Here is a 56,581-nt window from a genome sequence, read left to right on the forward strand (position 1 = left end):
ACTGCCTATGGAGGCTGAGTAAGTCCAACATCGTCACTAGATGATGAAGGCATCGGCTGATGAAGTGGGAAGCTCCGAGGACGAATAAAACCGTCCCTGAATTGAGCTTGGTTGGAAGCCCCAACCTGCTTTGCGAGGTTGGGGTACTTCACTAGTGGCAATGAACTAATCAGCATTATCCCTTTAGGTAAATTTATAATTCCTGATACACCTTTGCCAGTATTTGGATACTGTACGAGGATGTTTTCTGGATAAATTTGTTTTTCTAATAGGGTAGGAATTGGTAATGTTTTCTTAGATGTGTTGTCCCATTCTTTGGCAAAGATATTTTTCCCACTTTTATTAAAGGCGACAGCTAAATCAAATCTCCTATTCGGGAATAATTCTTCAGTTAAAGCTTCATTAGTATAAGCTCCTTGGGGAGCTTGGATAAAATTGTAAGTGGTGTCCCACTCAGACCATCCAATATTTACGTAATAAAGATCGTCCGCAACTTTAGTATATTCTTGCAAAACTTCTTGAACACTTTGGTAAGTATTCTTTTCTTCGGCAAGTTTGATATTGGTTAATAGTAAAGATGAAACAATCGAATAAACTATTCCTAACAAGCTTGCTAAAGTTACAGAAATCAGAAGCAAGGTAGTTACCTGTGGTTTTGATATGTAGTTTTTCTTAAAAATATTTTTTAAAAATATTAATAACAGTTTTGGACTTACCTGCTTCATAGACTTTGTTTCTTGTCATCAATTAAAGTTAAAACTGCTTTTAGGTATTTTAAGTATTTAAGATTTAATTACGATTTGATATTAAAAATAAAATTGTATATAGCCATAAATACAATGTAGCTTATACAATGAGTTTTTATATATGTAGAAAACACTGAAGTTAGTGTGAAAATTCTGACTAGAAATATAAAGACAACTTTATCAAATCTAATAAACTTACAAATAATACTTCCGCATAAAACTCGCAGCTTGGAAGAAATTGGTTCAATGCCAACGGAGCAAAATCCCTTGCAGCAAACTAATTAGCTACTTCTTGCTTTAATTTATACTCACAACTGCGCTTGAAACATTAAGATTGTCGATATTAAATTGTAAAAAATAGATAACTCAAGTATAAAAAGTAACAAAAAAATTTTGATAATTGCACATTAGGGAACACTGGTATGGGCAATTCAAAACTCAAGTAACTATAGCTTTAGCAACATCGTCCGTTGCTCAGTAACCTAAAATAAGTTGATAGAATAACATATTGCGGTTTCTGCCAGTATTTAACTGCGTTGTATAAAGCTACAGCCGAAAACTAAAAAATCTAGATTCTACCAAGAGGAACACAGATTATTATGGGAATGACCTTAACAGAAAAGATTTTAGCTAAAGCCTCTAACCAAGCGGTAGTAGAGCCGGGACAAAATATTTGGGTGAATGTTGACTTATTAATGACTCATGATGTTTGCGGTCCTGGTACTATTGGGGTGTTTAAACGCGAATTTGGGGCAGATGCCAAAGTCTGGGACAGCGAAAAAATAGTCTTGATCCCCGATCATTATATTTTTACCGCCGACGAACGTGCTAATCGCAACGTTGATATATTGCGAGACTTTGCCCGCGAACAAAGCATAAAATATTTTTACGATATTACCGATCGCGCTGACTTCAAAGCTAACCCAGACTATAAAGGTGTTTGTCACATAGCTTTAGCTCAAGAAGGTCATACTCGCCCTGGGGAAGTTTTATTTGGTACTGATTCTCATACTTGCAATGCTGGAGCTTTCGGTCAATTTGCTACCGGAATTGGGAATACCGATGCCGGGTTTATTATGGGTACAGGCAAACTTTTAATCAAAGTTCCCGCAACTATGCAATTTGTATTAAACGGAACTTTACCTGATTACTTGTTGGCAAAAGACCTAATCCTACAAATTATTGGCGATATTGGCGTTGCTGGGGCAACTTACAGAACTTTGGAATTTGCTGGGGAAACTGTGCAGAATCTAACTATGGAAGAACGCATGACGCTGTGTAATATGGCAATAGAGGCAGGGGGAAAAAACGGGACAATCGCCGCCGATGAAACTACCTTTGATTATTTGCGATCGCGTACAGATAGACCTTTTGAGTCATTTTATACCGATCCCGATGCTAAATTTTATAGCAGCCATACTTACGATGTTTCTCAGTTAGAGCCTGTAGTTGCCAAACCTCACTCTCCCGACAATAAAGCTAAGGCGCGTGAATGCTCTGATGTCAAAATCGACCGAGTTTACATTGGTTCTTGTACGGGCGGCAAAACAACAGACTTTATCAATGCAGCGCGTATTCTTAAAGGTCAAAAAGTCAAAGTACCAACTTATTTAGTCCCAGCTACCCAGAAAGTATACGAAGACTTATTTACTCACAAATATGACGGACAAACTCTGTCAGAAATTTTTATCCAGTCTGGTTGTATCGAGCCTGCCGCTCCCTCCTGTGCCGCTTGTCTTGGCGGTCCCAAAGATACTTTTGGGCGCATGAATAGCGCCGAAGTTTGTGTATCTACAACTAATCGCAACTTCCCCGGTCGCATGGGCGAAAAAAATGCCCAAATTTATTTAGCTTCCCCTTATACTGCCGCCGCCTCCGCTCTCACAGGTTATGTAACCGACCCACGGGAGTTTTTGAGCTAAATTTTAGAGGACAAAAGGCAAGAAAATACACGCTCAAGCTGCTGATTTTTTGTCTTCCCTCCGATAGGTGGCTTGCGATCGCGAACTGACCTAGTTTATAACCAACAGTAATGTAAAGAGACGCAGATATGAGTTTACAAAACTTAACTTACACAATCAATAACCTCAGCCCACGTCAAAAAATGGCTGCCTTGGCGGGGATTGTTGGAGCTAGTGCTGTAATTAGTACAATTGCGCTCTCCCAACGCCAAACCAACAGGACTACCGTCAACAACTTGCCTGAAGAGCGTCCTTCCAATACCAATCCCTATAGTCCACCAGCTTCCTTAGCGCCTTTACCTCAACCGACAGCTACTTTAGACACAACTCTTGCCCCAGGTGTTGTTGGCTCATCAGGCAGTACCGCACCGAAGTATAACAATGGTGCAGAAACTAGCCCTGAAAATAACCCAAGAGTAGGTAGTGGCAGTGCCGCAGATAGCAACTTAAGAGTAGGTAGTGGCAGTGCCGCAAATAACAACTTAAATTCTGCAAGTCCTAGTCCTAATATACTTACGATTCCTGCTAGTCCTAATCTAACCACTACAGTACCTAGAGGAGCATTGACGACCCCCAGTATTCCTAGCCCAAATCTTGCGCCAGCAAGTCCTACTATACCTAGAGTTACTGCCCCAACTCAGGGTTTTACTCCTCCTAGCGCTGCTACGACTCAAGTTAGTCCAGCAATTCCACAAGAAAGTCCTAGCGTTAATGCTCCTAGCGATCCCTCGCTTCCTAGCAGCGTTGAGAGTAGCCCAACTTTTGATAGTAGGACTGGAACCTATACAACTACTCCAAGAGGCACTAATAGCAGCCCTGGGGGTGGTTCAATTAACCCTAGTGGAAGTTTTGGTAGCCCTGGTAATCCGAGTAACCCTAGCAGAAGTTTTAATAGCCTTGGTAGTAGGTTAAATAATTCTGGAAGTAGTTCAGACTTTAACTCTAACCCCAACTTCAGTCGCCCTAGCGGTGGTTCTAATAACACCAGTTCCACCACTAGCCCAGTGTATGGTAACTCCAACGGAAGCTCTAGCAGCAATCCCATCTATAGCAATCCGAATGGAAACATAAACCCCAATTCAATTTATGGAAATCCTAATGGAGGCACAAACTCCAACATATCACCAAATGGAACATCAACTACTCCAAGAAACTAATCGATCTAATAATAATCTCCAACTTGCAAGCCCATGATTGTTGTTGTGATGGGAGTTTCAGGTTCGGGCAAGTCTACTATTGGTAAGTTGCTGGCAGCATCGTTAGGTTGGGAATTTAGCGATGCTGATACTTTTCACTCTGTAGCTAATATTGAAAAAATGAGCCACGGTATTCCTTTAAATGATGCGGATAGAATGCCGTGGCTGCAACAATTGCAAAATGCGATCGCTCAATGGCTACTAGAAGACAAAAACGTTGTCTTAGCCTGTTCTGCTCTAAAGTCGTCTTATCGACAAATACTATGGCAAGATCCCGAACGGATGAGATTGGTGTACATCAAAAGTTCTTTCGATTTGCTCCAAAAGCGGCTGCAACAGCGTCAAAATCATTTCATGACTCAAACTCTCCTAAAAAGTCAATTTGAGACTTTAGAGGAACCAAATAACAGTATTACCGTAGATGCCAACCAGCCAGCAACAGTTAGCGTCCAGCAGATTAGAGAAAGTTTAGGATTAAAAACTCTATTTTAGGGGACGCAAGCCCCTACTATGGCTGGGGCGAAGTCTTGTGCTTCTAACTGTGCTAAGGCGGCACGAACAGCGGCGAGGTCGTAAGGTATGGGGCGCGATCGCGGGATATAATCGCGCCCATTCGGCTCTCCGTGACGCAGTACCGCATTTATAACTACGCAAGGTTCGGGATCGAGGTTAATTGCGCCGTGCAGTACCCCCGGCGGGATAATTACTACTACCGGGGTGCGATCGCTCAAAGCTATGTACTCGTAGCACCGATTGATCAAAGTCACAAGGATAAAGCGACCTTTTACTACCAACAACTGGTCTGTTTGCGCCTTATGGACGAACAAGTCCTCAATAGTATGGGGCGGAATTTGTACCAAAATAGTTTGGTCGCTAGTTTGAGGGGTATAAAAGTTTGTCATACCCCCCTTTGTAGAAGTCAATGGACGAATTTCAATCTTCCTAGCTGAACTCATATCCGCCTCCGATCTTGTTGAAGATACTTCAATCTAAGTCGGTAAAAATTAAAAATATGTTGCCTAAGCAACAATAATTAACCAATCTATGATAAAGCAGCAAAAAATGTATCAAAGAGCAGATATTTGTAAACTGGTTGGTTCTCCCAAATTCCCGTGCAAAACAATATTGCGTTTATTGGTATGAAGATGACGCAAAATTTTGTAAATTACTTCAACTTGGTCTACTTCTCCAGCTTTTTGGGCAAGCTCAATTAAAGAGATGGGAGTCTTTTCTTGTTCTATGACTTGACAAATTTTTCTTTGCAAGTCTAAAACTGCCGCCGCCGCTTTTTTCCCCGCTTCTACACCTGGCTGATGATAGGCGTTGACATTAATCAAAAAGCCATAAAGTCCTACCGCCCTTTCGTACAAAGCGATTAAAGCGCCGACCATGCGCGGATTTAGTTGGGAAATAGTTACAGTAATCGAGTCGCGCTGATTTTCGTATAGTGCGAGTCTCGTGCCTTGCAGCAAGCCCGATAAATAGTCGCCAGAAGTTACGCCAGGTTCTACTTCCGAGGAAGTGCCTGAACGATCTTCTAAAACCTCAACAAAGGTCATAAAAAAGTTAGCTACGCCTTCACGCAACTGCTGAACATAGGCGTGTTGGTCGGTGGAACCTTTATTACCGTAAACTGCAATGCCTTGATTGACGATTTGATTGTCTAAATCTTTTTGCTTACCCAATGATTCCATTACCAACTGCTGCAAATAGCGACTAAATAGCAGCAAGCTATCTTTGTAGGGCAACACAACCATATCTTTTTCGCCGCGTCCGTTTCCAGAAAAGTACCAAGCCAAAGCAAGTAGGGCGGCGGGATTAGTTTTAATTTCGGGGACACGAGTAAGAATATCCATTTCCTTCGCTCCGGTCAGCATGGCACGGATATCGATGCCTTGTAACGCCGCCGGAAGTAGCCCCACCGCCGATAATTCGGAAGTCCGTCCGCCTACCCAATCGTACATCGGGAAGGTTGCCAGCCAATTTTCGGATTTTGCCAGATTATCTAGATTGCTACCAACGCTCGTAATTGCGATCGCATATTTACTAAAGTCTAGGTTGTGACCAGCGTAGAACTTTTTCACTTCAATCATGCCGTTACGCGGTTCGGGCGTTCCCCCAGACTTGGAAATTACTAGCACCAAGGTACTGGCTAGGCGATTTCGTAGCCGCGTGAGAATGCGATCTATACCTGCGGGATCAGTATTATCAATAAAATGAATTGCTAGAGGAGGAAAATCAGGCGCTAAAGCTTCGGCGACAAATTGCGGACCAAGAGCCGAGCCACCAATACCAATAGAAATAATATCGGTAAAATGAGCCGCTTGGGGCGGGTGGATAGTGCCATTTAAAATATTGTTAGCAAAAGCCTCAATCTTATCTACGGTTTGGATAATATTTTGCTTGATTTCTGGGTCAGGAGCCAAATCAGGATTTCGCAGCCAGTAGTGACCAACCATCCGGTTCTCGTCAGGGTTGGCAATTTCTCCTTTTTCCAAGTCTGCCATTGCGGCAAAGGCTCGGTCAAACTTCGGTTGCAACGCTTCCACAAAAGCATCATCAAACCTCATCCGACTGACATCTAAATAAAATCCTAGTCCCTCATTGTAATAAAGCAAGTTTTGATAGCGTTGCCAAAGTGCCGCAGCATCCATAGGAGTTCTCAACTTCTGATGTTCTTACACCACATAAGTTTATATTGAAGCGGAGGAAGATGCGTTACTAGGTGGAAGGTAGGAAAAGTATTAACTTATTCGCCTAGTTGTTGAAAAGCGTTGCAGAGACTACTAACCAATCCTCTCACTGCGGTACAATCTAATCGCCTTGCGTAGCATAACAACAGCATTTCTAAAAATTTGTTGTTTGTAAGGCACGACTATACTTTTCAAGCTTGGTGCAATGGTAGGGTATTTAGTTTTTTTAACCATATCGACGGCGATTTTTGCCTTATTTAGCCTTGGTCTAAATTTGCAGTGGGGTTTTACGGGACTAATTAATTTCGGTCACGTGGCTTTTATGACTGTGGGGGCGTACACTACAGTTTTGCTAAGTTTGTATGGCGTACCGCTTATTTTTGCGGCTCCAATTGGTGGCTTATTAGCGGCATTATTAGGATTATTAATTGGGCTATCAACGTTACGGTTGCGAGAAGATTATTTAGCGATCGTTACTATTGGAGTGTCGGAGTTGGTTAGATTGTTTGTCAATAATCAACAATTGCCCACGCCTAACGGTTTAGTTGATGGAGTTCAAGGGCTGCAAAGTTATCCGCTACCATTGACAAATATTGTCCCCAATCCTTTATTTAAGTTTGCAACTATGGGATTATTGACGGTAGTTGCTGGTTTATGTTTGTGGCGAATCTGGGGCTGGATTAAAGGACAGCAAACAAAAAAAAATCCCCGCTATTCCTTGGCTTGGCGCGTCGTCTTAGGCACTATAGCCGTGGCTTTTGTAATGACAATTTACCTTACTGGGCTAACAGCACTTTCCGATTACAGCAGGTACGAAAAATCTGGGCTAATGGTAGCAGTGTTAGTAGTGCTAACAATGGTATTTTGGCTATTAGAATTATTGGTGCGGAGTCCTTGGGGTCGAGTTCTTAAATCTATCCGCGAAGACGAGCAAGTACCTAGAGCTTTAGGTAAAAATGTCTTTTGGTACAAGTTGCAGGCTTTTATGCTGGGAGGTGCGATCGCAGGTATTGCTGGAGCTTTCTTTGCATGGCAGTTAACAACCATTTACCCCAATAGTTTTGAGCCGCAAACTACCTTCAATGCCTGGATTATCGTAATTTTGGGCGGCGCTAGCAATAATGTGGGTACGTTACTTGGTGCGATCGTTTTCTTTGCTTACGAAGAAGTAACTAGAAATGTTTTACCTAGAATTGTTCCCTTAGATGAAGCTCGTTTAGCAGCATTCCGCATTATGGTAATTGGCTTTTTGTTAATGGTAATGATGATTTGGCGACCTCAAGGTATTTTAGGTAAAAAGGAGGAATTAACCCTTGGTAAATAACGAGTTTAACTCTGCTTTGGGCGACGGTTTGCCAGAAAACCCCCATATTTTACCTTTACTTTCAGCTACAGGCATTGCTAAAAGCTTCGGCAGCATTAAAGCTGTAAACAACGCAGAGATAGAAGTAAAAAAAGGTAGCATTACCGGGTTAATTGGTCCCAATGGAGCGGGAAAAACTACTCTTTTCAACTTACTTTCTAACTTTATTCGTCCCGATCGCGGTACGGTAGTTTTTGATGGCGAACAAATCCAACACTTGCAGACCCATCAAATCGCTCAACAGGGGATGGTGCGAACGTTTCAAGTTGCCCGTACTCTTTCCCGATTGTCGGTGATGGAAAATATGTTACTAGGGGCGCAAAAGCAGACGGGAGAAAACTTTTGGCAAGTTTCGCTGCAACGCAAACTTGTTACTACAGAAGAAAGACAATCAAAAGACCGAGCAATGAAGTTGTTGGAGTCGGTGGGGCTAGCGCACATGGCAAACGAATACGCCGGAGCGCTATCCGGGGGACAGCGCAAGCTCTTAGAGATGGCACGGGCGTTGATGACAAATCCCAAGTTAATCCTCTTAGACGAACCCGCAGCAGGGGTAAATCCGACGCTAATTAATCAAATATGCGATCGCATTAAGTTATGGAACTCTGAAGGCATGACTTTTTTGATCATCGAACACAACATGGATGTAATTATGTCCTTGTGCGATCGCGTTTGGGTACTAGCCGAAGGTCAAAACCTAGCAGTGGGAACCCCCGCCGAGATTCAAACCAATTCCCAAGTATTGGAAGCCTATTTAGGTCAATAAAATATTTAGGTGGAGATAAAATGTCCCCACTTGCACCGTAAAACAAACTTTTGTAAAAGGTTTGATTTTATAGTCGGCTTAAGCCGACTATAGCTATAAGCAAGCGGGTTTTAACCCTAGGCGGGGTAGGATATAGATTCTAGGCAATATTTTTGATATCCATTTCGCCCCATATTTTCAAATGGGTAGGAGGAAATGAATGATTGGCACAATTTCTTTAACCGCGTTGACGATAATTTAGCAGACAGCACTTACCGCATCTTTGAAGATCAATCCAAAACTGAGCTTTTGCATTGGTTTAGTCGAGAAGATGTAGGAAAAGAGCAAAAAGAAGACTTTATTCAAGCTTTAGTAGATTTCAAAGATGATTGCGGAGACTTTTACAGGTATCGCGCCTACTTACTAGCCGCCGAAGCAATTAACTATTTTAAAGATTGTTCTAGAGGAGATGCGATCGCATTGCAAATCCTCATTAATGTAGTTTGCTTAAACAAAGCCATCCTTGGGTTTACTGAACTATATATGCCAGTAATACTAATACTTTCAATAAGTTATTAGTGGGTTAACCTAATATCTTAGTAAGATCGACCTATCTTACTAAAATTAATAAAAATGGTTGCATCATCAGAATCGCTAACCTTATCTGCTTTGCCAGAAATAATTGAAGGATTGCCGAATATTTGTGGTTCGGAATCTTTGGTTGAGGCGGTAGTTAAAAACGATCGCCCAGTATTTTTACCTGCAACTAATATAAATATTCAAGACGTAAAAGCCACCTTTGCGATCGCATTACATATGCAGCAACCCATTATTCCGGCAGGAAGTAATGGCGAATTAATTAGCAATTTGCAATATATGTTTGAGCATCCCCAAGAAGGCGACAACCACAACGCAGAGCCTTTTGCTCATTGTTACAGCCGCATGGCGGATATGATTTGCGATCTTGTTAGCCGAGGCAAAAACCCCCGTGTAATGTTGGATTACTCTGGTAATCTGCTGTGGGGATTGCGGAAAATGGGGCGGGGGGATGTGATAGATAATCTCAAACGCATAACGTGCGATCGCACTTATCAGCCTTATGTAGAGTGGCTGGGGACAATGTGGAGTCATGCTGTAGTTCCTTCTACTCCAATTCCCGATATTAAACTGCATATTCGCGCTTGGCAACACCATTTTGCGGCAATTTTTGGCTGGGAAGCTTTAGCACGAGTTAAAGGTTTTTCACCGCCAGAGATGCACTTACCCAACCATCCAGATACTTTATTTGAGTTTGTTAAGGCTTTACTAGACTGCGGCTACCGTTGGGTAATGGTGCAAGAACATTCAATTGAAAGCTTAACTGGGCAACCATTACAATCCAAGCATTTACCTCATCGTTTGGTTGCACGTAATTCTCAAGGTGAGACTTTAAGCATTACTGCTTTAATTAAAACCCAAGGCTCGGATACTAAGTTAGTCGCGCAAATGCAGCCTTACTACGAGGCAAAAACTCTATCAGGGCAAAATTTAGGCAATGTTTCCGTACCACCCATAGTTACTCAAATTGGTGATGGTGAAAATGGTGGCGTGATGATGAATGAGTTTCCCGGCGCGTTTATGCGGGCTTGGGAGGAATTGGGCAATGATGTTGTTAGCGTCACAGGTACAGAATATTTGGAATTGATTGAGTCCATTGGTTGTACTTTTGATGACTTTCCTACTTGTCAAGCTATAGGACAACATCAAATTTGGGAGCAAGTAAATTCTCAGTACGCGCCAGATGCGGTAAATAATGCGATCGCCTTTCTTAAGCAAAATAACCCAAATTTTCATGTAGATGGCGCTTCCTGGACTAATAACCTCAGTTGGGTAAAAGGTTACGAAAATGTCTTGACTCCCATGAATCAACTGAGTGCTTTGTTTCACGAAAAGGTAGATCCAGCAAATACTCAGTCATCTAGCTATCGTCAAGCATTACTGCACAATTTATTACTGCAAACCAGTTGTTTTCGTTATTGGGGACAAGGCGTGTGGACAGATTACGCGCGAGAAATTTATCGGCGTGGAGAAAAGATACTGGTAGATAATTTTTAATTAAGAGTACAGTCTGCAACAGCATTTTTTTGGGCGTACACTCGTTTACAAATACTCTAACTAAGGTAAATGTGCCGCAATTAGTCCCAATTTTAATTATTTTGTTGCTGATTGCTACTACCGTCGCCTTACTCTCGCGGCGGTTACGAATCCCTTACGTGACGGGTTTAGTTCTAGCAGGTTTGCCCATCAACGAGCTATTATCTCGTCGTATTGGCTTAGATCCATACCTAGTTTTAAATCTTTTTCTGCCAATTTTAATTTTTGAAGCGGGGATTAATACCGATGTCCGCCGCCTCCGCAGCACTTTTAAACCCATTGCTCTGTTGGCTGGTCCTGGGGCAATACTAGCCACTGCTATTATTGCCGTACTGTTAAAATTTGGGCTGACACTGGACTGGATACCTGCCCTTTTTTTAGGGGTAATTCTGGCAAATACAGATACAGTGTCAATGATTGCCGTATTTAAAGATATCCCTGTACCAGCGCGACTTTCTACTATTGTTGAAGGCGAAACTTTATTCAACGATGCCGCCGCTTTAGTTTTATTCAACCTAATTGTAAAAGTATATTCAACAGGTTCTCTGACATTTTTAGAAGGACTCCAAGAATTTCTGTTTGTGGCGATTGGAGGTAGTCTTGTAGGCGCAGTTTTGGGTTACTTGAGCTTACCCATATTTGCCCGTTTAAACGACCCTCTAAGTAGTTTGTTGTTGACCGTTGCCGTTGCTTTGGGAACTTCTCAGGCGGGGCAATTTTTAGGTGTATCTGGCGCTGTGGCGGTGGTGGTAGCGGGGTTGATTTTCGGCAATTTAGGGCTGTCTCAAACTAATTCGGCAGGCGATCGCCTTACACTATTAAGCTTCTGGGAATATGCTGGTTTTGGAGTCAATACTTTTATATTTCTGCTTATTGGCATAGAAATAAATCCCGTTAGCCTAAGTAAGATTCTACCCGCAGTTTTAATTGCAGTTTTGGCTTTTCAGATCGGGCGATTATTTACGGTTTATCCATTGCTTGCTGGAGTACGCTGGATCGATCGCTCAATTCCCTTGCGTTGGCAGCATTTACTCTTTATCGGCAATATCAAGGGTTCGCTCTCAATGGCTTTGGCATTGAGTTTACCTACGACACTACCAGGGCGAGAATATTTGATTACTTTAGTTTATGGTTGCGTGTTGGTGTCTTTAGTAGGTCAAGGTTTGAGCTTGCCTTGGCTAGTAAAACGCCTAAAATTAACCAAGTTTTCTGAAAATCGCCAACAAATTGAGCAATTGCAAGCCCAGCTAATAACGGGCAAAGCCGCGCAAGATGAATTAGATAGCTTGTTGAAGTCAGGGGTACTACCCAAAGCCGTTTATGAAGAAATGCGGGCGGGTTATCAAGTAAGAGTAGCAGGGGCAGAAAAGGCGCTGCGGGACATCTATAACCGTCGCCCAGATACATTAGACGCTACCAAAGGCGATCGCGCTAAACTTGATGCTATTCGCCGTCGCTTACTATTGGCAGAAAAAGGAGCGTTGGGTGCAGCTATTCGCAAACAAATTCTTTCTCCCGAAATTGTGCGATCGCGTTTGCAAAATATTGACGAACAATTACTACAACTAGAGGATGATTAGGTAGGTGGTTTCTGAGAATTTGTTTGTTTAATCACTTTACCCGGACTAATCCAAGAGATTCCTTGTTGCAGGGCGCTACCAATCATCACGGCTTCTACTATCGGTTCAGAAATTTCCGTCTCGGCTACCCATTCGACAATAAAATTTGCCCCACTACCGCCCCTGATATCGTTTCTATCTACCACGAAATCTGTAGAAGCTAAGGCATCAAGTTGAATGGGCTTCTCTACATATTGCCGGAGCAATTTACCATTTGTGTCATAGTAGCGTACCGCCGTAACAATCATGGGACTCGTCAAATCTGTATTGCGAATACTTAATGTTGCTGCCAAATCAAAAGACTTTTGCCGATTTTCATAATAGATATGGGAATAAATAGGCACGTAAATAGTTTGACCCATTGCTGCTTGAAAGTTTGGATCTAAAGTTACCAATTTTGGCGATGAAACAATTGGCGGCGGTGGAACTTCAGAGGGAGTACAAGCAGTCAGAAAAATTAGCGCCACTGCTAAACAAATTAGTCGGTATAGCTTCATTCAAATTATTTGCAACCTTCAATAAAATCAATGACTTGATGCAGCGATCCTGGTTTTGTCACAATTAAAACTGTTGAACCAGGTTCTAATACCGTACTACCGTTAGGAATTATTAGGTCTTCATGAATATGAGCTTGATAGCCAATGATTAAAGAGCCTGTAGGAAAACGGATATCTTGAGCAATTTCGGCAACGCTACGCCCGACAACATAACAATTTTCTGGGATAGCAAGTTTTAGCACTTCAATTTGTCCTTGCTCAAAGTGCATTATTGATTCTACTTGTGGGTATTCGATCGCATTTACCATCGTTGATACTGCCAAATCCACCGTACTAACTATATGATTTGCGCCTACTATGCGTAATGGCTCAGCAAAATCGCGGTGGCGCATCCGGGTGACAATATGCGGCGCTCCGTAGTGTTTGGCAAGTGTTACCATCGCTAAATTTAAGGCATCGCTCCGCAATGCTGCTACCACTGAGTCAGCTTTACGAATCCCAGCTTCTAGCAACACTTCTGTACTTACCGCACTACCTTCAAAAGCCATTGCTCCCACTTGTTCGCGGGCATAACGGCAAGCAACGGGGTTGATATCAATTACTGCCACCCTATGACCCAATTCTACAAGCCTGTGTGCCAAACTCAGCCCAATTAAACCGCCGCCACCAATTAGCACGTACATGGTAGTTACCCTTTGACTGTTTTGTTTTAGTCTACAAGCTACTAAAAACTTTTCTTTTGGATCTATTCTTCCCGCAACGCTTCTGCTATTCGTAATTTAGCCGATCGCGATCGTACATTATTTTCTAATTCATCATTTTGGGCAGTAATTGGCTTTTTAGTAATTACTCGTAAGGATGATTCGCGCAATTTATGTTTTACGATTCGATCTTCCAGGCTATGAAAGCTAATTACAACTATTCTGCCCCCAGGTACAAGCCCTAAAGGAGCGCGATTTAGAAAATTTTCTATAGCCGTCAATTCTTCATTGACAACAATTCGCAAAGCTTGAAATACGCGGGTTGCAGGGTGAATCCTACCATAACGATATTGCCTTGGTACAGCATAAGCGATCGCCTCGGCTAATTCTGTAGTAGTTGTAAAAGGGCGTTTTTCGACTATCCGCCTAGCTATCCGCCGCGACAGTCTTTCCTCACCGTACTTAAAGAAAATATTTGCAAGCTCGTTTTCGTCCCAAGTATTTATTATTTCGGCTGCTGTCAAATCTCGCCGCCTATCCATCCGCATATCTAAGGGAGCAGTATTGCGAAAACTAAAGCCGCGCTCTGCGGTATCAAGATGGTAAGAGCTTACACCTAAGTCTGCTAATATTCCATCAAAAGAAGCATTTTTATAGTCAAAATCGGCAAAACTGGTTAAAAAAAATTGAATGCGGCTTTCATACTCAGCTAGACGTTGTTTAGCTGCAATAATTGCTTGTTCGTCCCAATCTAGCGCTGTAACTTTAACATCAGGATATGCTTGTAAAATCGCTTCGCTATGACCGCCCCCACCTACGGTAGCATCTAAATAATGCCCGCCAGGACGAATAGCTAAAGCAGAAATTACCTCTTGACTTAAAACAGGTATGTGAAAAAATGCCTGTAACTCGCCTCCCTCAACACCAAGCTCCATATAATTAAAATAAGCGCTACAAAAAAGTTAACCATCAAGCACTTAATATTTATAGTGCCTACTTACTTCAACTTACCGCTAATTTATTAAGTATTCTTGGCGGTTCCATCTAAATTTGCACTCCAACAGTAAATTAATCACCTATGGCAAGGATAGAAACTCGAACAGAACCCATGGTGCTAAACATGGGACCTCACCACCCCTCAATGCACGGAGTGATGCGGCTAATCGTCACTTTGGATGGGGAAGATGTAGTAGATTGTGAGCCTGTAATGGGCTACCTGCATCGTGGGATGGAGAAAATAGCCGAAAACCGCACCAATATCATGTATGTCCCCTACGTTAGTCGCTGGGACTACGCCGCCGGGATGTTTAATGAAGCTGTTAGCGTCAATGCACCGGAAAAATTAGCAAATATTCCCGTCCCCAAACGCGCCAGCTATATTCGCGTAATTATGCTGGAATTGAACCGAATTGCAAATCATTTGCTGTGGTTAGGACCATTCATGGCAGACGTAGGCGCTCAAACTCCATTTTTTTACATTTTCCGCGAACGGGAAATGATTTACGACTTGTGGGAAGCTGCTACGGGTTATCGGATGGTAAATAACAACTACTTCCGTATTGGTGGAGTAGCGGTAGATTTGCCTTATGGCTGGATCGATAAATGTGTAGAATTTATTGACTATTTTTACCCCAAAGTTGACGAGTACGAGCGCTTAATTACCAACAACCCCATTTTTAGAAGACGGGTAGAAGGTGTGGGGACGATTAGCCGCGAAGATGCGATCAATTGGGGGCTTTCGGGACCAATGTTACGTGCTTCGGGGGTCAAGTGGGACTTGAGAAAAGTTGACCACTACGAATGTTACGACGATTTTGATTGGGACGTACAGTGGGAAACGGCGGGAGATTGTTTTGCTCGTTATTTGGTGCGGATTCGAGAAATGCGTGAATCGGTCAAAATTCTGCGTCAAGCAATTAAAGCCCTTCCCGGCGGACCTTTTGAAAACCTAGAAGCTAAACGCCTAACTGAAGGCGCAAAATCTGAGTGGAATGGTTTTGATTACCAATACATCAGCAAAAAAGTTGCGCCTACCTTTAAAATCCCCAAAGGAGAGCATTATGCTCGAATTGAAAGCGGTAAAGGCGAATTAGGCATTTACCTTGTTGGCGATGATAACGTATTCCCTTGGCGGTGGAAAATTCGCGCTGCGGACTTCAATAACTTGCAAATTTTTCCTCACATTGTCCGAGGTGTAAAAGTTGCGGATATTGTCACAATTTTGGGTAGCGTTGACATCATTATGGGATCGGTAGATCGTTAGAACGTTTGGGGCGTAAGTAATTGCGCCCCATAATTATTTTTGGATATCCGGTAAACTGTTGAGACTTGACCTAGAAAATAATTCCAATTTGTTATTAACTAAAGTTATTCGCGATCGCATAGCTATGAGGAGCGATCGCGCTATTACCTTTGCCCAATTTATGGAGTTGGCGCTATACCATCCCCAGTATGGCTACTACACCACCAAAGCTGTTGACATTGGGGCGCAAGGAGACTTTTTTACGTCTCCACACCTAGGGAAAGATTTTGGCGAACTATTAGCAGTGCAATTTGCCCAAATGTGGGAAATTATGGGACAACCCGCACCTTTTACGCTGGTAGAGATGGGTGCAGGACAGGGCATTTTAGCCGTTGATATTCTTAAATATTTGTACAAGCACTACCGCAAGTTTTTTGAGTCGATACAGTACGTCATTGTTGAAGTATCGCCAGGATTACAGCAGCAACAACAGCAACTACTGCAAGGTGTAGCGGATAAAGTTAAGTGGTGCAATTTAGAGGAAATACCAGCTAATTCAATTATTGGCTGTGTTTTTTCTAACGAACTTGTTGATGCAATGCCTGTTAATTTATTTTCCCTCCAAGATGGGCAACTAGGGGAGATATATGTAACTATCTCTGGAGACAATGACTTTATAGAAGTCTGTAGCGCTCCTTCTACGCCAAAAATAGCTCAGTATTTCGACTTGGTAGGAATAAATTTAGCGCAATTAGCAAGTAATTATCGCAGTGAAATTAATTTAGCGGCTCTAGATTGGTTAAGTAAAGTAGCGCAAAAATTGCAGCAAGGGTATCTGTTAACTATCGATTATGGCTACGCGGCGGCGCGTTACTACAACCCCATGCGAAGTCAAGGAACATTGCAGTGCTACTATCGCCACCAATACCACAACAATCCTTATATCAACATCGGCGAGCAAGATATCACGGCTCACGTAGATTTTACCGCTTTAGAGCGTTGGGGCGAAAAGTGTGGTTTGCAAAAAGTAGGGTTTACTCAGCAAGGCTTATTTTTAATGGGGTTGGGATTGGGAGAGCGAATTGCGGCAATTTCTACTAATAATGCTAACAATTTAGAACAATTGCTCCAACGTCGGGAAGTATTGCATCAGCTAATAAATCCTCAAGGATTGGGCGGGTTTGGTGTTTTAGTCCAGTCTAAAGCTTTAACACCCTTACAAGTCTCTACTCCCTTGCAAGGTTTGACGGCGACTAGCTAAAAAATTCTATTATTGCGATCGCAATTACGAGCTTTTTTTGCTTCAAAGTCATTAAATTAAAACTGATACCCTTACAAAAAAGCTAATTATGACTCCCCACGATTTATTTATGCTCGTGCTACTACTTTCTCCTGGACTCTTGCTATCAGTGATAATTATGGCAACCTTTGCAGCCGGAGGTTGAAGATTCTGAATGCTATAAAAATAAGCTGGAGGTCCAGGGAGTGAAAGTTGCTGTCTTCAGCACCAAATCCTACGATCGCAAGTTTCTAGAATCTGCTAACACAGAAAGTAAGCACGAGTTAGTTTTTATCGAACCCCGTCTAACTTGTGAAACCAGCGTCTTAGCTACAGGTTCTCAAGCTGTTTGCGCCTTTGTCAACGACCAATTGGATGCCCAAAATCTTAGCAAATTAGCAAGCCTCGGCATAAAATTAATTGCTCTGCGTTCTGCGGGCTTCAACAATGTAGATTTGGTAAAAGCAGAAGCTTTGGGGTTAACTGTTGTCCGCGTACCCACCTACTCTCCCTACGCCGTCGCTGAACATACTATCGGCTTAATCCTCGCTCTCAATCGACGCATACACCGAGCTTACAATCGTGTCCGCGAGGGCAATTTTTCCTTAGAAGGACTTTTAGGTTTCGATCTTCATGGTAAAACCGTGGGGATCGTTGGTACAGGCAGAATTGGCACAATAACAGCCCAAATATTGCAAGGCTTTGGCTGCAATGTACTGGCTTACGACAATTCCCCTCCAGATAATCAAATCCTAGAGTACGTGTCGTTTCCTCAACTACTGGCGGCGGCAGATATTGTGAGCTTGCACTGTCCGCTAACTTCTGGTACCCACCATCTAATCAACGCCCAAACGATAGCGCAGATGAAAACAGGTGCCATGCTAATCAACACAAGTCGCGGTGCTTTAATTGACACAAAAGCTGTAATTATTGGCTTAAAATCAGGTAAAATCGGCTATCTAGGCATAGATGTTTACGAACAGGAGGGAAATTTATTTTTTGAAGACTTCTCTAATACGGTGATTCAAGACGATCTTTTTGAGCGCCTACTCACCTTCCCTAATGTTTTAATTACTGGGCATCAGTCCTTTTTCACTACTGAAGCTTTAAAAAGTATTGCCCAAACCACTTTGTCAAATATTTCTGACTTTGAACAGAGTAAGCCATGCTCTAATCAAATTAAGAGTAAACACGAAAGTTAAGTCACGGGGTTCGACTCTAGGAATAGAAACTTTAGTTTTCAGGGCTAATACTCTCTACCTTGAAGTTGATGAATCATTTTTTGAGAGTAAGTAAGGTTAAGCAATACTTAAAACCGTTTTCTCTCCTCGAAGCGGTGCTGATAGCCAGGATATCGCTTAATAAACGATCTCGCGCGTTGTCATTTCCAAAAATCAACACAGTAAAAAATTATGGAATCCCAACTGCAACAACAGAACTACCCAGATACCACTCGTACAGAAAACATTGAGGTATCACCCGCAGGAAACATAGTAACTATAGAGCCAAGCCAGTCGGACGAGCAATGGACGCGCGTCGGTTCTCAAGTTTCAGAGTTTTTGTCCCAACTACCTGAAATAATTGGTAAATTTTGGGAAGATTACAAGCAGCCAATTACCAGCCTTGGGTTAATCTTTGCTGCAATCATCACCGTTAAGGTAGTACTTGCAATAATTGACGCGCTAAATGATATTCCGCTTTTAGCGCCAACTTTTGAATTAGTTGGCATCGCTTATTCAGCCTGGTTTGTAAACCGCTACTTGCTTCAAGCTTCAAGTCGTCAAGAATTGGCGCAAGAAATTGAGAAGCTAAAAGGAAAAGTAGTTGGAAGTCAGCAATTGCAATAATTGCCGGATTTTTTAGCATAAATAAGCGATCGCCTATTTAGTAAGTGCGATCGCTTATTTTTATTTTTGAATACCTACATAGGGCGATGAAATTGGCTCTAAACTACCATTTTGTACTAGCGCTTGGTAAATCATTGCTGTCACCTCAGCGCGGGTAGCATTGCGGTTTGGAGCTAGTAAATTGCGATCAGGATAATTTGCTACAAGTCCTGCTGTAGTTGCTGCTGCGACTTTCTCTCTAGCATAGTTAGGAATTTGGGCAGCATCCCCATAAGATTGCAAAACTTGTTCCGGGGAAGTTGGTGGTGTGAGATTTAAGCCACTAGCAAGAGCAACCAAAACTTGCACTCGTGGAATTTCTTGAATTGGACGGAAAATATCGCCAGGATACCCTTGCAAAAACCCAGTTCTTGTAGCGCTGTTAATGGCTGGAATGCCCCAAAAATTGGTTGGAATATCTTTGTACTCTGTTTCTCCTGGTACAGGCTGGTTGTCAAAAGCAGCTTGTAACAACGCTGCAAACTCCGCACGAGTTATCGTTTGATCTGGTCGAAAGTAGTCTCCAGTGTAGCCGTTGACAATCCGACGAGCAGATAAAGCATTAATATAGGGACGCGCCCAGTAGTCTTGGGGAACATCAACAAAATTAATGGCTGTTCCCACTCTTGGAGTTGGGGCGGGAGTCGTTGGATTAGGGATAGGAACAACTACTGGAAACCTCTGACTTGGCGCTTGCAGTTGGGTAGGCGGCACTGGTGAGGGTGCAACGGTAGGGCTTACAGAAGGGGGTAATCTTGGCTCAGCTTCGCTTTGGGCGGTTGCTGGTGGGGACGGGACAAGCAGGGGTGTGGAAGTACGATCACCTGATAAAATGCGTTCGAGGTTTAAGGTTGCTGGATTGCGAGCTAAAGACCACCAGATAATTCCGCCCATAGCACTAAAAGCCACCAAAATACCGATAAAATCGTCAAAACCTAAGGTCGTTTTGTCAGATGATGGAGGATCGGGAGTCGGCGAAGAATTTGTCATCTTGTCAGCTAGTAGCAACAAAGTAATATAGCCAAATTAAGCCACTAACTGGCGTTTTGCGATACCTCTTTTGGGTAGGTTTTTATAGCACCCTTAGTAAGCTAGGAATGCTATTTATTGCGGGTTCGGTGCGAATTTCATCCAATGAGGCGTGAAAATCCCCTTCACGGACATCGTGCGTAACCACAACAATTTCCGCCAAATTATCACGGATACCAGTTTGCACAACCGATTCTAAGCTAACGCCATGATTGCCAAAACAAGTACCCAATTTGCCAATTACACCGGGATGATCTTGAGTGAGAAATCGGGCGTAAAAGCGCGTTACAAGGTCATCCATTGGCGACTTTTCGCAATATTCTTGATGAGAACAAGACATTAAAGAATGGGATTTGTTTGTACCAGTTTTTAACACCGCCGCGATCGCCAAAATATCTGACACTACCGCACTAGCGGTAGCTCCCGCCCCCGCCCCAGGTCCAAAAAACATCACTTGCCCAATTGGTTCGCCTTCTACCAAAATTGCGTTGTAGACCCCGTTAATGCTGGCTAAAGGATGGGATTGGGGTACTAAAGTCGGGTGGACGCGCAGGGAGAGACTATTACTAGCAGGATAGGCTTTTTTAGCAATAGCAAGTAACTTAATTACAAAACCGAGTTTTTCGGCGTAGGCAATATCTGCCCCGCTTACATTACGGATACCTTCACAGTAGACATCTTGTAACTTTATGCGCCCGCCAAAAGCTAAAGAGGCAAGAATAGCAATTTTATCGGCTGCGTCCAATCCATCTACATCCGCCGTGGGATCGGCTTCCGCGTAGCCTAGTTGTTGGGCTTCGGCTAAAACTTCCGCAAAATCACTACCGCGATCGCGCATGGAAGTAAGAATATAATTTGTCGTGCCGTTAACAATGCCTGTAACCGCCGCAATTCGATTGACGCTTAGTGATTGCTTTAATGGTTGAATGATTGGGATGCCGCCGCCTACAGCCGCCTCTAACATCACGTATACTCCCGCGCCATTAGCGGCAGTGAAGATTTCATCGCCATAACGGGCAATGACTGCTTTATTGGCGGTAACGACGTGCTTGCCGTGACTAATTGCTTGCAAAATTAGAGATCGCGCGGGTTCCAGTCCTCCGATCAATTCCACCACTATATCAATTGCCGGGTCGCTGACAATTGCCTCTAAGTCTGTTGTAATTACTTCCCCAGGCAAACTTACAGCACGGAGTTTAGAAGTTGATTTTACGCCTACTTTGGCTACTTCTACTTCTTTTAGCAACGCTTGGCGACCAGTAGGATCTAATAGCAGTTGAACTGTACCTGTACCTACCGTCCCTAAGCCCAAGATTCCTACTTTAAAAGCCACAATTGGTTACCAATATCACCACAAACTATTGTAGGGGTGTATTTACCATACACCCCTACTTAATAAGCTATTTGTCAGCTATTTAGTAAGTTTCTACGTGCCAGCGACCAGCTTTTTTCATTTCCTTTTGGTATTCAATCCAATTTACGCCATCTGCCGCCGCCGCCGCCGATAGCGCTTCATCAATACCGCCTTCCATACCTTTCAAACCGCAAATGTATCCGTGGGTATTGTCTTTTTGAAGTAATTTCCACAAGTCTTGAGCGTGTTGGGCTACCCGATCTTGAATATACATTCTGCCGCCTTGGGGGTTTTTTTGTTCGCGACTAATTGCGTAAGTCAAACGGAAATTATCTGGATACTGCTCTTGAATTTCCTCTAACTCCTCTTTATAAAGAATGTTTGGAGTAGTCGGAATCCCAAAAACCAACCAAGCTAAACCATTGAACTTATAATCGGGGTTGGCTTCTTGCTCCTTCTTTTTGAACATCCGCCATAAATAAGCCCTAAAGGGAGCAATACCCGTACCTGTGGCAAACATAATTACATTTACGTCCGTGTCCTCTGGTAACAACATTTCCTTACCAACGGGACCTGTGATTTTGACTTCCGATCCTACATCTAGGTTACATAGATGAGTCGAACAAACGCCGTAAATTGTCTCACCAGTTTCCGGGTGCTTGTACTCTAGCTGACGAACGCATAGAGATACAGTTTTATCATCAACACGATCGCCATGACGAGTAGATGCGATCGAATACAGCCGTAATTTTTCTGGTTTGCCGTTTTTGTCTGTACCTGGGGGAATAATCCCAATACTTTGACCTTCAAGGTAGCGCAAGTCGCCCCCAGAAATGTCAAATATTAAGTGTCTTACCGTACCGATACCACCATTCCCAACTAACTCCTGATTAGAAATACATTGACCGATATAAGGAGTATTGGGGCGGTAAATATTTACTGGAACATCTTTGTGCTTATCAGCCTTTGGTTTCGCTTGAGTCATGGGCTTGCCTTTTTTTTCTGATGTTTGGGGCGGTAACTTATTTTCTACCGATGCTGAAGAATTATTCTGTTCGCTCTTAGCAATTACAGTAGAAGGATCGCTTTGATTATTCGCCTTACTTACAGAAGATGTTAAGTGACCGTTAGGCTGATTAGCATCTTGAAGATGGATGTTAACAATTTTTCCGCCCAGGCGAGAAATGCGCTGCATCTCTTGATTCATGCGGCTATAAGGCACTCTGATAAAAACACTGCCACTTTGACGAATTGGAGGAGTCATGTTATCAGTTGCTTCATTTTGACGTATGCCTACCACTTCGTACACAAAGACGCGGCTACCAGCTTCGGTATTAGCTGCCCTATCTGCGGCGCTTGAATTATACATTGCTTAAATCTCTCCAAACCCTACTTAGCTTATGAAAATTTCTAACTTGCTACCAGACTTATAATACCGGATACCCGGCTTTTAAAGCGTTGGCAACGAAAGTCGCTCTTGGCAGTTTCAATGGAGATGTTGAAATAAAAAAGCGCCAGTTTAGTTTTTTTTTACAAAAATGCGCAACAAAACCTTAGCATAAGTACTAAGGCAGACGATAAAGCTTGAGCTTTGGACATTGTAAGAGAGATCCTATTTTGGTAAAATCTACAATAACAATAGTAGTACATACTTACCACAGCACAATTTAATTGTTTTTTCCCAAAAAAAGCAATTAGTAGGTAAACGCATACCGAATAAATGGTCTAGTAGCTCATTGCGACTGGCGTAAACCAAGAATGGGGAACGAAAAATAGATAAAGCAGAGCGTACTGCTTTGTTGAGTCGCTACTTATTCAAAACCCGATCGGTAGAGAAAAGACAGCTACAGACGTAGAGCAAAGAAAACTTATTGATTGAATCATTTTGTTGATAGAGGAAAGCTATGACAAGTTCGCCGGATAGAGTGGTATTAATTGGAGTTGCCGGAGATTCAGGATGTGGTAAATCCACCTTTTTGCGTCGGTTAGCCGACTTATTTGGTGAAGAATTTTTGACAGTGATCTGTTTAGATGACTATCACAGTTTGGATCGAAAACAGCGCAAAGAAACAGGGATAACTGCCCTAGATCCTAGAGCAAACAACTTTGATCTCATGTACGAGCAGCTTAAAGCGCTCAAACACGGTCAATCAATAAATAAACCCATATACAACCACGAAACCGGAGAAATAGATCCACCAGAACACATAGGGGCAAACCACATTATCGTAGTTGAGGGATTGCATCCCCTGTACGACGAAAGAGTAAGAAGTCTATTAGATTTCAGCGTGTATCTAGACATCAGCGATGAAGTCAAAATTGCTTGGAAAATTCAGCGCGACATGGCAGAAAGGGGTCATCGCTACGAAGACGTACTAGCTGCGATCAATTCTCGCCGTCCAGACTTTAGCGCCTACATTGAGCCGCAGAAAAAATTTGCTGACGTTGTAATTCAAGTATTGCCCACCCAATTACTTAAGGAAGATAAAGATCGCAAAGTATTGCGAGTTAGAATGATTCAGCGCGAAGACGTAGAAGGCTTGGAGCCAGTTTACCTATTTGACGAAGGTTCAACTATTCATTGGACACCATGCGGGCGCAAGCTTACTTGTTCCTATCCAGGAATGCAAATGTACTATGGATCTGACCCTTATAGCCAAGACAATGTTTCTGTTTTAGAAGTAGATGGGCAATTTGACAACTTAGACGAAGTAATTTATCTAGAAACTCACTTGAGCAAAACTTCTACCAAATATCAGGGAGAAATGACTCATTTATTGCTGCAACACCGCGAATATCCAGGTTCAAATAACGGGACGGGATTATTTCAAGTATTGACAGGATTAAAAATGCGGGCAACTTACGAACGCTTGACTGCAAAAGAAGCCAAAATTGCCGCCAAAGTGTAATTAGAGCGATCGCACTTTAGGGCTGCGCTTTAATAAAGTTAGGGACGCTAAAGAGCGTCCTTTTTTTATCAATTCTCTAAGCTTCTGTCCGCTTAGCGTATATGTCAAAATCTTACTAACAGCCGTCTCAACTTAGTATTTCTGCCATGACCGCAAGTATCAACGACTTACCCAGCATCTACGACCCCAAAATCGCCGAATCTAAATGGCAAAAATACTGGGACGATCACCAAGTCTACAAAGCTGACCCCAATCGCGGGGGCGAACCCTATTGTATTGTGATTCCGCCGCCGAATGTGACAGGAAGTTTGCATATGGGTCACGCTTTTGAAAGCGCGTTGATTGATGTATTGATTCGCTACCACCGGATGCAGGGAAGGAATACTTTGTGGCTTCCTGGTATTGACCACGCAAGTATTGCCGCCCACACAATTTTAGAAAAACAGTTGCAGGCGGAAGGTAAAACTCGTCAAGAGTTAGGACGCGAGAAATTTTTAGAAAAGGCGTGGGCTTGGAAAGCCGAGTCGGGTGGAACAATTATCAATCAACTCAAGCGTTTGGGCGTGTCGGTCGATTGGTCGCGAGAACGTTTCACTATGGATGAAGGGTTGTCTAAGGCTGTAGTAGAAGAATTTACTCGTTTGTTTGAGGAAGGGCTGATTTATCGCGGTAAGTATTTGGTAAATTGGTGTCCTGCAACTCAATCGGCGGTTTCGGATTTGGAAGTAGAAAAGCAGGAAGTTGACGGGCATTTATGGCACTTCCGCTATCGGTTTGTAGATGATTCGGGTTTTGTAGAAGTAGCGACGACTCGCCCGGAGACAATGCTTGGGGATACGGCGGTGGCGGTCAATCCGACTGACGATCGCTATCAGCGTTTAATTGGCAAAATGTTGAAGTTGCCTATTGTCGGGCGCGAAATTCCAGTAATTGCCGATGAATTTGTCGATCCAACCTTTGGTACGGGCTGCGTAAAGGTCACTCCCGCTCACGATCCGAATGATTTTGCTATGGGTCAGCGTCACGGGCTGCCAATGGTCAATATTATGAATAAAAATGGCACGCTCAATGAAAATGCTGGAGAGTTTCAAGGGCAAGATCGGTTTGTAGCGCGAAAAAAGGTAGTAGAACGTCTTAAAGCTGAGGGCTTTCTAGTCAAGGTAGAAGATTACAAGCATTCTGTACCTTATAGCGATCGCGGTAAAGTCCCTATTGAACCATTGCTATCTACTCAATGGTTTGTCAAAATTCGCCCTCTAGCTGATAACACTCTAGAATTTTTAGACGAACGCTCATCGCCTCAGTTTATCCCCGAACGCTGGGCTAAGGTTTACCGCGATTGGCTAGTTAAATTAAACGATTGGTGTATTTCTCGTCAACTTTGGTGGGGTCATCAAATCCCGGCTTGGTATGCTGTCAGCGAAACAAGTGGCGAAATTGCCGATAATACGCCTTTTATAGTCGCCAAAACTGAGGCGGAGGCTCGTGAAAAAGCTATTTCCCAGTTTGGCAACGATGTCAAATTAGAGCAAGACCCAGACGTGTTAGATACTTGGTTTTCATCGGGGTTGTGGCCTTTTTCAACTTTAGGCTGGCCAGAACAAACGCAAGACTTGGCTACTTATTACCCAACGTCTACATTGGTTACTGGCTTTGATATCATCTTTTTCTGGGTAGCGCGGATGACTATGTTGGGCGGTCATTTTACTGGGCAAATGCCGTTTAAAGATGTCTACATTCACGGCTTGGTATTGGATGAAAATGGCAAAAAAATGTCCAAGTCAGCAAATAATGGCATCGATCCATTATTGCTAATCGATAAGTATGGTACGGATGCTTTGCGCTATACCTTGGTAAAAGAAGTCGCGGGGGCGGGTCAAAATATCCGCCTAGAATATAACCGTAAAACCGATGAATCTGCCGCCGTAGAAGCTAGTCGTAACTTTACTAATAAGCTGTGGAATGCTTCGAGGTTTGTAATGATGAATTTGGATGGTTTGACCCCTCAGCAGTTGGGAAAACCAGAAACAGATTTAGAACCAGCCGATCTGTGGATTTTGTCACGCTTCCAGCAAGCCGTAGTAGAAACAAGCGATCGCATTAATAATTACGGTTTGGGAGAAGCTGCAAAAAGTTTGTACGAGTTTATCCGGGGCGACTTCTGCGATTGGTATATTGAGCTAGTAAAATCCCGCCTGCAACCAGAATCACCTTCACGCAAAGCAGTACAACAAACCCTTGCTTATGTTTTAGAGGGAATTTTGAAGCTGTTACATCCATTTATGCCCCATATTACCGAAGAAATTTGGCACACTCTTACTCAAAGCAGCGATCGCGAAATTTTAGGTTTGCAGTTGTATCCTCAGCCAGATAAAGCGCTAATCAATGAAGAATTAGAACATAGTTTTGAACTAATTACAACTACTATTAGCAAAATTCGCAATCTTAGAGCCGAAGGGGATATCAAGCCAGGGGCAAAAATTCGGGTAATTTTGCAAAGTGAAAGCGATCGCGAACTCGATACCCTAACTCGCATTGGACAACTCCACATTTTGGACTTAGCCAAAGCCGAAAGCTTAGAAGTTCAACCAAAACAAGATACTAACTCGCTTGAAAACGTTATTTCTGGAGTAGTAGGGACGGTAGAAGTATTGATTCCTCTAGCGGGTGTAGTGGACACTGAAGCATTGCGAGGAAAGCTAAGAAAAACATTGAGTAAAGTAGAAGCAGAAATACAATCGCTATCCAATCGGCTCAATAATCCTAAATTTGTAGATAAAGCCCCAGAAGATGTAATTCTTTCTGTCCGGGATAACTTACAAGAAGCCGAAAAACAAGCCCAAATCCTGCGCGATCGCCTCCAAAATTTAACTGATTAACTAAAAGCGGGCGCAATTAGCGCCCCAAAACCCATGCTATATCTAGCTCAAGTCCAAAAACAAAAATTGCCAGGACAATTAGAAATCACTTTGTTGGCTTATCAACAATCTTCATATAGATGGGAAGTAGATGAACAAGGAAAAATAGTTAGTATTGCCTCAGCAACTTCTCTCCAAGAAGGAGTGCTAGTTCTAATTGAGCTATCTCCTCAAGGAGAAATGCTCAGTATTCAAGATGCTACAACTTGGGTGTTAGATTTGGTCAAAACCTACTTGACTAGCGGCGTTACTCCAGCATTTTTAAAAGCCGAAGCTGAACGCTCTGAACAGTGGCGACAGTCTTTGACACTGCAAAATCAAGACTTGTCGCGACGTTCATTAGAAGTAGAAGCCCGTCGTGAACAAATCCAAGCCCTAGAGGAAAGTTTCAAACGAGATAAAGAAAATGAAAATTCTCCCGAAGCTTAGGTTTTAACAACTACCGCAGTCTTGGCAACGCCATTACTACTAACAGGGGTTTCGTTTTTGACTAATGTTTCACGAATCAAACGGGCGATCGTTTTACTTGCCAGACGCCCAGCAACCTGTCTGCCTATTTGCTGTACTCCTGGATTGGTAAGTAATTGCGGAATTTGCGAACTAACTTTTGCTGGGTCAAAACCGCGTGTTTCTTGCAAAATACTCCAAATGCGCTTGATATGATCGAGAGTTTGTTCTTGCTCGGTACTGGCGGCGGGAACTGGATTAACTACCATTGCCATAGGTTTACCCCAGGGAGTATTTAACAAGCGATCGCGTAAGTTATTAGTAACGTTGTGCAAAGCGTCTTTACTCAAAGCATCGACGCTTTTAGCTAGTTCATCAATCAAGTTGTTGCGAATCAAAGCGCCTCGCTCTGAAGATAAAAATTCTAAAGTCTCATCAAGTACCTTAGTAAGGTTGTATTCTTCACTGCTACGAGCATTTTTAAGCAAGTTTTCCAAGCGATTCCAACGGAAACGACCGTCTTTAAACAATAAGTCTCGCAAAGATTCTCGCAACTCTGGGGCAGGATCGGTCAATAATCGCTTAGAAATATAAGGGTATGCTTCGCTCAGTACCTTGAAATTCGGATCGATATAAATTGCAATTCCTTCCAACGTGACGAGGGATCGAATAATCAAAGCGTAGTAAGCAGGTACGCGAAAAGGATACTCGTACATCAACGCCGACAATTGATCGGTAATGCTTTTAAAGTTTAGTTCTGCTACACTCGCACCCAAAGCATTCCCAAAAATCTGACTCAAAGCCGGAATAATTGGAGTTAGGTCTGTTTCTGGGGTTAAAAAGTCCAACTTGACGTAATCGCGGGCTAATCCTTCAAAATCGCGGTTGACCATGTGTACCACCGCTTCAATTAAGCCATAGCGTTGATAGGGCTTAATTTCGCTCATCATCCCAAAATCTAAGTACGCTAGTTGTCCGTCAGGAGTAGCTAACAAGTTTCCTGGGTGAGGATCGGCATGAAAAAAACCATGTTCTAACAACTGACGCAAAGAACACTGAACGCCTACTTCAATAATGTATCTGGCATCAATTCCTTGAGCGCGGATAGCATCTACTTGAGTTAGCTTAGTACCTACCACCCATTCCATCGTCAAAACGCGACGGTGAGTATATTGCCAATAAATTTTTGGCACATAAACATCTTTCAAATGACCGTATAGCTTGGCAAATCGCTCGGCATTCTCCCCTTCGTTGATGTAGTCCATCTCCTCAAAGATGCGTCCGCCAAATTCATCTAGAATTGCGACCAAATCGCTGCGCAAGCGCTTAATATTTTTATTTGCCCAAGTAGCCATGCGGCGTAAAATGTACAAGTCAACCGCAATTGTCTCTTGCAAGTCGGGGCGCTGTACTTTGACGGCAACAGTTTCGCCAGTTTTCAACTTACCCTTATATACCTGCCCCAATGATGCCGCCGCTATTGGTTCTGGTGACAACTCTGCATAAATTTGTTCTGGACGATCGCCTAACTCTTCTTCAATAAATTGGTAGGCAATTTCGTTTGCAAAGGGTGGTATCTGATCTTGCAGCCGCGTCAACTCCTCTAAATAAGCAGGCGACACTAGATCGGGGCGAGTAGATAAAGCTTGCCCAATTTTGATATAAGCAGGACCCAGTTTTGTTAATAATTCCTTTAACTGGACGGCGCGTTTTTGCTGATTGCGATCGCCAATTCCTCTTTTTTTGTCCCACCACAAGCCCAAAGCAAAACTTACAGAGGGAAATATAACTGTAAAAATACGTCCTAATACTTCTAAAGGCTTTCTACGATAATGGGCAGCTATGGCTTCTGGGTCGTAGCGCAACAACTCCGGCTTCACAACTTCACTTTCCGGTTCTAGCCTTTTTTGCCCGTTTAAATCTGTCCCAACTTCTAATGGTTCAGCTAAAATTATTTGCCCTGGCGCTGCATCAACCCGAAGCTCAACTAAGTCGTTCTTAACATTCATGAATATAAAACCGCACTACCGCATCGGCATTAAGTATTGTAACAAATTGCTGTTATAAGTTGATTTTTAATCGGCTCTATTTTATTGAGCCTACAGTATTTATCTAATGATTACTCATTCTCGCTTGCGACAAGAGCAATTTAGTCTAACTAGAGATTGATTAATGCCCTTTCCTCTTGCTTGCGATCCGACTCGTTTAAGATTAAAGATAAGTCTCTTTTAGAACCATGACGACCTCTCAGTTTCAAGACGCTTTCGATGTCATTGTAGTTGGTGGCGGTCACGCAGGCTGTGAAGCCGCCCTAGCTGCCGCCCGTTTGGGCTGCCGTACTCTATTACTGACGCTGAACCTAGACAAAATTGCTTGGCAGCCCTGCAACCCCGCCGTAGGAGGACCCGCCAAATCGCAATTAACTCACGAAGTAGATGCTTTAGGCGGTGAAATTGGTAGAGTTAGCGATCGCACTTACTTACAAAAGCGCGTATTAAATGCGTCTCGTGGTCCTGCGGTCTGGGCATTACGGGCTCAGACAGACAAACGCGAGTACGCCCAAGTGATGAAAGAAATCGTCGAAAACCAAGAAAACTTAACCATCCGCGAAAGCATGGTTACAGACTTAGTAATTGGCGCTAACGATGAAATAGTCGGCGTTGAAACTTATTTTGGCGTAGCCTTCCAAGCAACCGCCGTGATTTTGACGACTGGGACATTTTTGGGCGGGCGAATCTGGGTAGGAAATAAATCAATGCCTGCGGGGAGATCGGGAGAATTTGCCGCCGAAGGTTTGACGGAAACCTTAAATAAACTAGGGTTTGAGACAGGAAGATTAAAGACTGGGACACCTGCACGGGTAGATAAGAAGTCGCTTGATTACAGCAAGTTAGAACTTCAACCTGGCGACGAGGAAGTACGTTGGTTTAGTTTTGACCCTGATGTGTGGGTAGAAAGGCAGCAAATGCCCTGCTATCTCACTCGTACCACTGCCCAAACTCATCAATTAATTCGGGATAATCTGCATTTATCGCCAGTTTATGGAGGTTGGGTAGATGCCAAAGGACCGCGTTATTGCCCTAGTATTGAGGATAAAATTGTCCGTTTTGCCGATAAAGAAAGCCACCAAATCTTTATCGAACCGGAAGGTCGCGATATTCCCGAATTATACATCCAAGGCTTTTCTACGGGCTTACCCGAACCTATCCAGTTGGAAATGCTGCGGACTTTGCCAGGATTAGAAAACTGCGTCATGCTGCGTCCAGCTTACGCGGTGGAATACGACTATTTACCTGCAACCCAGTGTTATCCAACTTTGATGACCAAAAAAGTTCAAGGGTTATTTTGTGCAGGACAAATTAACGGCACTACAGGATACGAGGAAGCGGCAGCCCAAGGTATTGTCGCGGGAATTAATGCAGCGCGATATGCCCAGCACCAAGAAATGGTTATTTTCCCTCGCGAACAAAGTTATTTGGGTACATTGGTGGACGACTTGTGTACCAAAGACTTGAGAGAACCCTATCGAATGCTGACCAGTCGTTCAGAGTATCGCTTATTATTGCGCTCGGACAATGCCGACGAACGGCTAACACCAGTAGGTAGGAAAATTGGTCTAGTTAGCGATCGCATTTGGGAAATATTTACACGCAAGCAAGCGAACATCACCGCCGAAAAAGAACGGCTACACTCGACGCGAATTAAAGAACACAGCGATGTTGCCAAACAAATTTCCTCAGATATCCACCAAGCAATCAAAAACTCTATTACTTTAGCCGACCTGCTGCGTCGTCCGGGATTCCATTACGCCAATTTAGAAACCTACGGGCTAAGTAACCCGACGCTTACCACCGCCGAAAAAGCTGGCGCAGAAATTGATATTAAATATTCTGGTTACTTGCAACGCCAGCAAAATCAAATTGATGCCATTTCTCGTCACGCCAATCGTCCGCTACCAGAGGATTTGGATTACTCGACCATTGAGACTCTCTCTAAAGAAGCAAGAGAAAAACTATCTAAAGTCAAACCTTTAACTATCGGTCAAGCCGCTAGAATTGGTGGAGTTAACCCCGCCGATGTTAACGCTTTGCTAGTTTATTTAGAATTTCGCGCTCGCAGCGCTACTCCAACTGTCTTAGCTTAGAAATATTTACTCCAAGGAGTTCTAAAAGTGGGATTATTTGATGATTTTAGCCGTTTTCTGGAAAGTCGCTTAGAAGAATTTTTAAAAAACAATCCCCACTTGGAGTTAGAAGCACTTTTAGATCAGTTGCGCGGACAGGAAGAAGATACATTAAGACTAATTGCTGACTTACAACTCCAAGAAAAGCGAAGTCAAGATGAAATTCTCTCTAAAGCTCAAGAAATTCAACGCTGGCATATTCGGGTAGAAAAAGCAAAAACTGCCAACAGGCTAGATTTAGCCGAAGCCGCCCAACAAAGGGAAGCAACTTTACTGAGAGAAGGCAACCAACGCTGGGGACAAATGCAGGGCATCAAAGAACGAGTAACCCAAGCCAAAGAACTCCTCAAACGCATCCAACAGCGCCGTCAAGAGGTGCAAACTAAAATAACTGAGTCCCAGGTAAATCGTACCAATTACCAAGCTGCTCAGCGCTTGGAAACTGCCGGATGGAATCAAACCCCCACTCCCAATGGCGCACCCGATGCTTTAGATGATGCTTTTCGTCGTTGGGAAACTCAAGACGAATTAGAGCAGATGAAGCGCAATATGGGGCGTTAGAGTTATTTTGGTTCTTTGGGACTAGATTGTTTGAGTTGGAGAGAATTGACGATCGCCAGCACTTCATCTTTTAAGGGCAAAAAGAAACCTAGGCGCTTGTTAGCATTTGAAGCAACTGCCAAAACTGCTCCGCATAAAATATAAAAAGGTAGGGGTAAGGTTACGTGCTGCGCCCATTGGTAAAGCCCAGCGATCGCAAATAACACCAAAAAACAAGATAACCAAACTTTCATAGCTTGCACCAATTAGCTCAAATAAATATAACCTATTTAGTTCTTGGGGCTATAGCGCGATTGCTTGTAATGATATTTTGCTCTGGTGGAGCGATCGCATTCAATTGTTTGTTGGGGCATCATTGTTTAGCGTTGGGACTTGCGACGACGCAGCCATTGAAAAAACGGTACTATACCGAATCCTAGCAATGTACTTGGTTCTGGGACTGGTTCAGCTACGCGATCGCGCACAGCAACAGCAATATCTGGATTATCGCTAAATACACCGTCAACGCCCAAATTATAAAACTGTTCGTATTCTAGTTCGGGATCGCCATTGTAGTCAGAAGCTAAGAAAACGTCTTCCCTACGGAACGTATAAGGATGTACTAACAAACCCGCCCCATGAGCCTCATCAATAAGAGTAGTAGCTGCTTGCAGCACCCTGTCTGCATCGTTGATTTCACCATCACCGTTGAGATCGTCTGGTTTTCCGTCCCCATTTGCATCTACTGTCTCGGCAGGAATTATTAACCGTTTCCAAGGACCAATCCCATCAGCGTACTCAGCAACTTCAGTTAATCCTGCTACTGTTAACAAATCGCCGTAAGTGCGATCGCTCCCACTAGCAACAAAGTCATAAGGTTGAACTGTAGCATCATCATACAACTGTACCAACGATACATCTGTCAGAGTATCCAGGTATTGCAGATTTCCTACTTCAAAGGACTGTACAAATACTGCATCATCAGCATCGGTTAAACCATTAGCATCAAGAATTGCAACTAAAGGTTCTTCTAAAGATAACCCAATCGAATCAAAGTAAGTAGGATGTTTTGTTTCTGGATAAATGCCAATAGTTCGCCCAGTTTCTAAGCTTTTTTGTGCAGCTAGATCGATTACTTCTTGCAACGTCGGGACTTCATATAATCCGTTGAAGTCAGCTGAATCAGGACGAATTTCTGGAATACGCTCTTTAGCTGTTAATGTTTTTAGTTCAGCTAAGGTAAAATCTTCTGTAAACCACCCCGTAACCGGTTTTCCATCGATAGTTTTAGTAGTTTGACGGTCGGCAAATTCAGATCTAGTAGATACATCAGTAGTTCCAGAAATTTCATTTTCATGCCGTGCTACTAAAACTCCATCTTTGGTTGAAACCAAATCAGGTTCGATATAATCTGCTCCCATTTTAATGGCTAACTCGTAGGAGGCTAGAGTATGTTCGGGACGATAGCCGCTAGCCCCGCGATGCCCAATCACAATTGGTTCCGATCCGTTTAGGGTGGCGGCAGTAACTTGACTTGCGCCCAAAAGTGTCAAAAATGTTGATGTTAAGATTGCTAAGGGGGATCGAATCATATTACACTCCTCAAAACTAATTATTCAAAATGACAAATATAAAACTCTGAAGGTAGTTTATGTATTTTTGCTGTCGCAGTCATTCTGAAAATGCTTGTACACAGTAAATGTACTGAGATAGGATTAAGGGCAAATTAATCGTGGTTTAAAGTTGATTAGTTAGTTGAAAAAGTTGCAGATTAGGCAATGTAGCTCGGCTTTCTGAAGTTACCCCTGACAAACATCGGCTAAAAAATTTGCCGCGAGGTGGCAGCTAAGATAAATAGGTGTCGATGGCAAAATTAAGTGAGGCTCTGTGGAATCCTTGACCCCAAAAACTAAGCAACGAGTTGTAGAGTTGCAAAGTCTATTGCAAAAAGCAAGTTATGCCTACTACGTCCTCGATAATCCCATCATGGAAGATGCTGTATACGACAGTTTATATCGAGAATTGCAAGAGTTAGAAACCAAGTATCCCGAATTAGCCTCCCTCGATAGCCCCACTGCGCGAGTGGGAGAAAAGCCCGCAACTGGGTTTAAATCAGTACAGCACCGCATTCCTCTATACAGCCTAGAAAATGCTTTTAATACAGAGGAATTGCAAAACTGGGAAAAACGCTGGCAGCGTCAAGCGCCTAGTATCAAAGTAGCTGAGTATGTATGCGAACTAAAAATAGACGGTTCTGCCTTAGCCCTAAGTTATGAAAACGGCATATTAGTTAGAGGTGCAACTAGGGGAGACGGCGTAACGGGGGAAGATATTACCCAAAATGTGCGAACAATTCGCTCTATTCCACTTAAATTAGACTTAGAAAATTGCCCCCCTTTAGTTGAGGTGCGTGGTGAAGCATTTTTACCTCTAGATGTATTTCAACAAATCAATCAAGAACGCCGAGATGCTGGAGAGCAACTATTCGCCAACCCGCGCAATGCCGCCGCCGGGACGTTACGCCAACTAAATCCCAAAATTGTCGCCCGACGCAAACTAGATTTTTTTGCTTATACCCTACATATTCCTGGGCAAGATGATACAAGTATTGCCCGTACTCAATGGGAAGCATTAGAACTATTGCAAAAGATGGGCTTTAAAGTAAATCCCAACCGTACATTATCCCCCACCTCTCAAGAAGTAGCAGCCTATTACCAGCGTTGGGATACCGAACGATTAAACTTGCCTTACATGACTGATGGCGTAGTTGTAAAAATAAATTCCTTTAGCTTCCAAGAACAACTAGGATTTACCCAAAAATTTCCCCGTTGGGTGATCGCATTAAAATACGCCGCCGAAGAAGCCCCCACTCGTGTTGAAAATATTGCTGTAAATGTAGGACGCACGGGAGCTTTAACTCCCCTGGCTCAAATGCGCCCAGTGCAACTAGCCGGAACCACTGTTTCCCGCGCTACCTTACATAATGCCGATCGCATCCGCGAATTGGATATCCGTATTGGCGATACGGTAATTGTCCGCAAAGCTGGCGAAATTATCCCCGAAGTAGTGCGCGTGTTGCTTGAACTTCGCCCATCAGAAGCTGTGGCTTTTCAAATGCCCGAAAATTGCCCAGTCTGCAACCAGCCTGTAGTCAGAACCTTGGGCGAAGCTGTAACTAGGTGTGTCAATGCTTCCTGTCCCGCTATCCTCAAGGGCGCAATCGAACATTGGGTTAGTCGGGATGCTTTAGATATTAACGGGATGGGAGAAAAATTAGGGCATCAATTGGTAGATAAAGGCTTGGTACATTCGGTTGCTGACCTTTACGAATTAACTACCCAAAAACTGTACTCTTTGGAGCGGATGGGGAATAAATTAGCAGAAAAATTAATAGATGCGATCGCTCAATCAAAAACTAAACCTTGGTCGAGGGTGCTATATGGTTTGGGGATTCGTCATGTAGGGAGCGTCAATGCCCAAACTTTAACCCAACAATTTTCCACGGTGGAACAATTAGCCCAAGCAGAGATTGAAGATATTGCCGCAGTTTACGGCATTGGAGCCGAAATTGCTGGATCTGTGCATCAATGGTTTCGCATCAGTGCCAATCAAACTTTAATTTCTCGACTGCAAAACTTGGGCTTGCAACTAGAAGCAGAGTTTAAAGAAACCGCGATAACTCCTCTAAGTGGCAAAACTTTTGTTATTACTGGAACCTTACCTACTTTAAAACGAGAAGAAGCTAAAGAACTAATCCAAAAAGCTGGAGCAAAAGTAACTGAATCAGTCAGCAAAAAAACTGATTATTTAGTTGTAGGCGAAGAAGCAGGCTCCAAACTCACAAAAGCCCAAAAACTAGGCATTGTCTGCTTAGAAGAATCTCAATTACTAAAACTTCTAAATTAATAATCTGCGCCTAGGTTCGTTTATGCAACTCCATCAAAATTCTGGCAACTGGCGCTTAGGATTAGCCTTATCCTTGCTAACTGTTCTTCTCTGGGGAATACTGCCAATTGCCCTGTCCATAGCGCTTCAAGCTATAGATGTATATACTCTCACCTGGTTTCGATTTTTATTATCTTTTGTCTTCCTAGCTATCTACCTAGGAGTACGCAACCAACTACCAAAAATCCCGCCAGTGCGATCGCCTACTTTCAAGTTACTAGCGATCGCAATTTTCTTTCTCGCCATCAATTACCTGTTATTTGTCCAGGGATTAGCCCAAACTTCTGCCAACAATGCTGAAGTTTTGATTCAAATTGCTCCGGTAGTCTTTGGATTAGCAGCGATCACATTTTTTAAAGAAAAATATACCTTACAGCAATGGATCGGCTTTGGTGTATTAACTCTCGGCTTTAATATCTTTTTTCACGAACAGTTAAATAATCTCCTTACCGCCCCTAAAACGTATCTCATTGGTAGCGGTTTGCTGGTTATTGCCGCCATTGCTTGGGCAATTTATGCCTTAGCTCAAAAGCAGTTACTGCAAAAACTATCTTCCTTCAGCATCATGCTATTTATTTATGGCGGCTGTAGCTTGTTATTTACACCCATAGCCAAGCCTCAACTCATTTTTGCTATGAGTCCGTTGTCCTTAGTCGCGTTGGTATTTTGCGGCTTCAACACCCTCGTAGCCTACGGCGCTTTTGCTGAAGCCTTAGAGCATTGGCAAGCCTCGAAAGTAAGTGCAGTTTTAGCTCTAGCCCCAATTGTGACTTTGGTATCTGTCGATCTAGGTTCAAAAATCGCCCCACAATTAATTAAACCAGAGAATTTGACATTTTTGGCAATAATTGGCGCGATAATGGTAGTTTCTGGCTCAATGGCGATCGCTCTGGGCAAGTCATCTATCCAAGTTACACCAGGGAGCAGTTAGTTATGCTCAAACAGATAGGGTTACAAACAATTGCGATCGCAATTTCCTTGCTCGTACCTTCCGTTACTTTACCCCGCCCAACTTTTGCTGCTCAACGCATCTATGCTTCTTATGCGGCGCTAGAGCGATCGATCTCTATTGATGCTCTAGAACTTTACGCCAAAGAAGGAAAAGTTAACGACGATTTGGCAGCCTATGTCAAGTATGCCGATCCCAAAGTAATGGTACAGTTGCGGCGCGTTTTACTGGCGCGGATAGATATAGGTCCAGTAGCTGTTTCCCAGTTTTTTTACACCCCTCAAGGCGAAGTCTTGTTGCAAAGAGTGGGGCAAATTATTCAAACAGAGTCTAGGCAAACCGGGGTTTATGCCTTGCGTTCTGCTTTAGTGTTAGCCGCCGCCGATAGCGAAGGATTAACATTATTGAATGTCTTGCGCTATTTTCCTAGTAACAGTATTCGGATCGATCTACAACGCAGTCTGCAACTTGCTGATGAAGTAGAAACTATTATTAATCGCACTAATCAAGCGGTGGTGTCTATTTCCCAAGAAGCTGATATTACAGCTACTGCTGGAGTGAAGGTTGATTTTTCCCAAATGCCCGATCTCCGCAATAGTGGGCGTTACAAATGGAATAAACAAACGCTAACGCTAAATGACAAAACCCGCGATCGCGTTTTTGTTGCAGATTTTTACATCCCAATTACTTCCCGCTCCGTACCTGTAATTGTCATCTCTCATGGTTTAGCTTCCGATCGCACAACTCTAGCTTATTTAGCCACCCACTTAGCTTCCCACGGCTTTGCTGTTGCTGTTCCCGAACATCCTGGTAGCGATACCGAAAGATTGCGGAATTTGTTTGCAGGACGCGCTAATACCGCCGACGAACCAAGCGAATTTATTAATCGCCCTTACGATGTCAAATATTTATTGGATCGCCTCCAAGCGCTTGATAATGAAGATTCCACTTATCAACTCAACTTAGACCAAGTGGGAGTTATTGGGCAATCGTTTGGCGGCTACACAGCCTTAGCTTTAGCTGGCGCTCCGATTAATTTTCCCCTGCTTCAAAAAAATTGCGAAGATCGTGTCAATGCATTAAATATTTCTCTCCTACTGCAATGTCGGGCTTTGGAGCTACCTGTAACTCAGTACAATTTGCGCGATCCGCGCGTTAAAGCCGCGATCGCTATTAATCCTCTAAGCAATAGCATTTTTGGTGAAGATAGCCTTAGTAAAATTAAAATTCCCCTAATGATTGTTAGTGGCAGCAATGATACTGTTGCTCCAGCGTTATCTGAGCAAATTATTCCTTTTAGCTGGCTAACTACCTCACAAAAATATCTAGTTTTGTTTGAAGGGGGGACGCACTTTTCGGCACTTTCTGAACCTAGTCCTGACACCAATCCGCTCGCTCTGCCCTTTCCGATTTACGGCGCTCATCCAAATCTTGTCCGGCGCTACATGAGAGCTTTGAGCGTTGCTTTTAGCGAAGTCTACGTCGCCAACAACTCCCAATATAGACCTTACTTAAGTGCTAGTTACACAAATGCGATCGCTCAACCTGTCGCCAAAGTTAAGCTTGTTCAATCTTTACCCGCAGATTTGCGATCGCTTGTAAATACTACTTTGCCCAAATAAAAGCCAACTACACCGCTTTGTAACTTGCTTCTAAAGTATCTTTTAACGGCATCCAGCGAAAAAAGCGATCGCCGCCTCTTTCTATCGCTATTTTCACTCTTGGCTCTAGTTGAGGCAAGGAAGCCAAATACTCTACTTCTTGATTTGAAAGCAAATGCCCTTCCATCATCCACAACACCAACCCTTTGGATTTTGGAGGCAAATTTTCTAAATGGTAATTGACTATTGGTGGCAAGTAGTACACTCTAATATCTTTTTTGCCTAAGTGAGCGGGGCGCACTCCATGGACTCCAGTTAGATACGCCGCCAAGTCTCCCAAGCCACGGGCAGTCATTTGTAAGGTTGTATAGCCTGCCGCCCGGATTCTTCTTTGGTAGCGTCCTTCATAACCACCCTCCGGCGGCACGTACAAACCCAATGCCCCCGATTTTTCCAGATCTCGAATCAGTTGCTTGCCAGTGGTAATTAGCGCCATTACTTTTGTTGTCAACTACTTACTTAATGTTTTTATTATCTCTAGGGATGGAGCTAAAATCAGCTTGTTAAAGATTTATTCTATTACAGGAATCGACACTTTTTCTAATTCCCACAATCGTAGTTGCCAATTTGCCCATACTCATCTACACTATTAGATTGTGGTCAAAATTGCTTAGTTTAACTGTCAAGAATAGCCTAGTTAGTTTGGATAAACATGGATAAACAATTGTTTTATCCGCCAACCATCGAGCTAGATAGAGCAACAACAGTTCAACTATAAATAACAGCCCAAAAGCCAGGAATAACAAGCTAATTTATAGACTTGTTGTTAGCACATTAAGTGCGGGATACTAAGCGGATTGATGCGCTTAAGTCCTCAAAAGAGCCTGGAACTTGTAGAAGCGATTTCTTGCTAATGTTGGCAATTGCTTAACAATCATCAAATTGCGGAAGTATTCGCAATTTTTAAAAGAATCTCAATTAATTTTGAGGTTCTAACTAGATTGACCTGTGCTGCAACTAAGCATAAATTGTTGCGATCGCTCAGAAATCAAAACCATCGGTAGTGCAAACATTGTTTGCAGTCCGATTTCTATCCCACGCATGAAAAAAGGAGAACCAGTTACCCGTGTCTGTAGGTATCCTCGGCACCAAGCTGGGCATGACTCAAGTTTTTGACGACACAGGAAAAGCTATCCCTGTAACTATCGTCCAAGCTGGACCATGCACTGTTACTCAAGTTAAAACAACTCAAACTGATGGTTATAGCGCCATCCAAGTTGGATTTAAAGAAGTAAAGCCAAAATCGTTAAACAAACCAGAATTGGGGCATTTGAGCAAATCTTCAGCGCCTCCTTTGCGTCATTTGCGCGAGTATCACGCTGATAATTCCAGCGAATTTACTCTTGGTCAACAACTTACCGCAGAGATGTTTGCCGCCGGGCAAATTGTCGATGTCACAGGTACAAGTATCGGTCGGGGTTTTGCTGGTTATCAAAAACGGCATAACTTTGGTCGTGGACCGATGTCTCACGGTTCCAAAAACCACCGAGCGCCAGGTTCTATTGGTGCGGGTACAACCCCCGGTCGTGTCTATCCCGGCAAAAAAATGGCGGGACGACTAGGTGGTAAGCGCGTCACTATTGGCAAGCTAATCATCGTTAGAGTAGACCCAGAACGCAATTTGTTATTAATCAAAGGGGCAATTCCTGGCAAACCTGGCGCGTTACTAAGTATTTCGCCAGCTAAAAGGTTAAAACGCTCCACTTAAAAAGTAAAAGTCAAATCGATGGCTGAACGCGCAAGCGTAAGCTATTACGAGGTAAGCCAATATGGTTGATTGTGTAGTAAAAAATTGGCAAGGAGAGGAAGTTGGACAAGCAACTTTAGAATTAAAAGTTGCTAAAGACCAAACCGCTTCTCACATCGTCCACCGCGCCTTAGTGCGTCAACTAGCAAATGCTAGACAAGGTAATGCTTGTACAAAAACCCGCGCGGAAGTCCGAGGCGGCGGTCGCAAACCTTGGCGACAAAAAGGCACAGGTCGCGCCAGAGCGGGATCAATTCGTTCTCCCTTGTGGAGAGGGGGCGGTGTAACTTTTGGTCCCAAGCCAAGAGACTTTGAAACCAAAATGAACCGCAAAGAGCGTCGTTTGGCGCTAAGAACGGCATTTTTTAGTCGTACAGATGACATGGTTGTGGTCGAGGAATTTGGCGATCAGTTTTCCCGACCAAAGACAAAAGAATTGATGAATGCGATCGCCCGATGGGGAATTGAGAGCAGCGCCAAAATTCTGTTGATTGTCACAGAGCCAAATCAAAACATTTATTTATCGGCTCGTAACGTTGCTGGTTTAAAGATGTATCCGGCAAATCAGTTAAATATTTACGACGTGCTAAATGCCGACAAAATTGTAACTACTGCCGCCGCTTTAGCAAAAATTCAGGAGGTTTATAGTGACGCAGTTTGACGAGCGGAATCTACCTGACTTAGTGCGCCGCCCAATTGTGACGGAAAAAGCAACGTTGCTAATGGAGCAAAACAAATACACTTTTGAAGTAACTCCCCAAGCAACCAAGCCCGCAATCAAAGCCGCTATCGAAAGCTTGTTTCAAGTCAAGATCCTTAAAGTAAATACCTATATGCCGCCGCGCAAACAAAAGCGAGTCGGCAAGCATACCGGGTACAAATCGCAATACAAAAAAGCGATCGTTACTTTAGCTCCTGGCGATGAAGAAAAAATTAGACAAGCTCTGTTCCCAGAAGTGTAGTTAGTTATCAGTTCAAAGTGTCTTAAAAACTCCAACCTTAAAACTCAAAACTACTAATAATTATGGGTACTCGTTCTTATAAACCATATACTGCCAGCACTCGCCAATGTACCGTTTCCGACTTTGCGGAAATTACTACAAGCGAACCGGAGAAAAGCCTAACTTACACCGTTCATCGTCCTAAAGGTCGTAACAATCGCGGTGTAATTACTAGCCGTCGTCGGGGTGGCGGTCACAAGCAACTTTATCGTGCAATCGATTTTAAGCGCGATAAGCATAATATTCCTGCAAAAGTAGCAACAATTGAGTACGATCCCAATCGCAACGCTCGAATTGCTTTGTTGTATTACCGAGATGGGGAAAAAAGATATATTCTTCATCCCGCAGGTTTAGCTGTCGGCACAATAATTATTTCTGGTCCTGATTCGCCCTACGAAGACGGTAACGCTCTACCCTTAGCGAATATTCCTTTAGGTACAAGCGTCCACAACGTCGAGCTTACCGCCGGAAAAGGCGGGCAAATCGTTCGTTCTGCGGGTGCAAGCGCTCAAGTTGTAGCCAAAGAAGGCGATTACGTCACTCTCAAGCTACCTTCTGGGGAAGTTCGTTTAATCCGCCGCGAATGCTACGCAACTTTAGGACAAGTAGGCAACTCGGAAGCTAGAAATCTCAGCGCTGGTAAAGCCGGACGCAACCGTTGGAAAGGTCGCCGCCCCAAAGTTAGAGGTAGCGTCATGAACCCTGTAGACCACCCCCACGGAGGTGGTGAAGGTAGAGCGCCGATTGGTAGACCGGGACCTGTAACTCCTTGGGGTAAACCAACTTTAGGAGCCAAGACTCGGAAAAAGAAAAAAGCCAGTAGCGCTCTAATTATCCGTCGTCGGCGCAAATCCTCGAAACGCGGTAGAGGCGGTAGAGAGTCTTAAATCATTTTGGGTTTTGAATTTTGCCCTAAAACTAAAAACTAATTCCTCAACTCAAAACGATTAAATTATGGGTCGCTCACTAAAAAAAGGTCCTTTCGTAGCCGATAGCTTACTTACCAAAGTAGAAAAGCTAAATGCCAAAGGCGAAAAACAAGTAATCAAAACTTGGTCGCGTGCTTCCACAATTTTGCCCCAAATGGTCGGTCATACGATCGCAGTCCACAACGGCAGACAGCACGTACCAGTGTTCTTAAGCGAACAAATGGTTGGACACAAATTAGGCGAATTTGCCCCAACTAGGACGTTTCGCGGTCACTCCAAAAGTGACAAAAAAGCAGGGAGATAAAGCTCTTAGCCCCCTAAGAGCTATAGGAGAAAATTATGGCTGCTGATACAAAAGAAATCAAAGCGATCGCTCGTTATATTCGGATGTCCCCCTTTAAGGTGCGCCGAGTTCTCGATCAAATTCGCGGGCGCTCCTACCGAGAAGCATTAATAATTCTTGAATTTATGCCTTATCGCGCCTGCGATCCAGTCCTCAAGGTACTGCGAAGCGCCGTCGCCAATGCCGAGCATAACGCCGGACTCGACCCCGCCGAACTGAAAATCTCTCAAGCCTTTGCCGATCAAGGTCCCGTACTCAAACGCTTTCAACCAAGAGCGCAAGGTCGGGCGTACCAAATTCGCAAACCAACGTGTCACATTACTGTGGCTGTTGCGATCGGCGCACCAAGTAAATAATCATCACCCAAGGACTCCTTATTTGTGGGACAAAAGATAAATCCAGTCGGTTTCCGCCTGGGTATTACTCAGGAGCATCGCTCGCAATGGTTCGCCGATCCGCATCGCTATCCTAGCCTGCTCCAAGAAGACTACAAGCTTCGACAATACATAGAAAAAAAACTCGGTCGGCTTGCAGCTAACAATGCTGGAATCGCTGAGGTCAAAATTTCTCGTAAAGCCGACCAAATCGAATTAGAAGTAAGTACCGCTCGTCCCGGTGTAGTTGTAGGTCGTGGTGGTACAGGCATTGAAGCTTTGCGTACCGGACTCAACGAACTACTCGGCGGCAATCGCCAAATTCGCATCAACGTGGTAGAAGTACCTCAAGTTGATGCCAACGCTTACCTAATCGCGGAATACATCGCCGGGCAACTAGAACGTCGGGTTTCCTTCCGTCGCGTAGTTCGCCAATCGATCCAACGCGCTCAAAGAGCAGGAATTCAAGGCATTAGAATTCAAGTCGGTGGTCGTCTCAACGGTGCAGAAATTGCCCGGACAGAGTGGACTCGCGAAGGTAGAGTGCCTTTACATACTTTACGCGCCGATATTGATTACGCCTACTGCACCGCTAAAACAATTTACGGCATCTTGGGAGTAAAAGTGTGGGTCTTCAAGGGTGAAATTATCCCCGGACAAGAACAAAAACCCACTCCTGGCGAAGATACTCAACCGCGCCGCCGCACTCAACAACGCCGTCGCCAACAGTTTGAAGACCGTTCCAACGAAGGAAATTAGTACATAGTTTAATAGCTATTGCTGTTTCCCCTACTGCCCACTTCCTGATTAATGTCATGTTAAGTCCCAGAAGAACAAAATTCCGCAAGCAACAGCGCGGACGAATGAGAGGACTAGCTACTAAAGGTAGCACCCTAAACTTTGGCGATTATGGCTTGCAAGCTCAAGAACCCTCTTGGATCACTTCCAGGCAAATTGAAGCCAGTCGTCGAGCAATGAACCGTTACCTGCGTCGTGGTGGCAAAATCTGGATTCGGATTTTCCCCGACAAGCCTGTAACCATGCGTCCCGCCGAAACTCGGATGGGTTCTGGTAAAGGTTCGCCCGAATTTTGGGTAGCCGTAGTCAAGCCGGGACGAATTTTATTTGAAATTACTGGCGTTCCCGAAGCTACAGCCCGCGAAGCCATGCGCCTTGCTTCTCACAAGCTGCCAATTCATACCAAGTTTATTATGCGCGAACAATTGGAGGAAGGATAAATAATGGCACTTCCAAAAATTTCGGAAGCACGAAGCTTAAACGACCAGGAACTTAATGAGGAAATTATTGCCGTCAAAAAGCAATTATTTCAGTTGCGGCTGCAAAAAGCCACCAGACAGCTAGAAAAACCTCATCAATTCCGCCACGCCAAACATCGGTTAGCGCAGTTACTAAGTGTAGAACACGAACGCAAACGCGCAGCCACCGCAGCCGCAGTACCAGAGTAAGTAATTATGGCAGTCAAAGAAAGAGTTGGCTTAGTGGTGAGCGATAAAATGCAGAAAACGGTGGTAGTTGCCATCGAGAACCGCTCTCCTCACCCCAAGTACGGCAAAATTGTAGTCCGCACCGAGCGCTACAAAGTTCACGATGAAGAAAATAAATGTGTAGTGGGCGATCGCGTCCGCATCCAAGAAACCAGACCTTTGAGCAAAACTAAGCGCTGGGTTGTAATTGATATCCTCAATCGGACGGTAGCTACTACTGAAGCTACAGAGGAGGCGCAACCGTGATTCAACCCCAGTCTTATCTCAACGTTGCTGACAATAGCGGCGCGAGAAAGTTAATGTGTATCCGTGTCTTGGGTGGTGGTGGTGGCAATCGTCGCTATGGCAACGTTGGCGATGTAATTATCGCTGTTGTTAAAGATGCTAGTCCCAACATGGCAGTCAAAAAATCCGATGTCGTCCGTGCGGTAATAGTCCGTACTCGTAAAGGGATGAATCGCGATAGCGGTATGTGCATTCGCTTCGACGATAATGCAGCCGTAATTATCAACGCCGATGGCAATCCTAGAGGCACTCGTGTCTTTGGACCTGTGGCGCGGGAACTAAGAGATAAAAACTTTACTAAAATTGTTTCTTTGGCTCCAGAGGTACTGTAATGGCAACAACCAAGCAATCAAACAAGCTGCCCCAACGGCACAAAATGCACGTCAAAACTGGCGATACCGTGCAAGTAATTGCTGGTAAAGATCGCGGCAAAGTCGGCGAAGTTGTCGAGACTTTTCCCAAAACCAGCAAAGTCACAATCAAAGGCGTGAATATTAAAACTAAACACGTCAAACCCCAACAAGAAGGTGAGTCCGGTCGGATTGTTACCTCCGAATTTCCCATTCATAGCTCGAATGTGATGCTGTATTCGACTAAGCAAAACGTAGCTAGTCGGGTTTGTTACACCTTCAACGAAGAAGGACGCAAAGTCCGGATGCTCAAAAAAACTGGGGAAAAACTGGATAGGTAGCACGGCACGTGCCTGATTCAATTTCACCCTATTATCAGCCCTGACCAAGACCAGGGAAAACTATCGCGAAAACTATGGCAACTCGACTTAAAAGCTTATACCAACAAACAATTGTTCCCAAATTAGTTGAACAATTTCATTACCCAAATATTCAAGAAGTCCCCAAAGTGATTAAAGTCACGATCAACCGGGGTTTGGGAGAAGCAGCGCAAAATGCTAAATCTTTAGAATCTTCTTTAAGCGAAGTAGCTTTGATTACCGGACAAAAACCTGTAGTCACTCGTGCTAAAAAAGCGATCGCTGGCTTCAAAATCCGCCAAGGAATGCCCGTCGGATTGATGGTGACTTTGCGTGGCGATCGGATGTACGACTTTTTAGACCGCCTAATTGGTTTATCTTTACCTCGAATCCGCGACTTTCGCGGCATTAGCCCCAAAAGCTTTGACGGACGCGGTAACTATACTTTGGGCGTAAGAGAACAGCTAATATTTCCCGAAGTGGAATATGACAGCATCGATCAAATTCGCGGCTTAGATATTTCAATTATCACCACAGCCAAAACTGACGAAGAAGGTCGTGCTTTGCTAAAAGAAATTGGAATGCCTTTTCGAGATCAATAAAATTGTAAAGAGGAAACGATGGCGGCTAACGACACAATTGCAGATATGCTGACGCGCATCCGCAACGCCAATATGGCACGGCATCAGGTAACGCGAGTGCCAGCAACAAAACTAACTCGCAATATTGCCAAAGTGCTGCAAAGCGAAGGCTTTATTGCTGAAGTTGGCGAAGAAGGAGAAGGAATCAGATGCAACTTGACGATCGCCTTAAAATACAAAGGTAAAAATCGTCAACCCTTAATTAACGCTTTAAAGCGGATCAGCAAGCCAGGCTTGCGCGTCTATGCCAACCACAAAGAGCTACCGCGCGTATTAGGTGGGATCGGCATTGCGATTATTTCCACTTCTAGCGGCATCATGACCGACCGCGAAGCCCGCCGTCAAGGATTGGGGGGCGAAATTCTGTGCTACGTCTGGTAGAACCATTAGCGGTAAATAGTTCCCTAGGGCTAACAGCTAATAAATAGGAGTATTGAGTTATGTCTCGAATTGGTAAGCTTCCCATTACTGTCCCCAATAAAGTTACTGTCACAATTGATGGGGCGCACGTCGCTGTTAAAGGACCTAAAGGCGAACTATCCCGCATCCTTTCTAATGCAGTAACGGTAGAACAAGAAGGCGATACCCTACTTGTTAAGCGGCGCGATGAATCCCGCCCATCCCGGCAAATGCACGGTTTATCGCGTACTTTGGTTGCCAACATGGTTGAAGGAGTCTCCCAAGGATTTCAGCGCCGTTTGGAAATTCAAGGCGTAGGCTACCGCGCCCAAGTCCAAGGACGTACCCTAACTTTAAACGTAGGCTACAGCCATCCCGTAATCATTGAACCCCCTGACGGCGTAACAATTGCCGTAGAAACGAATACTAACGTGATCGTTAGTGGTTTTAATAAAGAAGAAGTAGGCAATACCGCCGCCAAAATTCGCGCCGTTCGTCCTCCTGAGCCTTACAAAGGTAAAGGTATTCGTTACGCCGGAGAAGCGGTTAGACGTAAAGCTGGTAAGACAGGTAAGAAGTAAAAATGAAACTCACTCGCCATCAATCAAAAATCCGCCGACACCGCCGCGTTCGTGGCAAAGTTTTCGGCAGCCAAGAACGCCCTCGGTTGTCAGTTTTTCGCTCCAATCAACATATTTATGCTCAAGTCATAGATGATACTCAGCATCTAACAATGGCTGCCGCTTCTACTGTAGAAACGGCGGTAAAGTCTTTAGAATTAGGTGCTACTTGCGCCGCTTCCACTGAAGTAGGCAAATTGATTGCTACTAGAGCCTTAGAAAAAGGCATCTCCAAAGTTGTATTTGACCGGGGGGGAAACCTCTATCACGGTCGGATTAAAGCCCTTGCCGAAGCCGCACGCGAAGCTGGCTTAGATTTTTAAAGCCAATATCTACTGAGGAATATAAATTATGGCAACCGAACGGCGCAAAAATAAGCGCACAAAAGAAAAAGAAACCACTTTCCAAGAGCGGGTAATTCAAATTCGCCGCGTCAGCAAAGTAGTTAAAGGTGGTAAAAAACTCAGCTTCCGAGCCATTGTAGCGATCGGCAACGAACGCGGTCAAGTTGGTATCGGTGTTGGTAAAGCTGGCGATGTGATCGGCGCAGTCAAAAAAGGCGTAGCTGATGGTAAAAAACACCTGATCGACGTGCCAATTACAAAAAGTAACTCTATTCCCCATCCTACAAATGGTGTAGGCGGCGGAGCAAAAGTTATGATGCGTCCGGCAGCGCCGGGAACTGGGGTAATTGCTGGGGGTGCAGTCCGTACTGTATTGGAACTAGCAGGAGTCCGCAATATCTTAGCCAAGCAACTCGGCTCAAATAATCCGCTCAACAATGCACGAGCGGCGGTTAATGCGCTTTCCACTCTCCGCACTATGTCTGAAGTCGCCACCGATCGCGGCGTACCAATTGAAAATCTTTACACTACTTAACTACCATGCGATTAAACGATGCCAAGCCACAAAAAGGCTCAAGAAAACGCTCTAGCCGCTTAGGGAGAGGAATTGCTGCCGGACAGGGAGCAAGTGCGGGTAAGGGGATGCGCGGACAGAAAGCTCGTTCTGGTAGCGGTACTAGACCCGGCTTTGAAGGCGGACAGCAGCCTTTATATCGTCGCGTTCCCAAATTGAAGGGCTTTCCACTGGTCAACCGCAAAGTTTACACTACAATTAATGTCTCCAAACTTGCCGCTTTAGCTGCCAATACCGAAGTAAACGTTGCTTCTTTAAAAGCCGCAGGGATTCTGACGGCTCTTAAAGGCTCGTTGAAAATATTGGGCGATGGCGAATTAACTGTACCGCTTACAGTGCAAGCTGCCGCTTTCACAGCATCAGCTAAAAGCAAAATCGAAGCGGCTGGGGGCAGTTGTCAAGTAGTATAACTGGGCTAAATTTCTAGCACGTTTTAGCCGCAAACAATGCAGTGCCAAAATAATTAAAAAGGTACTTTATGATTAGTCGAGATAAAGCCCCAACTGCTCAAGAAACTTTTATGCAGATGGCACAAACCGCCGGACTTAGAGGACGGCTGTTTGTCACCATTGGGATATTAATATTGGCGCGTCTTGGTGTGTTTTTACCCATTCCAGGAATCAATCGCGAACAATTTACCCAAGCCGTACAAAATAATAACGCTATTATTGGCTTTTTAGACATTTTTTCCGGTGGCGGACTTTCTACGTTAGGCATTTTTGCTTTAGGCATTTTGCCTTACATTAACGCCTCGATTATTATTCAACTGTTAACAGCAGCCATCCCAGCTTTAGAAAATTTACAGAAAAATGAAGGAGAAGCAGGTAGACGGAAAATTTCGCAAATTACCCGCTATGTTTCCTTTGGTTGGGCAGTTTTGCAGAGTATTTTTATCGCCGCTATTTGGGTGCGTCCTTATGCGATAACTCCGGGGCCTGCTTTTGTGATTCAAACAGCGATCGCACTTGTAGCAGGTTCTATGTTCATTATGTGGGCATCGGAGCTAATTACAGAGCGCGGTGTCGGAAATGGGGCATCTTTGCTGATTTTTGTCAACATTGTCGCTGCTTTACCCAAATCTTTGGGCGATACGATTACTTTTGCTCAAACTGGTGGTAGAGCCGCCGTAGGTCGGGTTGTTGTCCTTCTATTGGTGTTTTTAGTCACCATTGTTGGCATTGTTTTCGTTCAAGAAGCCAGCCGCAAAATTCCCATCCTTTCCGCTCGTCGCCAAGTCGGCAGAAAAGTCCAAGAAGAACGGCGCAGTTACTTACCTCTCCAGTTAATTCAAGGGGGAGTAATGCCGATTATCTTTGCTTCTAGTATTTTGATTTTGCCAGCATTTTTAGCTAATGCTACCGGAAATCAAACTTTAAGCAATATTGCTACCAATTATCTTAGCCCTGGCGGCTCTGCTCCTTGGGCATATGCGCTAGTTTATCTAGTTTCCATCGTTTTCTTTAGTTATTTTTATGCGTCTTTGATTGTTAATCCCGTCGATTTGTCGCAAAACTTGAAGAAAATGGGCGCTAGTATTCCTGGTATTCGTCCAGGAAAAGCAACTAGCGAGTATGTAGAAGGGGTTCTAAATCGCTTGACGTTACTAGGTGCGCTGTTTTTAGGAGTAGTGGCAATTATTCCCACGGCAGTAGAAAGTGCGGTAGGCGTGCCGACTTTCCGAGGTTTGGGCGCAACTTCCTTACTAATTCTCGTCGGTGTGGCGATTGACACGGCTAGACAAGTTCGCACTTATGTGATTTCTCAGCGCTACGAAGGAATGGTAAAACAATAGTGGCAAGATTGATTTTTTTGGGTCCTCCTGGTGCTGGTAAAGGAACCCAAGCCCTAGCTTTAGCTGAAAAGTTGCAGATTCCCCATATTTCCACAGGTGACATCTTGCGTCAGGCGTTGAAAGCGCGCTCGCCTTTGGGTGTAAAAGCCCAGGATTACATGGATCGTGGCGAATTAGTTCCGGACAACTTAGTCCAATCTATGGTCGAAGAACGCCTTTACCAAGGCGATACTGATTCCGGTTGGATCTTGGATGGGTTTCCCCGCACCGTCAGCCAAGCGGAGTTTTTAGACAGATTACTGCAAAAACTTGGTCAAGGTAGCGTTCGAGTTGTCAATTTAGATGTACCAGACGATATTTTAATCGAGCGGCTTTTAGGTCGCGGTCGTCCTGATGACACCGAAGACGTGATTCGCCGTCGCTTGGAGGTTTACCACGCCGATACTGCACCTTTAATTGGCTTTTATCGCGATCGCCAACAACTGGTTTACGTTAATGGCAATCAACCTTTAGGAGCCGTTAACACCGATTTGCATCAAGTAGTAGCCGCTTAGTTGACAAATCTACCTAAATTTGATAATCAAACTTTAGCTTGATGCTAGATAAGATATATTAATAAGAAGTGGAATTGTTTTAATTGCTATGCTATACAGCCCTTAGCTGTGGGTAGTTAAACAGCCAGTAGAATTGAGGAAAATATCACTTGTCTAAACAAGATTTGATTGAAATGGAAGGCACGGTTACAGACTCGTTGCCTAATGCTATGTTTCGAGTAGCACTTGATAATGGGTTTGATGTGTTGGCTCACATCTCTGGAAAAATTCGTCGTAATTACATCAAAATTTTACCAGGCGATCGCGTCAAAGTTGAATTGACACCCTACGACTTAACTAAAGGCAGAATTACCTACCGCTTGCGGAAAAAGTAGCGATAGCAAAATTAAAGGGGACTTTAGTTTAAGAATCTGTACTATAAATAATCAAGCGTGATATAATTTAGAGTTTGTAATAAAGCAACAGTAATGAAAGTTAGAGCGTCAGTCCGTCGAATTTGTGAAAAGTGTAACGTTATTCGCCGTCGCGGTCGAGTAATGGTAATTTGTTCTAACCCAAAACACAAGCAGAGACAAGGTTAGACCGTTAAATACAAAAAATATCGAGCTTTTTAGCACCGCCAAATTAGGGAGAAAAAAACGTGGCACGGATTTCTGGTGTAGACCTTCCGCGTGATAAGCGTGTCGAAATCGGTCTTACTTACATATATGGAATTGGATTATCGCGGTCAAAAAACATTTTGACAACTACCGGGGTAAATCCAGATACTCGCGTCAAAGATCTAAGCGATGCAGATGTTACCGCCCTGCGGGGTGCGATCGAATCTTACCAAGTCGAAGGAGACTTGCGCCGCTTGGAATCAATGTCGATCAAGCGGTTAATTGATATTGGAACTTATAGAGGTCGCCGCCACCGTATGGGCTTACCTGTGCGCGGACAAAGAACTCGTACCAATGCCAGAACCAGGCGTGGCAGACGGCAAACCGTTGCTGGGAAGAAAAAAGCACCCAGTGGCAAGTAATACAATTAGTTCCTTTACTCAGCATTATTTAGCTTATTTTCAGTTATGGCGCGACAAACAAACAAAAAACCTGGAGCTAAGAAGCAAAAGCGCAACGTACCCAACGGCATCGCTTTTATCCAGTCTACTTTCAACAACAGCATCGTCACGATCGCCGATCAAAACGGTGATGTAATTTCCTGGGCATCTGCCGGATCTAGCGGTTTTAAAGGCGCGAAAAAGGGAACTCCCTTTGCTGCTCAAACCGCCGCCGAGAGTGCCGCCCGTAGAGCCGTAGACCAAGGAATGCGGCAAATAGAAGTTATGGTAAGCGGACCTGGCTCCGGTCGAGAAACAGCAATTCGAGCCTTGCAAGGAGCAGGACTTGAAATTACGCTAATTCGGGATATTACCCCCATTCCTCACAACGGTTGCCGTCCACCCAAGCGCCGTCGAGTCTAAAAAAGCTCCATTGCTTTATAGGCATCATTAACAAGTAAAGGTAAATACTCTGCCCGATAGTGGCAGCTAATATAAGGGAGGTTACTCCGTGGCGCAATATCAAATTGAATGTGTCGAGTCTAATACACAGGAACATCGGAGTCTATATAGTAAATTTGTCCTGGAGCCTCTCGATCGCGGTCAAGGCACTACGTTGGGTAACGCTCTAAGGCGAATTTTGCTATCAAACCTAGAAGGTACGGCAGTAACTGCCGTTCGGATTGCTGGAGTCAATCACGAATTTGCTACCATCCCAGGAATGCGCGAAGATGTGATAGAAATCCTTATGCGGATGAAGGAAGTAGTATTAAAAAGCTACTCCTCTCAACCCCAAATTGGACGACTATTAGTTACAGGTCCAACTATAGTTACCGCCGCTCACTTCGACTTGCCTTCGGAAGTGGAAATCGTTGACCCCAATCAGTACGTGGCAACGTTGGCTGAGGGCGCAAAGCTGGAAATGGAATTTCGCATCGATCGCGGCAAAGGCTACCGCACGATCGAACGGGGACGCGATGAAGCAACGTCTTTGGATTTTCTGCAAATTGATGCTGTATTTATGCCCGTCCACAAAGTCAACTACAGTGTCGAAGATGCCCTTGTAGATGGCTCTGCTGCAAAAGATCGGCTGATTTTGGAAATCTGGACAAATGGCAGCGTCACTCCCCAAGAATCGCTCTCGGCAGCAGCTAGTATTTTAGTTGAATTATTTAATCCACTAAAAGATATTTCTCTAGAGGCAATGCAAGACGAGTTGCCTACCGATGAAGACCCAACTAGCCAAATCCCCATTGAAGAACTGCAATTGTCGGTTAGAGCTTACAACTGTCTCAAACGAGCGCAAGTAAACTCGGTTGCCGATTTATTGGACTACACCCAGGAAGACTTGCTAGAAATTAAAAACTTTGGGCAAAAATCTGCTGAAGAAGTAATCGAAGCGTTGCAAGTACGCTTGGGTATTACTTTACCTCACGAAAAATCACCCAAGCCTAGCTAGAATTCGCGTTCACCTCTCAAATAATTACTCCCTAATTGTTATGCGCCACCGCAATAGTATAAAAAAACTTGGCAAACCTGCCGACCAACGCCGCGCTCTACTCCGAGCTTTAACTACAGAATTAATCCGGCACGGTCGGATTACCACAACTAAAGTTAGAGCTAAAGTAGTGCGCCAAGAAGCCGACAAAATGATTACTTTAGCTAAAGAAGGTTCTTTAGCCGCTCGTCGTCAAGCAATGGGCTATATCTACGACAAGCAGTTGGTTCACGCTTTATTTGAGCAAGCACCTACTCGTTACGGCAGCCGTAATGGTGGCTATACCCGTATTATGTCAACTATGCCCCGTCGTGGCGATAATGCCCAAATGGCAATCATTGAACTTGTGTAAGCTAAAATATGGTTGCCTTGCCTTCCCAAACGCCTAAACATAGAGTAGCCTTAGTAATTCAATACTTAGGTACTCATTTTTATGGCTGGCAAAGGCAACTACAGCAGCGTACCGTTCAAGCGGAGATTGAAAAAGTCCTAAAAAAAGTTTTGGGGCATCAAGTGACGCTGCACTGTGCGGGAAGGACTGATACAGGGGTTCATGCTGCTGCCCAAGTCGCCCACTTTGAGCATAGTAGCTTAATTCCAGCACAGCGTTGGGCATCGGTGTTAAATGGCTACTTACCCGCCGATATTTTAATCCGGGCAAGTGAATCCGTTAGCGAATCCTGGCACGCTCGTTTTAGCGCCCAATGGCGGCGATATCGCTATACGCTTTATACCAACACTAGACCAAACTTGTTTGTTAGTCCGTTTAGTTGGCATTATTATTATGCGCCTCTAGATGAATACTTGATGCAAGCGGCATTAAAGACACTGCTCGGAACCCATCATTTGGCTGCCTTTCACCGGACAGGCTCAAAGAGATCGCATTCTTGGGTAGAAGTGCAACAAGTAAAATGCGATCGAGATTGTGACTTTATTCATATTGAGATTCAAGCAAACGGGTTTTTGTATGGCATGGTACGACTACTGGTAGGGCTACTGGTGCAAGTAGGTACGGGCAAGCGGAGTTTGGATAACTTTACGGAACTTTGGCAGCAAGAGCGCCGAGAAGAAGTAAAACACGCCGCCCCCGCTTGCGGTTTATGTTTGCTGCGCGTCGGCTACGAAAACTCACCTTTTCCCCCGGAAGTCTGGTATGACACTATGCCTAAATTAGTTTTGCCATCTACCTAAGATGATGACGCTACTCAATTAAATTTTACAGGATACTTAAAAATGGAAAAAACTTATCTTCCACCCCAAGACACGATTAACCGCGACTGGTATATAGTTGATGCCGCAGACCAACGTCTCGGACGACTAGCTAGTGAAATTGCGATGGTTTTACGCGGCAAAAACAAGCCCGAATTTACCCCGCATATGGATACAGGCGGCTTTGTAATTGTAGTTAATGCCGAAAAAATAGTTGTTACAGGCAAAAAGCGCACCCAAAAGCTCTATCGCCGTCACTCTGGGCGACCAGGGGGGATGAAAACCGAAACCTTTGCTAAACTCCAAGCCCGGATTCCAGAACGAATTATCGAGCAAGCAGTAAAAGGAATGCTACCTAAAAGTAGTTTAGGCAAGCAACTATTTACTAAGCTAAAAGTCTATGCTGGCGGCGATCATCCCCACTCGGCTCAGCAACCCCAAGAGTTAAAAATTCAAACAATCCCAGGAGCAGATAAATAATGCAAGCAGTAGAAGCTAATAGCGGTCGTGCCGTGTACTGGGGTACAGGTCGTCGTAAATCCTCCGTAGCACGGGTACGCCTAGTACCAGGTAGCGGTCAATTGACGGTTAATGACAAACCTGGTGATTTGTATTTTCAGTTCAACGCCAACTATATTTCTGTCACCAAAGCACCCCTAGAAACTTTGGGGTTAGAAAATGAGTACGACATTTTGGTCAATGCTCATGGTGGCGGCTTAACAGGACAGTCAGACTCAATTCGCTTGGGTGTTGCCCGCGCTTTATGCAAGCTCGACCCCGACAATCGCCCACCTTTGAAAAAAGAAGGCTATCTTACCCGCGACCCAAGAGCAAAAGAGCGGAAGAAATACGGACTGCACAAAGCTCGTAAAGCTCCTCAGTTCTCGAAGCGTTAAAAATATGGAATTGAGTTTTGAGTTAATTCAAAACTCAATCCTAGACTGGGTAATAACAATCAAAGCTACAATAAATTAAGTAAATTCTTCACCAAGACAATGGCAAAACCAGACATTCATCCTAAGTGGTATCCAGAAGCAAAAGTTTATTGCAACGGCGAAGTTGTAATGACTGTAGGCTCTACCAAGCCAGAGTTACACGTTGATGTATGGTCGGGAAATCACCCCTTCTATACGGGTACGCAAAAAATGATTGACACCGAAGGACGTGTTGAGCGGTTTATGCGTAAGTACGGCATGATGGAAGCCGAGCCAGAGACGGCTCAAGAAGATAAAAAGTAGCGTTGGTTAGCTTTTAGCTCGTTGCTAGTCTAACTAATCTATCCTTCTTGAACAATTACGCGACTTCTCGTTATGGCTGAAACTTACCTATTAGACAAACTCAAGTCTGTCGAGCAAACCTTTAATGAACTAAACCGTCGCCTTGCCGATCCTGAAGTTGCTAGAGATCCTGATGAGACTCAACGGGTGGCTAGGGCGCGTTCTTCTTTGGAACCAGTAGTTAATAGCTACGAAGATTGGAAAAACACCACGGAAGAATTAGCAGGCGCTCGTCAGGTACTTAAAGAATCAGCCAGCGACCCCGAACTTCAAGAAATCGCTGCTAGTGAAGTTCAGGAATTAGAAGCTAAGTTAGAGCAACTAGAAATTCGTTTAAAAATGTTGCTCTTACCTCGCGATCTTAATGATGATAAAAACATCATGCTAGAAATTCGTGCCGGAACTGGAGGCGACGAAGCTAGTATTTGGGCAGGGGATTTAGTGCGGATGTACTCGCGCTATGCGGAAGTTCAACGCTGGAAAGTAAAGCTAGTCAGCGAATCTCTAGCCGAAATGGGCGGCTTTAAAGAAGCTGTTTTAGAAATTCAGGGCGACCAAGTTTATAGTAAGTTGAAGTTTGAAGCTGGCGTTCATCGGGTGCAGCGCGTACCGTTAACTGAAGCTAGTGGACGAGTTCATACTTCTACCGCCACCGTTGCTGTAATGCCAGAAGTGGACGAAGTAGAAATACATATCGATCCCAAAGATATTGAAATGAGTACCGCTCGTTCGGGCGGTGCGGGCG

Annotated in this window: 64 protein-coding genes (1 of these 64 cut by a window edge); 51 read left to right on the top strand and 13 right to left on the bottom strand. The window is 44.0% G+C overall.

The window, feature by feature from the left end:
- Positions 1 to 5: 5 nt before the first annotated feature.
- The gene (locus AC2VE5_RS07825; protein WP_486887208.1) at positions 6 to 725 is read right to left on the bottom strand and encodes a CHASE4 domain-containing protein; all 720 of its coding nucleotides are present in this window, start codon (positions 723 to 725) and stop codon (positions 6 to 8) included.
- Between the two features lie 620 nt (positions 726 to 1,345).
- On the opposite strand from AC2VE5_RS07825, the gene AC2VE5_RS07830 reads away from it, so the two are divergent.
- The 3 genes from AC2VE5_RS07830 to AC2VE5_RS07840 all read left to right on the top strand — a co-directional run bounded on the left by AC2VE5_RS07830 (position 1,346) and on the right by AC2VE5_RS07840 (position 4,395).
- The gene (locus AC2VE5_RS07830) at positions 1,346 to 2,668 is read left to right on the top strand and encodes a 3-isopropylmalate dehydratase large subunit (protein ID WP_486887209.1); all 1,323 of its coding nucleotides are present in this window, start codon (positions 1,346 to 1,348) and stop codon (positions 2,666 to 2,668) included.
- Positions 2,669 to 2,796: 128 nt separating this feature from the next.
- On the top strand, positions 2,797 to 3,864 hold the full coding sequence (locus AC2VE5_RS07835) for a hypothetical protein (protein WP_486887210.1): 1,068 nt from the start codon (positions 2,797 to 2,799) through the stop codon (positions 3,862 to 3,864).
- Positions 3,865 to 3,897: 33 nt separating this feature from the next.
- A complete protein-coding gene (locus AC2VE5_RS07840) occupies positions 3,898 to 4,395 on the top strand; it encodes a gluconokinase (protein WP_486887211.1) in 498 nt (165 codons plus the stop codon).
- Here the strand turns inward: AC2VE5_RS07840 and AC2VE5_RS07845 are convergent.
- Positions 4,392 to 4,859 (bottom strand): cupin domain-containing protein, encoded by a 468-nt coding sequence (locus AC2VE5_RS07845; RefSeq protein ID WP_486887212.1) that lies wholly within the window; start codon positions 4,857 to 4,859, stop codon positions 4,392 to 4,394. The two genes, AC2VE5_RS07840 and AC2VE5_RS07845, sit on opposite strands and share 4 nt — an antisense overlap.
- A 111-nt stretch (positions 4,860 to 4,970) precedes the next feature.
- The gene (locus AC2VE5_RS07850) at positions 4,971 to 6,557 is read right to left on the bottom strand and encodes a glucose-6-phosphate isomerase (RefSeq protein ID WP_486887213.1); all 1,587 of its coding nucleotides are present in this window, start codon (positions 6,555 to 6,557) and stop codon (positions 4,971 to 4,973) included.
- Positions 6,558 to 6,801: 244 nt separating this feature from the next.
- Here AC2VE5_RS07850 and AC2VE5_RS07855 point away from each other — a divergent pair, with 244 nt between their 5' ends.
- From AC2VE5_RS07855 to AC2VE5_RS07875, 5 genes are all read left to right on the top strand, one after another.
- Positions 6,802 to 7,920, top strand: coding sequence for a branched-chain amino acid ABC transporter permease (locus tag AC2VE5_RS07855; RefSeq protein ID WP_486887214.1), 1,119 nt, complete (start codon positions 6,802 to 6,804; stop codon positions 7,918 to 7,920).
- Positions 7,910 to 8,725: an ABC transporter ATP-binding protein gene (locus AC2VE5_RS07860; RefSeq protein ID WP_486887215.1), complete on the top strand. Its 816-nt coding sequence runs from the start codon at positions 7,910 to 7,912 to the stop codon at positions 8,723 to 8,725. Before AC2VE5_RS07855 ends, AC2VE5_RS07860 begins: the two co-directional genes overlap by 11 nt.
- Before the next feature lie 195 nt (positions 8,726 to 8,920).
- Positions 8,921 to 9,283: a hypothetical protein gene (locus AC2VE5_RS07865; RefSeq protein WP_486887216.1), complete on the top strand. Its 363-nt coding sequence runs from the start codon at positions 8,921 to 8,923 to the stop codon at positions 9,281 to 9,283.
- Between the two features lie 54 nt (positions 9,284 to 9,337).
- Entirely contained in the window at positions 9,338 to 10,798 is a 1,461-nt protein-coding gene (locus tag AC2VE5_RS07870; protein ID WP_486887217.1) for a glycosyl hydrolase family 57, read from the top strand.
- A gap of 29 nt (positions 10,799 to 10,827) precedes the next feature.
- Positions 10,828 to 12,417 carry a cation:proton antiporter gene (locus AC2VE5_RS07875; RefSeq protein ID WP_486887218.1) on the top strand — a complete coding sequence of 530 codons (1,590 nt, stop codon included), beginning with the start codon at positions 10,828 to 10,830 and terminating at the stop codon, positions 12,415 to 12,417.
- Here the strand turns inward: AC2VE5_RS07875 and AC2VE5_RS07880 are convergent.
- The 3 genes from AC2VE5_RS07880 to rsmH form a co-directional block, all read right to left on the bottom strand.
- Positions 12,414 to 12,953 (bottom strand): DUF3124 domain-containing protein, encoded by a 540-nt coding sequence (locus AC2VE5_RS07880; protein ID WP_486887219.1) that lies wholly within the window; start codon positions 12,951 to 12,953, stop codon positions 12,414 to 12,416. The genes AC2VE5_RS07875 and AC2VE5_RS07880 overlap by 4 nt on opposite strands.
- A 5-nt stretch (positions 12,954 to 12,958) precedes the next feature.
- Complete coding sequence (locus AC2VE5_RS07885; protein ID WP_486887220.1) at positions 12,959 to 13,636, bottom strand: potassium channel family protein; 678 nt, start codon at positions 13,634 to 13,636, stop codon at positions 12,959 to 12,961.
- A gap of 62 nt (positions 13,637 to 13,698) precedes the next feature.
- Positions 13,699 to 14,589 carry a 16S rRNA (cytosine(1402)-N(4))-methyltransferase RsmH gene (gene rsmH, locus AC2VE5_RS07890; protein ID WP_486887221.1) on the bottom strand — a complete coding sequence of 297 codons (891 nt, stop codon included), beginning with the start codon at positions 14,587 to 14,589 and terminating at the stop codon, positions 13,699 to 13,701.
- Between the two features lie 143 nt (positions 14,590 to 14,732).
- On the opposite strand from rsmH, the gene AC2VE5_RS07895 reads away from it, so the two are divergent.
- The 4 genes from AC2VE5_RS07895 (at position 14,733) to AC2VE5_RS07910 (ending at position 19,022) form a co-directional block, all read left to right on the top strand.
- Positions 14,733 to 15,917 (top strand): NAD(P)H-quinone oxidoreductase subunit H, encoded by a 1,185-nt coding sequence (locus AC2VE5_RS07895; RefSeq protein ID WP_486887222.1) that lies wholly within the window; start codon positions 14,733 to 14,735, stop codon positions 15,915 to 15,917.
- 124 nt (positions 15,918 to 16,041) lie between these two features.
- Positions 16,042 to 17,157: a class I SAM-dependent methyltransferase gene (locus tag AC2VE5_RS07900; protein WP_486887285.1), complete on the top strand. Its 1,116-nt coding sequence runs from the start codon at positions 16,042 to 16,044 to the stop codon at positions 17,155 to 17,157.
- A gap of 224 nt (positions 17,158 to 17,381) precedes the next feature.
- A complete protein-coding gene (locus AC2VE5_RS07905; protein WP_486887223.1) occupies positions 17,382 to 18,377 on the top strand; it encodes a 2-hydroxyacid dehydrogenase in 996 nt (331 codons plus the stop codon).
- Between the two features lie 210 nt (positions 18,378 to 18,587).
- Positions 18,588 to 19,022 carry a CAAD domain-containing protein gene (locus AC2VE5_RS07910; protein WP_486887224.1) on the top strand — a complete coding sequence of 145 codons (435 nt, stop codon included), beginning with the start codon at positions 18,588 to 18,590 and terminating at the stop codon, positions 19,020 to 19,022.
- Between the two features lie 60 nt (positions 19,023 to 19,082).
- Here the strand turns inward: AC2VE5_RS07910 and AC2VE5_RS07915 are convergent, their stop codons facing one another.
- The 3 genes from AC2VE5_RS07915 to cpcD/petH form a co-directional block, all read right to left on the bottom strand.
- A complete protein-coding gene (locus AC2VE5_RS07915) occupies positions 19,083 to 20,051 on the bottom strand; it encodes an S-layer homology domain-containing protein (protein ID WP_486887225.1) in 969 nt (322 codons plus the stop codon).
- An 82-nt stretch (positions 20,052 to 20,133) separates the two neighbouring features.
- Complete coding sequence (locus tag AC2VE5_RS07920) at positions 20,134 to 21,423, bottom strand: homoserine dehydrogenase (RefSeq protein WP_486887226.1); 1,290 nt, start codon at positions 21,421 to 21,423, stop codon at positions 20,134 to 20,136.
- A gap of 82 nt (positions 21,424 to 21,505) precedes the next feature.
- Positions 21,506 to 22,813, bottom strand: coding sequence for a bifunctional rod-capping linker CpcD/ferredoxin--NADP reductase PetH (gene cpcD/petH / locus AC2VE5_RS07925; RefSeq protein ID WP_486887227.1), 1,308 nt, complete (start codon positions 22,811 to 22,813; stop codon positions 21,506 to 21,508).
- A 535-nt stretch (positions 22,814 to 23,348) separates the two neighbouring features.
- Here cpcD/petH and AC2VE5_RS07930 point away from each other — a divergent pair.
- From AC2VE5_RS07930 to AC2VE5_RS07940, 3 genes are all read left to right on the top strand, one after another.
- Entirely contained in the window at positions 23,349 to 24,353 is a 1,005-nt protein-coding gene (locus AC2VE5_RS07930; RefSeq protein ID WP_486887228.1) for a phosphoribulokinase, read from the top strand.
- Positions 24,354 to 24,499: 146 nt separating this feature from the next.
- On the top strand, positions 24,500 to 27,232 hold the full coding sequence (locus AC2VE5_RS07935) for a valine--tRNA ligase (RefSeq protein WP_486887229.1): 2,733 nt from the start codon (positions 24,500 to 24,502) through the stop codon (positions 27,230 to 27,232).
- A gap of 33 nt (positions 27,233 to 27,265) precedes the next feature.
- Positions 27,266 to 27,700, top strand: coding sequence for a hypothetical protein (locus AC2VE5_RS07940; RefSeq protein WP_486887230.1), 435 nt, complete (start codon positions 27,266 to 27,268; stop codon positions 27,698 to 27,700).
- On the opposite strand, the gene AC2VE5_RS07945 is transcribed toward AC2VE5_RS07940, so the two are convergent.
- Positions 27,697 to 29,727: an ABC1 kinase family protein gene (locus AC2VE5_RS07945; RefSeq protein ID WP_486887231.1), complete on the bottom strand. Its 2,031-nt coding sequence runs from the start codon at positions 29,725 to 29,727 to the stop codon at positions 27,697 to 27,699. The genes AC2VE5_RS07940 and AC2VE5_RS07945 overlap by 4 nt on opposite strands.
- Positions 29,728 to 29,954: 227 nt before the next feature.
- Between AC2VE5_RS07945 and mnmG the strand changes: the two genes are divergently transcribed.
- Both mnmG and AC2VE5_RS07955 read left to right on the top strand, forming a co-directional pair.
- On the top strand, positions 29,955 to 31,862 hold the full coding sequence (gene mnmG / locus AC2VE5_RS07950) for a tRNA uridine-5-carboxymethylaminomethyl(34) synthesis enzyme MnmG (protein ID WP_486887232.1): 1,908 nt from the start codon (positions 29,955 to 29,957) through the stop codon (positions 31,860 to 31,862).
- A 27-nt stretch (positions 31,863 to 31,889) separates the two neighbouring features.
- Positions 31,890 to 32,462 (top strand): TIGR04376 family protein, encoded by a 573-nt coding sequence (locus AC2VE5_RS07955; protein WP_486887233.1) that lies wholly within the window; start codon positions 31,890 to 31,892, stop codon positions 32,460 to 32,462.
- Positions 32,463 to 32,464: 2 nt separating this feature from the next.
- On the opposite strand, the gene AC2VE5_RS07960 is transcribed toward AC2VE5_RS07955, so the two are convergent.
- Entirely contained in the window at positions 32,465 to 32,695 is a 231-nt protein-coding gene (locus tag AC2VE5_RS07960; RefSeq protein WP_486887234.1) for a hypothetical protein, read from the bottom strand.
- Between the two features lie 126 nt (positions 32,696 to 32,821).
- Positions 32,822 to 34,033: a glycerophosphodiester phosphodiesterase family protein gene (locus AC2VE5_RS07965; protein ID WP_486887235.1), complete on the bottom strand. Its 1,212-nt coding sequence runs from the start codon at positions 34,031 to 34,033 to the stop codon at positions 32,822 to 32,824.
- A gap of 295 nt (positions 34,034 to 34,328) precedes the next feature.
- Between AC2VE5_RS07965 and ligA the strand changes: the two genes are divergently transcribed.
- Genes ligA through AC2VE5_RS07980 form a run of 3 tightly spaced genes read left to right on the top strand, consistent with a single transcriptional unit; the run spans position 34,329 to position 38,957 of the window.
- Positions 34,329 to 36,347 carry an NAD-dependent DNA ligase LigA gene (ligA, locus tag AC2VE5_RS07970; RefSeq protein WP_486887236.1) on the top strand — a complete coding sequence of 673 codons (2,019 nt, stop codon included), beginning with the start codon at positions 34,329 to 34,331 and terminating at the stop codon, positions 36,345 to 36,347.
- A 22-nt stretch (positions 36,348 to 36,369) separates the two neighbouring features.
- Positions 36,370 to 37,317 carry a DMT family transporter gene (locus tag AC2VE5_RS07975; RefSeq protein WP_486887237.1) on the top strand — a complete coding sequence of 316 codons (948 nt, stop codon included), beginning with the start codon at positions 36,370 to 36,372 and terminating at the stop codon, positions 37,315 to 37,317.
- A gap of 2 nt (positions 37,318 to 37,319) precedes the next feature.
- Entirely contained in the window at positions 37,320 to 38,957 is a 1,638-nt protein-coding gene (locus AC2VE5_RS07980) for an alpha/beta hydrolase (RefSeq protein WP_486887238.1), read from the top strand.
- A 7-nt stretch (positions 38,958 to 38,964) separates the two neighbouring features.
- Here AC2VE5_RS07980 and ndhN read toward each other — a convergent pair whose 3' ends face one another.
- A complete protein-coding gene (gene ndhN, locus AC2VE5_RS07985; protein WP_486887239.1) occupies positions 38,965 to 39,432 on the bottom strand; it encodes an NAD(P)H-quinone oxidoreductase subunit N in 468 nt (155 codons plus the stop codon).
- A 630-nt stretch (positions 39,433 to 40,062) separates the two neighbouring features.
- Between ndhN and rplC the strand changes: the two genes are divergently transcribed.
- From rplC to prfA, 31 genes are all read left to right on the top strand, one after another.
- A complete protein-coding gene (gene rplC / locus AC2VE5_RS07990; protein ID WP_486887240.1) occupies positions 40,063 to 40,704 on the top strand; it encodes a 50S ribosomal protein L3 in 642 nt (213 codons plus the stop codon).
- A 61-nt stretch (positions 40,705 to 40,765) separates the two neighbouring features.
- Positions 40,766 to 41,404 (top strand): 50S ribosomal protein L4, encoded by a 639-nt coding sequence (gene rplD / locus AC2VE5_RS07995; protein WP_486887241.1) that lies wholly within the window; start codon positions 40,766 to 40,768, stop codon positions 41,402 to 41,404.
- The gene (locus tag AC2VE5_RS08000) at positions 41,391 to 41,705 is read left to right on the top strand and encodes a 50S ribosomal protein L23 (RefSeq protein WP_486887242.1); all 315 of its coding nucleotides are present in this window, start codon (positions 41,391 to 41,393) and stop codon (positions 41,703 to 41,705) included. Before rplD ends, AC2VE5_RS08000 begins: the two co-directional genes overlap by 14 nt.
- A 62-nt stretch (positions 41,706 to 41,767) precedes the next feature.
- Positions 41,768 to 42,631, top strand: coding sequence for a 50S ribosomal protein L2 (rplB, locus tag AC2VE5_RS08005; protein WP_486887243.1), 864 nt, complete (start codon positions 41,768 to 41,770; stop codon positions 42,629 to 42,631).
- A gap of 67 nt (positions 42,632 to 42,698) precedes the next feature.
- Complete coding sequence (gene rpsS, locus AC2VE5_RS08010; RefSeq protein WP_486887244.1) at positions 42,699 to 42,977, top strand: 30S ribosomal protein S19; 279 nt, start codon at positions 42,699 to 42,701, stop codon at positions 42,975 to 42,977.
- A 35-nt stretch (positions 42,978 to 43,012) separates the two neighbouring features.
- A complete protein-coding gene (rplV, locus tag AC2VE5_RS08015) occupies positions 43,013 to 43,372 on the top strand; it encodes a 50S ribosomal protein L22 (protein ID WP_486887245.1) in 360 nt (119 codons plus the stop codon).
- A gap of 24 nt (positions 43,373 to 43,396) precedes the next feature.
- Complete coding sequence (gene rpsC, locus AC2VE5_RS08020; protein WP_486887246.1) at positions 43,397 to 44,149, top strand: 30S ribosomal protein S3; 753 nt, start codon at positions 43,397 to 43,399, stop codon at positions 44,147 to 44,149.
- Between the two features lie 56 nt (positions 44,150 to 44,205).
- Positions 44,206 to 44,628, top strand: coding sequence for a 50S ribosomal protein L16 (gene rplP, locus AC2VE5_RS08025; RefSeq protein ID WP_486887247.1), 423 nt, complete (start codon positions 44,206 to 44,208; stop codon positions 44,626 to 44,628).
- Between the two features lie 3 nt (positions 44,629 to 44,631).
- Positions 44,632 to 44,856, top strand: coding sequence for a 50S ribosomal protein L29 (gene rpmC, locus AC2VE5_RS08030; RefSeq protein ID WP_486887248.1), 225 nt, complete (start codon positions 44,632 to 44,634; stop codon positions 44,854 to 44,856).
- A gap of 6 nt (positions 44,857 to 44,862) precedes the next feature.
- Complete coding sequence (gene rpsQ, locus AC2VE5_RS08035; protein ID WP_486887249.1) at positions 44,863 to 45,141, top strand: 30S ribosomal protein S17; 279 nt, start codon at positions 44,863 to 44,865, stop codon at positions 45,139 to 45,141.
- The gene (gene rplN / locus AC2VE5_RS08040) at positions 45,138 to 45,512 is read left to right on the top strand and encodes a 50S ribosomal protein L14 (protein ID WP_486887250.1); all 375 of its coding nucleotides are present in this window, start codon (positions 45,138 to 45,140) and stop codon (positions 45,510 to 45,512) included. The genes rpsQ and rplN overlap by 4 nt, the downstream gene beginning before the upstream one ends.
- Positions 45,512 to 45,871, top strand: a complete 360-nt coding sequence (rplX, locus tag AC2VE5_RS08045) for a 50S ribosomal protein L24 (protein ID WP_486887251.1) — start codon at positions 45,512 to 45,514, stop codon at positions 45,869 to 45,871. The genes rplN and rplX overlap by 1 nt, the downstream gene beginning before the upstream one ends.
- Positions 45,872 to 45,945: 74 nt before the next feature.
- Entirely contained in the window at positions 45,946 to 46,491 is a 546-nt protein-coding gene (gene rplE / locus AC2VE5_RS08050) for a 50S ribosomal protein L5 (protein WP_486887252.1), read from the top strand.
- Between the two features lie 18 nt (positions 46,492 to 46,509).
- Entirely contained in the window at positions 46,510 to 46,911 is a 402-nt protein-coding gene (gene rpsH / locus AC2VE5_RS08055; protein WP_486887253.1) for a 30S ribosomal protein S8, read from the top strand.
- Between the two features lie 59 nt (positions 46,912 to 46,970).
- Positions 46,971 to 47,510, top strand: a complete 540-nt coding sequence (rplF, locus tag AC2VE5_RS08060; protein ID WP_486887254.1) for a 50S ribosomal protein L6 — start codon at positions 46,971 to 46,973, stop codon at positions 47,508 to 47,510.
- A gap of 2 nt (positions 47,511 to 47,512) precedes the next feature.
- Positions 47,513 to 47,872 (top strand): 50S ribosomal protein L18, encoded by a 360-nt coding sequence (gene rplR / locus AC2VE5_RS08065; protein ID WP_486887255.1) that lies wholly within the window; start codon positions 47,513 to 47,515, stop codon positions 47,870 to 47,872.
- Between the two features lie 28 nt (positions 47,873 to 47,900).
- Positions 47,901 to 48,428, top strand: coding sequence for a 30S ribosomal protein S5 (gene rpsE, locus AC2VE5_RS08070; protein ID WP_486887256.1), 528 nt, complete (start codon positions 47,901 to 47,903; stop codon positions 48,426 to 48,428).
- 5 nt (positions 48,429 to 48,433) lie between these two features.
- Complete coding sequence (rplO, locus tag AC2VE5_RS08075) at positions 48,434 to 48,877, top strand: 50S ribosomal protein L15 (RefSeq protein WP_486887257.1); 444 nt, start codon at positions 48,434 to 48,436, stop codon at positions 48,875 to 48,877.
- 68 nt (positions 48,878 to 48,945) lie between these two features.
- The gene (gene secY, locus AC2VE5_RS08080) at positions 48,946 to 50,259 is read left to right on the top strand and encodes a preprotein translocase subunit SecY (protein ID WP_486887258.1); all 1,314 of its coding nucleotides are present in this window, start codon (positions 48,946 to 48,948) and stop codon (positions 50,257 to 50,259) included.
- A complete protein-coding gene (locus AC2VE5_RS08085) occupies positions 50,259 to 50,813 on the top strand; it encodes an adenylate kinase (protein ID WP_486887259.1) in 555 nt (184 codons plus the stop codon). Before secY ends, AC2VE5_RS08085 begins: the two co-directional genes overlap by 1 nt.
- A 149-nt stretch (positions 50,814 to 50,962) precedes the next feature.
- Positions 50,963 to 51,187 carry a translation initiation factor IF-1 gene (gene infA / locus AC2VE5_RS08090; protein WP_045054257.1) on the top strand — a complete coding sequence of 75 codons (225 nt, stop codon included), beginning with the start codon at positions 50,963 to 50,965 and terminating at the stop codon, positions 51,185 to 51,187.
- 93 nt (positions 51,188 to 51,280) lie between these two features.
- Positions 51,281 to 51,394 (top strand): 50S ribosomal protein L36, encoded by a 114-nt coding sequence (gene rpmJ, locus AC2VE5_RS08095; RefSeq protein WP_071994138.1) that lies wholly within the window; start codon positions 51,281 to 51,283, stop codon positions 51,392 to 51,394.
- Positions 51,395 to 51,453: 59 nt separating this feature from the next.
- Entirely contained in the window at positions 51,454 to 51,834 is a 381-nt protein-coding gene (gene rpsM, locus AC2VE5_RS08100) for a 30S ribosomal protein S13 (RefSeq protein WP_486887260.1), read from the top strand.
- A 45-nt stretch (positions 51,835 to 51,879) separates the two neighbouring features.
- Positions 51,880 to 52,275 carry a 30S ribosomal protein S11 gene (gene rpsK, locus AC2VE5_RS08105; RefSeq protein WP_009634234.1) on the top strand — a complete coding sequence of 132 codons (396 nt, stop codon included), beginning with the start codon at positions 51,880 to 51,882 and terminating at the stop codon, positions 52,273 to 52,275.
- A gap of 88 nt (positions 52,276 to 52,363) precedes the next feature.
- Positions 52,364 to 53,311, top strand: a complete 948-nt coding sequence (locus tag AC2VE5_RS08110; protein WP_486887261.1) for a DNA-directed RNA polymerase subunit alpha — start codon at positions 52,364 to 52,366, stop codon at positions 53,309 to 53,311.
- 40 nt (positions 53,312 to 53,351) lie between these two features.
- A complete protein-coding gene (gene rplQ / locus AC2VE5_RS08115) occupies positions 53,352 to 53,702 on the top strand; it encodes a 50S ribosomal protein L17 (RefSeq protein WP_486887262.1) in 351 nt (116 codons plus the stop codon).
- A gap of 8 nt (positions 53,703 to 53,710) precedes the next feature.
- Complete coding sequence (gene truA / locus AC2VE5_RS08120) at positions 53,711 to 54,541, top strand: tRNA pseudouridine(38-40) synthase TruA (RefSeq protein WP_486887263.1); 831 nt, start codon at positions 53,711 to 53,713, stop codon at positions 54,539 to 54,541.
- Between the two features lie 42 nt (positions 54,542 to 54,583).
- Positions 54,584 to 55,039: a 50S ribosomal protein L13 gene (gene rplM / locus AC2VE5_RS08125; RefSeq protein ID WP_009634230.1), complete on the top strand. Its 456-nt coding sequence runs from the start codon at positions 54,584 to 54,586 to the stop codon at positions 55,037 to 55,039.
- Positions 55,039 to 55,455, top strand: coding sequence for a 30S ribosomal protein S9 (gene rpsI, locus AC2VE5_RS08130; RefSeq protein WP_486887264.1), 417 nt, complete (start codon positions 55,039 to 55,041; stop codon positions 55,453 to 55,455). The genes rplM and rpsI overlap by 1 nt, the downstream gene beginning before the upstream one ends.
- Positions 55,456 to 55,554: 99 nt before the next feature.
- Positions 55,555 to 55,797: a 50S ribosomal protein L31 gene (gene rpmE / locus AC2VE5_RS08135; protein WP_486887265.1), complete on the top strand. Its 243-nt coding sequence runs from the start codon at positions 55,555 to 55,557 to the stop codon at positions 55,795 to 55,797.
- A gap of 72 nt (positions 55,798 to 55,869) precedes the next feature.
- Positions 55,870 to 56,581: the 5' portion of a peptide chain release factor 1 gene (gene prfA / locus AC2VE5_RS08140; protein ID WP_486887266.1), read on the top strand. Its footprint extends 389 nt past the window's final position; only the first 712 of its 1,101 coding nucleotides appear in the window; the start codon lies at positions 55,870 to 55,872; the stop codon falls past the right edge of the window.

The sequence above is a fragment of the Aliterella sp. E5.1 genome, assembly GCF_057473825.1.

Coding starts and splice junctions, on each gene's coding strand:
- secY (WP_486887258.1), top strand. CDS start 48,946: ATGATTAGTCGAGATAAAGCCCCAACTGCTCAAGAAACTTTTATGCAG.
- AC2VE5_RS07880 (WP_486887219.1), bottom strand. CDS start 12,953: ATGAAGCTATACCGACTAATTTGTTTAGCAGTGGCGCTAATTTTTCTG.
- rplV (WP_486887245.1), top strand. CDS start 43,013: ATGGCTGCTGATACAAAAGAAATCAAAGCGATCGCTCGTTATATTCGG.
- rplO (WP_486887257.1), top strand. CDS start 48,434: ATGCGATTAAACGATGCCAAGCCACAAAAAGGCTCAAGAAAACGCTCT.
- AC2VE5_RS07915 (WP_486887225.1), bottom strand. CDS start 20,051: ATGACAAATTCTTCGCCGACTCCCGATCCTCCATCATCTGACAAAACG.
- AC2VE5_RS07865 (WP_486887216.1), top strand. CDS start 8,921: ATGAATGATTGGCACAATTTCTTTAACCGCGTTGACGATAATTTAGCA.
- rsmH (WP_486887221.1), bottom strand. CDS start 14,589: ATGGAGCTTGGTGTTGAGGGAGGCGAGTTACAGGCATTTTTTCACATA.
- rplE (WP_486887252.1), top strand. CDS start 45,946: ATGGCAACTCGACTTAAAAGCTTATACCAACAAACAATTGTTCCCAAA.
- AC2VE5_RS07945 (WP_486887231.1), bottom strand. CDS start 29,727: ATGAATGTTAAGAACGACTTAGTTGAGCTTCGGGTTGATGCAGCGCCA.
- rplR (WP_486887255.1), top strand. CDS start 47,513: ATGAAACTCACTCGCCATCAATCAAAAATCCGCCGACACCGCCGCGTT.
- mnmG (WP_486887232.1), top strand. CDS start 29,955: ATGACGACCTCTCAGTTTCAAGACGCTTTCGATGTCATTGTAGTTGGT.
- rpmE (WP_486887265.1), top strand. CDS start 55,555: ATGGCAAAACCAGACATTCATCCTAAGTGGTATCCAGAAGCAAAAGTT.
- AC2VE5_RS07825 (WP_486887208.1), bottom strand. CDS start 725: ATGAAGCAGGTAAGTCCAAAACTGTTATTAATATTTTTAAAAAATATT.
- AC2VE5_RS07845 (WP_486887212.1), bottom strand. CDS start 4,859: ATGAGTTCAGCTAGGAAGATTGAAATTCGTCCATTGACTTCTACAAAG.
- rpsK (WP_009634234.1), top strand. CDS start 51,880: ATGGCGCGACAAACAAACAAAAAACCTGGAGCTAAGAAGCAAAAGCGC.
- AC2VE5_RS07940 (WP_486887230.1), top strand. CDS start 27,266: ATGCTATATCTAGCTCAAGTCCAAAAACAAAAATTGCCAGGACAATTA.
- AC2VE5_RS07840 (WP_486887211.1), top strand. CDS start 3,898: ATGATTGTTGTTGTGATGGGAGTTTCAGGTTCGGGCAAGTCTACTATT.
- AC2VE5_RS07930 (WP_486887228.1), top strand. CDS start 23,349: ATGACAAGTTCGCCGGATAGAGTGGTATTAATTGGAGTTGCCGGAGAT.
- AC2VE5_RS07975 (WP_486887237.1), top strand. CDS start 36,370: ATGCAACTCCATCAAAATTCTGGCAACTGGCGCTTAGGATTAGCCTTA.
- AC2VE5_RS07965 (WP_486887235.1), bottom strand. CDS start 34,033: ATGATTCGATCCCCCTTAGCAATCTTAACATCAACATTTTTGACACTT.
- rpsS (WP_486887244.1), top strand. CDS start 42,699: ATGGGTCGCTCACTAAAAAAAGGTCCTTTCGTAGCCGATAGCTTACTT.
- rplF (WP_486887254.1), top strand. CDS start 46,971: ATGTCTCGAATTGGTAAGCTTCCCATTACTGTCCCCAATAAAGTTACT.
- rpsH (WP_486887253.1), top strand. CDS start 46,510: ATGGCGGCTAACGACACAATTGCAGATATGCTGACGCGCATCCGCAAC.
- rplD (WP_486887241.1), top strand. CDS start 40,766: ATGGTTGATTGTGTAGTAAAAAATTGGCAAGGAGAGGAAGTTGGACAA.
- rpsE (WP_486887256.1), top strand. CDS start 47,901: ATGGCAACCGAACGGCGCAAAAATAAGCGCACAAAAGAAAAAGAAACC.
- AC2VE5_RS07980 (WP_486887238.1), top strand. CDS start 37,320: ATGCTCAAACAGATAGGGTTACAAACAATTGCGATCGCAATTTCCTTG.
- rplP (WP_486887247.1), top strand. CDS start 44,206: ATGTTAAGTCCCAGAAGAACAAAATTCCGCAAGCAACAGCGCGGACGA.
- rplX (WP_486887251.1), top strand. CDS start 45,512: ATGGCAACAACCAAGCAATCAAACAAGCTGCCCCAACGGCACAAAATG.
- AC2VE5_RS07895 (WP_486887222.1), top strand. CDS start 14,733: ATGGCAAGGATAGAAACTCGAACAGAACCCATGGTGCTAAACATGGGA.
- AC2VE5_RS07830 (WP_486887209.1), top strand. CDS start 1,346: ATGGGAATGACCTTAACAGAAAAGATTTTAGCTAAAGCCTCTAACCAA.
- AC2VE5_RS07885 (WP_486887220.1), bottom strand. CDS start 13,636: ATGTACGTGCTAATTGGTGGCGGCGGTTTAATTGGGCTGAGTTTGGCA.
- AC2VE5_RS07870 (WP_486887217.1), top strand. CDS start 9,338: ATGGTTGCATCATCAGAATCGCTAACCTTATCTGCTTTGCCAGAAATA.
- rpmJ (WP_071994138.1), top strand. CDS start 51,281: ATGAAAGTTAGAGCGTCAGTCCGTCGAATTTGTGAAAAGTGTAACGTT.
- AC2VE5_RS07910 (WP_486887224.1), top strand. CDS start 18,588: ATGGAATCCCAACTGCAACAACAGAACTACCCAGATACCACTCGTACA.
- AC2VE5_RS07900 (WP_486887285.1), top strand. CDS start 16,042: ATGAGGAGCGATCGCGCTATTACCTTTGCCCAATTTATGGAGTTGGCG.
- AC2VE5_RS07960 (WP_486887234.1), bottom strand. CDS start 32,695: ATGAAAGTTTGGTTATCTTGTTTTTTGGTGTTATTTGCGATCGCTGGG.
- AC2VE5_RS07850 (WP_486887213.1), bottom strand. CDS start 6,557: ATGGATGCTGCGGCACTTTGGCAACGCTATCAAAACTTGCTTTATTAC.
- rplM (WP_009634230.1), top strand. CDS start 54,584: ATGGAAAAAACTTATCTTCCACCCCAAGACACGATTAACCGCGACTGG.
- AC2VE5_RS07855 (WP_486887214.1), top strand. CDS start 6,802: ATGGTAGGGTATTTAGTTTTTTTAACCATATCGACGGCGATTTTTGCC.
- ndhN (WP_486887239.1), bottom strand. CDS start 39,432: ATGGCGCTAATTACCACTGGCAAGCAACTGATTCGAGATCTGGAAAAA.
- rplB (WP_486887243.1), top strand. CDS start 41,768: ATGGGTACTCGTTCTTATAAACCATATACTGCCAGCACTCGCCAATGT.
- rpsQ (WP_486887249.1), top strand. CDS start 44,863: ATGGCAGTCAAAGAAAGAGTTGGCTTAGTGGTGAGCGATAAAATGCAG.
- AC2VE5_RS07935 (WP_486887229.1), top strand. CDS start 24,500: ATGACCGCAAGTATCAACGACTTACCCAGCATCTACGACCCCAAAATC.
- AC2VE5_RS07835 (WP_486887210.1), top strand. CDS start 2,797: ATGAGTTTACAAAACTTAACTTACACAATCAATAACCTCAGCCCACGT.
- cpcD/petH (WP_486887227.1), bottom strand. CDS start 22,813: ATGTATAATTCAAGCGCCGCAGATAGGGCAGCTAATACCGAAGCTGGT.
- rpmC (WP_486887248.1), top strand. CDS start 44,632: ATGGCACTTCCAAAAATTTCGGAAGCACGAAGCTTAAACGACCAGGAA.
- rplQ (WP_486887262.1), top strand. CDS start 53,352: ATGCGCCACCGCAATAGTATAAAAAAACTTGGCAAACCTGCCGACCAA.
- rpsI (WP_486887264.1), top strand. CDS start 55,039: ATGCAAGCAGTAGAAGCTAATAGCGGTCGTGCCGTGTACTGGGGTACA.
- truA (WP_486887263.1), top strand. CDS start 53,711: ATGGTTGCCTTGCCTTCCCAAACGCCTAAACATAGAGTAGCCTTAGTA.